Source organism: Bacillus cereus group sp. N24, from assembly GCF_016483345.1.
In the GTDB taxonomy this organism is placed as follows: Bacteria; Bacillota; Bacilli; order Bacillales; family Bacillaceae_G; genus Bacillus_A; species Bacillus_A toyonensis.
This window is the reverse complement of record NZ_JAEHCA010000033.1, coordinates 1-44,591: the sequence shown is the minus strand read 5'-3', so window position 1 is coordinate 44,591 and position 44,591 is coordinate 1. Positions and strand designations below refer to the sequence as shown.

Here is a 44,591-nt window from a genome sequence, read left to right as displayed (position 1 = left end):
AAAGTAGTAGAAAAAGAAGAAGAGAAGGATACAGAAGCACCAGTACTTACAGCGAAGCAAGGTGTGATAGTACATGTAGGAGATAGCTTAAATGCAGGAGATTTAGTAGAAGTAAAAGATAATAAAGATCCAAATCCAGTAGTAATAGTAGGGGCGTATGATACAAGTAAGCCAGGTACGATATCAGTTCAAGTAACAGCAACTGATAAGGCAGGTAACAGCTCAACGACGAAAATTAACGTGGTAGTTCTTGAGAAAGAAAAAGCAGAACAAAAGCCAGAACAGAAAACTGTAGGAACAATTTCTAAAGAGCCAGGAAATGGTTTACTTGTATCAAATTCTAATGGTGTAGTTAAATAAGCTTTTAGCAAAACGATAAAAAATTAAATGTACCCTATCACATGGATACTTAAAAAGTGTGTTCAATAGGGTATTTATTTTATGATAATTAAAATGCGCTATAAAACTTCGTGAATCTATCGAATGGTTTATAGCGTAGAATTACCTTGTTATAAAATCGACGGATTGAATATTCAGAATGTTGTTGTTTTTACAGATGGAATTTGCTAAAATTAGTATACCTTTTTTATTTTCAATTTTTCATATCTATAGCTACTATAGCCCTTTCGGGGTTTCGATTTTCAAAGATAGTTTAAGTATTTTACTTTTACTTTCTTTGAAAATATAACTCTGAAAAGGGCCTTTTTGCGTTATTTGGAGAACATTACATTGTGAAAGGATGAAGATTAAGAGATTGTTTTTATTGATAGGCATTTTTGTTATGATGGTTGTTTTTTATAACACTTTTATAAAAGATGAACATCCAACAAATGCTTTAATTCCAATCAAGTAGAAGATTTGAAAAAAATTCAATACGATTGTTTGAAGTTGAATTATCACAAAATGTGATTAATGACCTAGGAGGGCAATTCAAATTAATATTTGATGATATTGATAAGAACGGCCACTTAACCATTTATCAAAATAAAAAAGAACTAGAAATGTTTTTAGGAAATCATGTAACTAGTGCAGAATTAGCTAATTAATTTACATAAGACGATATTAGTACAAATAAGAATTACAGCCTTTTCCGAACGAGAAAGCCCATCGCCTTTAGGCATGGGATGAAAGTGAGGTTGGATACGAAGTGCTACTAAATAACCGAAAGGTTTGTGGCACTTTAGTTATCCCAAGTGTGTGTATCCATTATTTTTGACCTTTCACGTTGCTATTTTATAATCAAACTGATACAGCGTAAGCATGATAAATGATTATAGAAAAACCAAAACAACCGTTTCATTAATTAACTACTATTTTGTGTTTTGCCCACGATACAGAAGAAAGATTTTTCTTAACGCAAAAGTAGAAGAACGTTTCAAAGCATTGGTTCAAGAGCTGTGTAACGAAATAGATATTGTTATTAGTGCAATGGAATGTGACAAAGACCATGTTCACTTGTTCTTAAATGCACTACCAACACTTAGCCCTGCTGATATTATGGCGAAAATTAAAGGAGTGACGTCGAAGCGTTTAAGAGAAGAGTTTTCTCATCTCGCACATTTGCCAAGTCTGTGGACACGTTCCTATTTTATTTCTACTGCTGGGAATGTATCAAGTGAAACAATACAACATTATGTTAAAAGTCAAAAAATGAGGGGGTGAAACTTGTGACACAAACCATCACGGTTAAAGTTAAATTACTTCCAACAAAAGAACAAATTAGGCTATTGGAACAAAGTAGTTCCGATTATATTAAACTCATTAATACACTGGTATCTGAAATGGTTGAAGCGAAGAAAAGCACGAAGAAAAGTACAAAGGATATTGAAGCCAATCTTCCAAGTGCGGTTAAAAATCAAGCGATTAAAGATGCGAAAAGTGTATTTTCTACAAAAGTGAAAAAGAGTAAATATAAAATTGTTCCAATTCTAAAAAGACCTGTTTGCGTGTGGAATAACCAAAACTATTCATTTAACTTCACGCACATTTCAATGCCCTTTATGGTAAATGGAAGTTCAACTCGGTTACAGATTCGTGCTTTATTAACCGACAAATACAATCGCAATTTTGAATTATTGAAACACAAGTTAGGTACAATTCGTATCACAAAGAAATCTGCTAAATGGATCGCTCAAATATCTGTCACAATCCCTACAAACGAAAAAACGGGGACAAAGATTTTAGGAGTGGACTTAGGTCTCAAAGTTTCTGCAGTGGCCATCACAGACGATGATAAGGTTCGTTTCTTCGGAAACGGTAGACAAAACAAATATATGAAACGTAAGTTTCGTAGTATTCGCAAGAAGTTAGGAGAAGCTAAGAAATTGAATGCCCTTCGGCAAATTGAAGATAAAGAACAAAGATGGATGCAAGACCAAGACCACAAAGTGAGTCGTAAAATCGTTGATTTCGCAACGAATAATAATATCTCTGTCATTCGATTAGAGCAACTAACGAACATTAGACAGACGGCACGAACAAGCCGTAAAAACGAAAAAAATCTACACACTTGGTCATTCTGTCGTCTAGCGCAATTCATCGATTACAAAGCGAAATTAGTTGGTATAAAGACCGAATATGTGAACCCTTCTAATACAAGTCAAACATGTCCGAAGTGTTCTGAAAAGAACAAAGCACAAGATAGAAAATATAAGTGCCAATGTGGATTTGAGAAGCATCGTGATATCGTTGGGGCGATGAACATTCGCTACGCAACTGTGGTTGATGGTAATAGTCAACCAGCCTAAGAACCTATATGGTCTGTCTTAGGAGGGGTGATGGCACACCCTCATCTTGAAGGCTGTTCAAAACAGAAATGAACTGCGAACGGTTAGTCATTCAAGAATCCCATCCGTTACACCGTAAGGGGTAGGACTTGCGGCTTTAGCCGTGGGAGTGTCAAAAAGTTACTTATGAAAGTAAACCAAGTCAATTTAATGATGAAAAACCATGAACTGTTAAAAAAATAAAAAAGGATTGTTTTTGATAAAACAAAACGACTTAATTCTGGAATTTAAATATGTACCAGAAATAGATGGATTTCGAATTTCTGAGATTACATATTTAAAATAAAAAATTATTGGGAGGGAGTTATTATGTTATTACAAATTAGAACTGTTATTGCTGATGTATTAAGAATAGATGAAGAAGTGAATGGCTTTTTGAAGTATTGTACTAATTACGGAAAAATAGTTAAAAAAATAACACCCAGCAGGTTTATGGAACGTGAACAAGGCCAACCGCTTTTTGTTATGGTAGTAGAATATGAAGAAAAAAATGACTGCAGTTATAAAAAAGACGAGGATTAATTCCTTGTCTTTTTTATTTTCTAAGAAAGGTGGATATATCGACTATGAAAATAATAAAAAAAGTGGTCGCCTTTAATTACAAATATAAAGACATAGAGGAAAAACAGGTAGCACTTGAGATACTGGAATTATATATTCATCAAAATTGTAGTGTGATCTAAAGCATAATTGATGACAGATTCAAAAAAATAAATAATAATCAGGCGTTCAAATTATTAGAAAGTGTACAGGTATCAAATAATTTGATTTGTTAACTTGAGAAAGTTAAATAACAAAATAAATTTTCTGAATTGAAAGATAAAATAAACTTCATTGTGATATAATTTAGTTGCATTTTTTCTTTTTCTTTTTTATATCACTAATTACTTATAACCTTTCGGGTTAATGAAATTACACAAAAAGGAACTTTATGTTGCTTTATTTTATTGTGTAAACACTTCATTATCCCGGAAGGTTATTTGTTTTTGCCTGAAAGGGGTGATGCTATGTCATAAGAACTAATTATTAAATAGAAACTGCTGCTGCAATGATAAAAGTTTTTCGAAAAGGGGTGCATATTATGTTGGTTACAGTAATTGTGTCAGTTGTGGCTGGTATGGTCTCAGGATTGGCTAGTCATTACATCACAAATAAAAAGTTCTTGTTGCCTCGTAAGAGCAAGCTTGCATTTCACCCGGGTCTTTTGGGAGAGATGTTTGTAGGCAGTATTGCTTCACTCGTTGGTGTTGCAATGTTCAACCCTGAAACAATGATGGATATTCTTAAGGTGAGTATTCTTGCTGGGATTTCAGGCCAAGCTTTCCTGCTGCACAATCGCTTGGCAACGGAACAAGTGAAAACCGACGAGATTCAGTCAATTTCAAAGAAATTGACCGAACTCGAAAAAAAGAATAAGGAATAAAAGAGGAGTAATCTGTTATAAATAGAAATAGAGAGATGAGGAGATTTGGTTATGTAATGGCCAAATAAACAGAGTTGAGTTGAGGTGAGCCCCATGTCTCGAAAGGAAGTTTTTGATTATCTAGATGATCAAGAAAAGGAAGATTTAGCAGAATGGACAGAAGAGCTTAAGAATGCTCAATCTACGAAAGCAGTTAAACTTTATTCAAGTAAGATAAAGGAACTGCTAGAAAAGATTGAACAGCGAATGATTAGTTCAGGAGAGGAAGCAGCGACGGTTAGCTTCTAATTGAATAGCAATATAGAAAGAAGCTGGTGGAGAATTTATCCACCAGCTTCTTTTTTTATCGGGCAACATTGTTTTAGTATTATCTATTGAAAAAAGTTTTTATTTAAAGGATATATCAAAAGATTAGCTGAATAGCAGTTGATGCTAGCTTAAGATGATTTTTTAACCTCGCTATATTAATAATATATTTATAAATTTTTAATAAAAAATACAACAATATTATGTAAAACATGTATACACCATACAATCCAAAATGGTGGAAATTTTGTATGTCCATTCTCATATTTTCTTGTATAAGTCCAATAAGAGTATGCAAATACAAAACCCATAATGCAAGCATATAATATATAAATATAGCTAAAATTGTGGCTCAATCCAAATATAATAGCTGAAATAAAGATAATCGATTTGTTGTATTTTTCCATACCAGGGATCAATTTTAAAATCCAAAATATAAACATTTGGTATAGAGCTGTTTCTAATAAAGGTGCAATGACTATGCCATCCACTATTTGAATCCACATATATTCATCTTCAATGGGGTTTTTTTGTAATCCTCCTGGTAGAAAACTGGTGGGGAGTGGTAACAAGAAAGATGCAAAAGTCATGAACAGAATAAACCATTGTGTTTTTAAATGATAAAAATAATGTTGTGTCTGCTGAATCATTGATATATTCTCCTATACTGCCGTGTCTTATTTACGGTTTATAAATAGGTGTACTTCTAATCTAGTAATAATTTAGGTATATAAAAAGACACTATATATAGTGTCTTTTTATACGTTGACCTATTTTGAAAGAAAATGTAGTGATTAATAATAGTGTGTTGAATACTTCTTGGTTGATATTAGTATACCATTATCATCAGTTATTTTAAATGTAATTATGCATATATATGATTTTTGTTATATCATGGTTAAAGTCATGTTTTTTCTTCTTATATGTAGTGCATAATTTGAGATTGTATAATGTCTTTCCATAAATGCTCCCTCATTGAAGTAAAAGGAACATCTATACTAGAAAGCAAAAAATAAAAAGGAATATTTTAATAATGGTACCAGATTTTATAGTAAAATAGGTCTCATGGTATGAATGTACAATTTAGATATTTGCCCAATGAACCATATGCTTTTAGAACTGAGAAAGACCTTAAAACAAATAAGTTATATATTTTAAGACAGTAATGTTGCAAGCAGTATAGATGGGAACGTCAAGAACTTAAATGATTTAAGATTCACACTATATAAAAGTTGAAGTATACGACTAAGGAAAGAGGGCTTTGCAGTGTACTGCACATTCAAGAATTAATTCTTTCGTAGGGAGTGCTTATATGAAAAGCATGAAAAATGTAATATTGCTAGTAGTATGTTTCATATTTTTAAGTGGTTGTAATTCAAAAAATGAAGCTGAGGTACAAGAATATATAAAAGAAAAGCACGGAATCGATGTTGATATAACAGAATGGGGCTCAATAAACGAGAATAATTTTGGTAACACTTACCATACCGTGCAAGAAAAAGATAACAAATGTCTAAAATTCCGAGTAAAGGTACAAGGTTTCCTCTATTCATCTATAGTAGGTGATGAATACAAATATGGGGAAAAAACATATGAGGAATATAAGAAATTCCAACCAACTCTAGAAGAAATTAAAAAATTAGGGTACGTGGAAACTGAAGAGGAAAATGCTCTTCAATATTTGTTGGATAATGAAAATCCAGAAGAAGGAAGCCCGACAGATGAATTGCTATTAACTTTAAAAATGAGCAACGAGATTGACTTTAGCCAATTGGATTCCGTAGAATTAGATCGTTTATATGCTCTATTTCAACTCATTCAGAAGAATAATAAAAAGATAACAGAACTAGAGATTAAGGATCAAAATGGTAAATCCTTAGGTGGACCTTTTAAAAATGTACAAAATATAATAACAAAAGAAGAACTGTTATTAACAATGAAAACTACGATGTCAGATACCATAAACAAATATTGGGAAGGTTGGATTAGAACGCACACGAAAGTAGTAGAAAGATTATATGAATTGCAAAACGATCGATTTGCAATTAAAGGTATTACTTATATAAGTTCAGATGATGAGGATAGTCGAAAATATTCAGTGACTTTAGTAATTAATACCACCAATAATATATTTGAAAACAATCCCCCTTTAATTGAGGATTTAATCAAAGTAACCACAATCCTTAAAGAAGAACTATATAATAAAAACTTTAACATCTATTTAACCAATAAGACAGGAACAATAAATGAAAATTGGTTATCATCAAAAGAAATCAAAGAAGCAAATAACATCGAAGATCTTGTAAAAGAAAGAGATCCTGCGAATTAAATTTAAAGTCCATTTAATGTTTGTTATTTGATTTGAAAGCATGATATATCGAAGTCTTAATCTATACCCATCAACTTTAGAATTTTATAACACCTCAGGCTGAAAATCCCGTGTGTTTTTGATAGAAAACGGCTTATTTTTCGCTTTGGGGTGTTTGCTTTTCTTAGGTTGATGGTGATGTAGTGTTATCATACGCCAATTTTCATGGTGATCCTTTTAGAATAATTATCAATTTTTAAACTGATGTATATAGGAGATTACTCCATATACACCAGTTTAAAAACATAAAACACTTTATTTATCAAGTTAATTTAATTTGCATCCGCATAGGAGGGAGTGGGGATTCTAAACACTTGTTTGAATATTAATCACTTCAATCGTATTCCTTCGAATGCATTTATTACCAAGTCATGCACATAGGAATCATCTAACTTTTCACCAGTTACTAGCAACCGATAAAAAATTGGTCCGTAAATGAGATCGATGCTTAAGTCAACATCGAGATTTTCTTTTAATTCGCCTCTTTTAATTCCCTTCTCCAGAAGTTGCTTTGCTTGCAGTCGACGTGGTTGGAAATAGCGAGCACGATATTCCTCTGCTAGTTTCGAATCAAATTGCCCTTCGCCAACTAACTCAGTAATAATAGTGCCTTCTCGACTTATTAAAAAATTGGCTAAACTTGTGGCGTGAGTTAAGATATCAGTCAATGCTGAACCTGTATCAGGTACAGGCAATCTGGCTGCAGCAGCAGAAAGAAAACCATCCATTACCACAGCAGCCTTATTTGGCCACCATTTATAAATCGTAGCTTTGCTAACTTTAGCACGGTCTGCAATTTTATCAACTGTGACTGCTTTAAAGCCACTTTCCAGTAATAACTCATAGGATGCAGAAAGGATAGCCTTTTGGGTTTCGATATTACGTGGTCGACCTCTTTTACCTTGCACATTAATCATTCCTTTCAAGAACATAAACTATACGTTTAGTATACTTAATATGAACGGATAATAAAATAGCCTATTTACAAAACTGAACGTTTAGTTTATTAATTAGATAGCAACTTATAATGGTAAGGTCTTTAAACAGGTTTCCAAATCCACAAAGTGAATTACTAAAAAAATTTAGAAAAGGGGAATAAAAAAGTGGGGAAATTGGATCTTTTGAAAGAAAAACGGAAAGTAGTTCAGGCTCAATTTAGAATAATGGTAGTGCTGTAGTTCTTGCCAAGGCGATTGAGTAATTTTGAAATAAAAGTATGGGAGGAAATAGATATGTCTAATTTTAAAAATAAAGCAATCAATAAGGAGATTTCATCGGGTTTAATCATTCTTCTAGCAACTGCATGTGGTATTATTGTGGCTAATCTTTATTATGCCCAGCCTTTAATTGGGGTAATTAGTCATGTAATTGGGCTTTCTAATAGTAGCGCTGGATTAATTGTAACACTAACTCAGATTGGATATGTTGTTGGCTTACTATTTCTTGTACCTTTAGGGGATATTGTTGAGAATAGAAAATTGATAATTATATTGTTAATTCTAAGTGCAGTTGCTCTAACTGCCACAGTTTTTGTAAAGAGTGCAATCTTGTTGTTAGTAGCTTCATTCTTTATCGGATTGGGGTCGGTTGCAGCGCAAGTGCTCGTACCTTTTGTATCATACCTTTCATCGGAAGATGCACGCGGTCGTGTAGTTGGTAATGTCATGAGTGGCCTGTTATTAGGTATTATGCTTGCGCGTCCGATATCTAGTCTAGTAGCTGATATCTGGGGATGGAATGCAATATTTGCTTTATCTGCGACTGTAATCATTGTTTTGGCGTTTGTATTATCGAAAGTACTCCCTACTAGGAAACCAACGGAAAAAACAAATTATACTGCCTTACTTAGTTCAATGTGGCAACTACTACGAACTACTCCAATTTTACGCCGTCGCGCAATTTATCATGCTTGTGTATTTGGGGCTTTCAGCTTATTCTGGACCACTGTTCCATTATTATTGTCTAGTCCTGCTTTTCATTTTTCTCAGACTGCCATAGCATTATATGCACTTGTCGGAATTACAGGTGCAATAGCCGCTCCAATAGGTGGCCGTCTAGCTGATTTTGGCTGGACACGACCCACCACTGGGATAGCTCTCACTGTTGTTATTATTTCTTTATTACTACCACTTATTATTCAAGGTAGTTCGCCCATCGGAATAGCTGTTTTAGTAATTGCTGCAATTCTGTTGGACATGGGAGTATCAGCAAACCTTGTGCTTAGTCAACGTTTAATTTTTTCATTGGATCCAGAAATTCGTAGTCGACTAAACGGGCTATTTATGGCTATTTTCTTTTTAGGAGGTGCTGTTGGTTCCTCTCTTGGAGGATGGGCATATGCCTTAGGTGGTTGGAGCCTAACATTATGGATAGGAATCCCTTTTCCGATCATAGCCCTTCTTTATTTTTCTACAGAGAAATAGTTTTATAATTGAATTTTAGCAGTCCGCATTCGTTTGAATGCTTATTCATTGGTATATTACAGTTTTATAGATTAATGGCGGTTATTTTGAAATTTGTATCATTTCTATTTTTGTTTTCAGTTCTTTTAACTTTTGTCGCATTTTCCATTGTCTTGATGATCTATCATCCATTTTTAACATTCCTTATACAATTATTTAAGAATGAGTATAGCATATAAGGGCAGTCTGTATGAAAATGAACTATTTAAATATAAATTAAACAAAAGCGTTAATTAAAAAAAGACCTCTTACGGGAAGATAAGAGGTCATCAAAAAATGTTGTATTTGAAACACGCGATGTTTCATAAAGATATTTTAATATAAATTTATATATTACGTATAACAAATGTAAAAGTTTATGAAAAGAATAAAAGTGTATAAATCCGTATTTAAATGAAGAATCCCTAGACTTAGGGGGCTAGGGATTCTCGGTCTGGTATACTTCACACGATATTATAAAAAGAATAGAACGTACTGAAGATAACATATGAATGTTTCGTAAATGTATCAACAAAGTGAACAAAAGCGTAATTTGAATAAAAAATGACAGCTGAAATGTTAAGGTCGTATCAGCTGTCACTAAAATAGATATTGAGTTTTATTATTAGGTTTTTTAATTGGTATTTTTGCTCTTATTTCTAGAGGAAATTGTACCAAAGATTGCTCCAGACATTGCACCGATTAAAGTCATAAAGATCGCACTCCAGGCTGCAAATGACATAATTACACCTCCTAGTAATAAATTGTTGTAACTAAATAAAGTTATTGTTTCTTAGCCCTTTTAACAGAAATGATGATTGCAACAATTATTAAGAAAAGAAGAGGAGCCCAAGAAAAGAAAGACATTTAGTACTCTCCCTTTAATATTAACTTTGTACATTCTTATAAAACAATTATCTCATGTTCGCAAATCAAACATACAGAATATGTAATATTGCATATCGAATTGTAGATTGAGAAGAAGTGACAATGATAATTGAATAAAAAATAGCTCTTACTACTAAGTAAGAGCTCCTTAAACAGAGAAAAAGTCGTATGTGATTCTATATGAGAACCACAATAACGTTTTAACTCCCTAATATATAGTTGTTTATATGTGTTGACTGTAGTAGAACTGAAAAAATGCTATTTTACTTGAAGGCTAACAACTATCACCACGAGATTAAGAGTTACTATTTACACAATGATTACCTCGGATTAGTTAAGTACTTCTATATACGAACGACAGATAATACTATCATTGATTTGTGTTTAAGTGAGTTCCCTGAAGTGTTTGCGGTATATGAGGGGTTCACTGAAGCGCAGATCAAGAAGATATACAGAGGAAAATTACAATAAAAGAGCAATTAGCAAAAGCTAACTGCTCGGTTCTCCAAAAGGGGGAAGGAGAAAGGTTAGGGACTTTATTAAATGAGTTATGGCCATCGCCTATCTATATTATTGACGAAATATTAGGTTTTATTCTGACGACCCCAAAAAAAGCACCTTTAAAAAGTGCTCTTTAAGGGGAAAGTGAGGTACTGAAAAGTAAATTAGGGTTTTTTGCTTCGAGATAATATATGACCATTTCATCATAATGTAACGATGAATCACAAAAGAGCAGCTAGCAAAAGCTAACTGCTCATCTCCAAGGGAGAATGGAGAAACTATCATGTTGTTTATATTATTAACGAAATATTGAGTTTTATTCAGAGGATTTATTAATTATGTAGGTTACATGAGAAGACCTATTAACATCCAAGCTGCCCCAATTAGAATTAAAGTTTCGAATGTAATCCAAAATTTTCTCTTTTCTGGTTTTTGAAATTCTTTAATTACAGAAAATACGGCACTTATTCCTACAAGAGTGAAAAGAACAATTCGGATCGTATCAGTCATTTGCATCACCACCTAAGATTTGAATAGTTTAATTATATATTAATTACCATTTTGTAGAAAGTTAATAAAATAATCCTTTTAATAGAAAGCTAGGAATAACAATGGGACTAGGAAACCGTGGAATGGTACTTGAAATGCTTATCAATCTATCGAATGAAATGTATCAAAGGGGGGAGTGGCGCTTATAAATAAACGTCCGACTCCTGTGAAGGTGATTAAGAGTAAGGGAAGCTAAGAGTACAGTAGACTATGACGGCGTGTATAAGCGTTCCGCCTTTCGTTTGTAGACTCATAGGTAGTAAAATCACATTTGTCATGTTGATTCTTGATTTCTATGTTAAAACTAGATCGTTTTACCAATGGGATGATGGTTCATTCGATTGAATGAACTTTATGTTATAAGAGAAGTATCAATTGGTTTATTTGGAGTTGATCACGACAATTACTAATGTAAGTTAAGGTTTTTCTTTTAAACAATAAAACGAGTAGAGAGCTTCCGCTCTTTGTTTGAGCCAATACAGCGGAAACATTCCCCTTCCGCCCCTCTAGTGTATTGGTTCAAAAAAGGCGTCGGAAGAAAGATATACGTCTTGGATATAATCACATTGTGTAAAGACTGTAGGTTAGTGAAGGCTATGCGACAGCCAAAGTATTGGCCAACTCTATGGAGTATCAACGAGAAAATTCTTAGTCTTCTCCTAGTCACCGAACGTAAGGCGCGTAGCTAATAAGAGCTAAAAAATTAAATGATGCGGTGGCTTGGAGAAGGCTGAGGGTGCTCAGCCTTGAACTAATAGTGAATTTTTTATTTATTTTCCCACATCCTATTTAGGCTTTTTATTCAAAATGTATAATTAATTTATAATAATAAAAGAATGTTTATGACTCTTATCGAATAAATTAATTTGGAGGGGATTAGGAGATGGATAAATATATTTTTGATGAATTATTAAATTGGGAAAAAAATTAATAGAAAAGTATAAAGCGATTGTAAAGGTGGAAAGAGAAAGAGAACTTGAATCCTTTACTCTGATGAAAAAAATTGAAATTCTAAAAAAAGTGAGTGAAAAGTTTGAAGGGGAAAGGAAAAAACTTTTCGTAAGAGCAGAAATCAATCCGCTTCAAGACAGAGAGAAACAATTAGACCAAGAAATTAAAAGTACAAAAGGTATTTATTATGAGAATAAGGAAGAAATCGAAATTACCCTTGAATACTTAAGAAAAGAAATTGATAATGATGATGAGAGTCAGCAAATTATTACGGATGATAAAGAGGTATTTTTAAAATGAAACTAGAAAGGCATCCCAAACGGGTGCTTTTTTCTTTGTTATATAGAAATTACACATTAAACTAGGGAACATTCTAATAAGACAAGCATATGATGAATTCGTGGGACGAGTTATCATATGAGGTGAAACTTGGAGCGCCATACTTATTTGTTTAAGGGTACCTAATGATGGGTACTCTTTTTATTTTGAACAAAATGGACATTTGGGTTAAATGAGTATATAAATAGGAAGAATCTAATTATTGGATGCATATTTTACTCTAAGAGGTACAAATTCGATGCGACGTGAAAATGAGTTAAATGAATTACCGTGAGGTGTAGGAATATGCCTGGAGAGCCAACCTGCTGCTTTTTTATTTTTAATAGAAAAAAGGAATCCCGAAAGATCCCTTTTTCTAATTATGATATATCGTAATCGCATATAAGTAAAGACATTTAGTATTATATAACAATTAAATAATATAAACAATGAATATTTTAGGATTTACAATAAGGAGGAGTTATAACGATTGTCTTCTTAAAATATTGAAAATAGACGATTACACTTGTGAGGCATATCAGTACAACCTGTTATTTATTGCACCATGAGTATAGGCACGTTATAATAGTCCCTAATTACATATAAAGAGGTGCAGAAAATGAATAAAACAGAATTAATAAAAGTAGTAGCAGATAAAGCAGAACTTACACAAAAGGATGCTGCTACAGCGACACAAGCTGTATTAGACGCAATAACAAATACTCTTGCAAATGAAGAGAAAGTACAGATTCTTGGATTTGGTACATTTGAGGTACGTGAAAGATCTGCACGAACAGGGCGTAACCCGCAAACAGGTGAAGAAATACAAATTGCTGCTTCTAAGGCGCCTGCATTTAAAGCTGGAAAAGAATTAAAAGAGGCAGTGAAATAATTATACATAGTGAAAAAGGATCTGATATTCATATCGGATTCTTTTTATTTGTAACATGGCAAGGTCCCTCTTAAAGATGTAAATTTATATATCCTATTTATGTAATTTATGATATGGTTTCATATGTTAATAAATTACAATACTTTTAAAAAGAAGTATACATTATGATAGATGCTACTTCTTTATAGGAAAAGTCTCAAGGTTAAAAACGATTTTCGTAGATGAAATCATTGCGAAACAAAAAAGAAAGAGTTGGAAGAAAAGAAACAACAATCACGAAACAAAGGGGTAAATTACAATGAAGCGTAAGTTATTAGAAGTTGCACTGCCAGTAATATTGATGAGTGGTGTAGGTTGTGCAAGTAAGGACGTAGCGGAAGAGAAAAAAGAGGATAGTGTAAAAGTAGCAGACTATAAGGAAACAGAGAAGGAAAAAGAAAAAGATAAAAGAACAAATAATGACTCTTCAGCAAGTGATAGCGAGTCTGGAACAACAAATAAGGACCCAATAGCTACTGTAATTAAAGATGTAGATAAAATACACGAAGAAAAAGATAAGTTAGAGAAACAAAAAGAAGCGGAAACAACGAAGGAAGAAACAAGTAAAAAGGAAGTTCAGGTAGAGAAGAAAGAAGAAGTTAGTAAAGAGAAAGACAAGGTGTCTGATGCTACGAAACCTAACAGTATGAAAGAGTATCAAGAAAAAGTAGAAATACAGGCTAATAAATTCATAGCTGAAGTAAAAGCTACGAAACCAATAGTTGAAAAAGATGAAACTCTACGAACAAATAAAGATGAATTAAAAGCACAGTTTAATATAGTGAAAGGAGAGGCAGAGAAGTTAGTAGGCCTTAAACCGCCTGAAAAGTACAGTTATTTTAAAATTGAATTTATAGATGCTAATAAGACATTCCTACGGGCATTAGGCGACTTGTTTAAAGCTCTAGACGAAGGAGATGTAGAAAAGGGTGATACGGCTTTAAATGGTGTATTATATGGTTTCGAGCAATTTGGTATGACAATAAATGGCATAAGAGACATAGAAGAATAAAGTAAGTCTTAGATTGAATAATAAAATTGTGAGAAGTGAAAACAAAAAACCTTGATACAGCTGGTATCAAGGTTTTTTTCTCTTAGTAAGGAGACATATATTGATCGCGTTTCCATTGGTATACCTGCGTGCGGAAGATATACCACTCAATTTCTTTTGCTTCGATGAAGGGCTCAAATAAATGGTCTCCTAGTGCACCGCATACGACTTCATTCGATTGTAATGTAGCGAATGCTTGCGCTAATGTTGCTGGTAAGTCAATGATATCCGCTTCTTCACGCTCTTCTTATGTCATTACATAGATGCTGCGGTCTACTGTAGTTGGGTCAACACTACGTACTTCTATGCGTGTACTAATGATGATACATTTGAGGCTATGCCTACAGAAGAAGAACTGGATCCAAAGCAAGGCGTAGCACGTGCGGGAACAGTTACCTCATCTTGGAATATACCAGATGGCTAGGTGCACAAAGGAGAATATATATTAGTACATGCGCCTGGTACAACAGCCAAATCAGCTGAAGAATCAAATCGCTAGGAAGAAGAACTGGAGAGATGTATGAAAGAATTTAAAATGCTTCGTGATACAAAAGAAGAACATGAGGCATCAATGAGTTATCGTGTAGTGATTAAGGATTTAAGAGCAAGAGGAGTTAATGCTTCATTGGTAACACGGAGAGAATAAAAAAATCTATCACTTGGCAGAGTGATAGAAAAATAGCCTTGCAAAAGATCTTAGGATTAATTATATCAAATTAGCATTCGTATAACAACGGAGTGTGTTGCATGCTTTTAGACAAGTTATTATATAGAGTGTTGCTGAATCCTAAATTGTTTCAACAAGCAACATCAACACAACACCTAAATTACTTAGTAAACCAATATCTCAAAATAGGATACAAGAATTATCGCTTGTTACGTGTAGAGGACGGATTCGCGATATGTAAACGGGAGGATGAATAATATGGCAGTTTATAGACCAGTACACGTTTCATTTTGGCAGGATTCATTTGTTTTAGATCTTACACCGGAGGAGAAGTATTTCTACTTATATTTGATGACAAACAGTAAGACGTCTCAATCAGGAATCTATGAGCTTCCACTTCGTATTATTGAAACTTGATACAGGATACAATCGTGAAACTGTTATGAAGCTATTAGAACGTTTTGCTGAGTACGGAAAAATTAATTACAACCAAAAAACAAAAGAGTTGTTCTTAATCAACTGGTTGAAGTTCAATCCAATTAAAAATGTAAACATTGAAAAGTGCGTCTTAAAAGAGATTCAATCCGTGAAGGACCAGGATTTCTTAGTTGATTTCTATGAAACTTGTTTGCAATTAGAACGTGAACAAGATTTTAATATTCCTCGTATTAAGGAGTATTTATCAGTCCATCTGGAGGGGCTTATAAGGGGCTTCCAAGACCCTAGCAAGGAAGAAGAAAAAGAAGAAGAAAAAGAAAAAGAACAACAACAAGAAGAACGCGCAAGCGTGGAAGAAGTTGTTGAGGTTAATCCAATTTCTTTTTACGAACAAAACTTCGGACTGATTACACCTTTTATTGCAGATGGTATTCATGCATGGATAGATGATTTAAATGCAGAGCTAGTTATTAAGGCTATGGAGATTACTTTAGAGAAGAATAACAGAAACATGTCTTACGTAAATACGATTTTAAGAGATTGGCATCTTAAAGGCTTCAGAACAATAACTGATGTTGAGGCAGCTGATAAAGCGTTTCGTACTCAGCGATTAACAAAGGCGCAACAACAGACACAAGCTCCCTATCAACAAAAAGGGTTATCGGAATCTACTAAAAACGTAATACAGCAGCAACAAGCATGGGAGCGGAACATTCCAACAGAAGAAGAACTTGCGGTACTTAACCAACAGAATGCGTGGTTGGCACAATGAGTAACGATATGATTCGTAATGTAGAAGCTGAACAAAGTGTTTTAGGTAGCATAATCCAAGAAGGCGATTTAATTAAAGATTGTCAGCTAAAGGTAAAACAGTTTTCTTTACCAACGCACCAAGTAATTTTCAAGGCAATAAGAGAATTAGAGGATGCTGAGCTTCCGATAGATCTTGTTGCTCTCATTGGAAAATTTGGTGAAAGCTTTATACATCAAATTGGCAGAATTGAATTCTTTGTAAACTTAACAGAAGTTGTTACGACTACTAAAAATTTCTCATATCACGAAGGGTTAATTATTGAATCTTGGAAAATGAGACATGCTCAAGGGGTTGCCAAAATTACGGTATGCAGATGTGGTTGTGCAAATACCAAGTCAAGCCAAAGCGATTGATGAATTAAAACCAACAACAGCGCCTGATGAACGTTATGAGTTGTTTGAGAATTATACAATTGGGATTTGGCGTTATAAGCGAGTGGGGGATAAACAATTTGTATGGGAAGAAGCTGAAGAGATATGTAAACGAGCAAGGGATAGCAAAGAGCCGACGCCAATACGACTTCATCTATCCTTGGAACAATCATTTGTTCCGGAGAATGTTGTGCGGTATTTATAAGCATATAAAAAAGCCGAGATTGCTCCCGACATAATTATTCGACAAAGTAATTATAACATAATTGGGAGTGATTGCGGTGGCAGGTATTAGTGAAAATATTGTGGAAATGAAAGCTGAAATTTCATTATTTGAAAATATGATTTACGTTGTGAAAGATGGACAAGTTTATTCGATTGAACCACCAACTACAGGGTATGGTGAACAATCGTTTGTATATAAAAATGGAAAAGTAGCTCGTATGGATGAACGAAGGACTCAGTTAATTTAATGGAGATTGGAAGGGGGGTAATGCTATGAAGTTACTTCCCTATAAATTTTATTAAAAAGAGTACTGTAAAACAGTGTAGCAATAATTTTTTTCGGAGAAACTGTGTGAAAAAACTTAAGTTGGTGATTTTAAGTCTCTAAGTAATAAATATGATTACGATTTAATAACTAGCAAATTTCAAAAAATATTCAAAAAAACACTAGATTTTTATATTGGGATATAGCATTGTAAATTTTGTGTATTTATATAGAAATATGACATTATAAATTTTATGTTTTTGTATTTATGCAATATTATTAATAGGAGGAAATATTTTGTTTAAAAAGCTATTATTATCGTTAATGCTATTATTTTTAGTAATTCCTTGTTTTAATAATGTTTCTTTTGCAGAAGAAACTATTGTAAAACAACCTTTAGACGCGTATTTTTATGCGTATAATGAACCATCCTTTAATTCTCAAAAGTCTAATGGTGGAAACCAATTCGGTCCACAAAAGGCCTTAGGAGTTAAAGAAAAACGTGCCGATGGTTGGTGGAAAGTTGTCACTTATGAGGGTGATAAATGGATTAATATTACAGGAGAACAAAAGAAAATAGAGAAACCATATATTACTTTTGCTGAGCCTAAATTCACATCACCAAAAGGGAACAATAATGAGCCTATTGCTCCTCAAGTAGTTACAGTAATAGATGGGCAAGTAGATGGATGGTTAAAGATTAAAACGAATGAAGGAGATAAGTGGATTTTCCCTAATTCAGAAGCAGTAAAAGTAGATAAACACTTTTATGCGTATAATGAACCTTCATTTACATCTCAAAAAGCAGCTAGTGGAAATCAATTTGGACCACAAAAATCGCTTGTTGTAAAAGAAAAACGTACAAATGGTTGGTGGAAAGTAGCTACTTATGAGGGTGATAAGTGGATTAACCTAGATGGGGAGTTAAAAGCATTCGATAAACCATTTTTAGTGTTTTTTGAGCCTGCATTTGCATCTCAAAAAGGAAACATGGAAGTACCTTATAGTCCTACTACTATTAGGGTGGTAGATGGAAATACTGCAGGATGGTTGAAAGTTCAAACTTGGGAAGGCGACAAATGGATGTATCCAGGTGTTGCAGCAACAACAGCAGTTAGTAAGGGTTTTTATGCATATAATGAACCTTCATTCATATCTTCACGCGGAACTCAATTTGGACCACAGAAATTCCTTGCTGTACTTGAAAAACGTGCTGATGGTTGGTGGAAAGTAGTAACTTATGAGGGACCTAAGTGGATCAATCTTGACTCAGAAAAGCCAGGTAATTGGAGCTATAATGCTGAAAAAAGAAGATGGTTTGAGTATGATGGTAATGGAAATGTAGTACAAAAATTTGGCTGGCAAACAATCAATGGGAAAAAAGTATACTATTCTTTCGAAGACTCTGGATTGTATACGAACAAGTGGTATTTTATTGATAATCAACCGTATGAATTTGATAGATATGGTTATCTTGTAGAGAATTCATTTGACAATACAACTCTAGGCGAGTTGGAAAAAGCTTTATTAGAACATTTAAAACAAAATGGTATGCAGTATAAAGTTGGTACAGCAGAATATGAACAGTACTTAGTTGACCAACTTTTAGAACATAAAGATGCGAAGTTAGCCCTTCATCCTAAATATACTAAAATATTAACTTATGCTGCAGAATACTTGCATGAAAGAACGCTATCTGTAACAGAACAAAAAACTTCATTAAAGGCAAGAAGTGCAACAGCTAGTGAAAATGATACGTTTAATATGAATCATTTAGCAAACAAAACAATGAAACAGGTTAAAGAAAGTAACGATAAAAAAGAAAAAGAAGATGAAATAGAAGCGCAGATGGTGCAAAAATCGCCTGATACAAAGGAATTTAAAGCAGAGAAACCTGCTCAAGCACCGAAAGCCGCTGCACGCTCTTCATATTATTATAATCCAAGCGCAGCAGTTAATTATGCTTTAACATGGGCACTTTCTAGAAATAGTGCTTATGGAGATTGGTCTGGTAATGGAGGAGACTGTACAAACTTTGTTTCCCAAGCACTTTATGCAGGTGGTATGCGTCCGATTATTAAAGATAATCTTACGATTGATTCACCTATCATAACAGATGGTAACTATTGGTTTAGTAAAAAAGTTGAGATGTCTTTAAGATATAGAGTAAGTGCTTCATGGGTTAATGTTGAAAAATTTTATGATTTCTGGGCACCGCGTGCAAATATGGTTACAAAAACTTGGAGTCCTATGCAAGTTTATTATGGATCTTCGCCAGGGGATGTAATCCAATACCAATATGCGGGTGGCGGAACAAAATGGCATTCGTTAATGGTTACAGGTAAAGATACTTCTAAGCGAACTATTTATATAAGTCAACATAGTGGTAATAGAAAAAATGAAAACTATGCAAATATTGATAAAGACTCCAATGGTGATTCGCAATGGATAATCTTGAAATTAACAAATAACTAAAAAGAAAAGGTTGCTGATTAATTTTTCAGCAACCTTTTCTATTATTAATCAAATCAATAGTCTATAGAAATTAGAGATTAATTTTGTTGAATAAAATGGTATAATACATAGAAATCAAATATATAGTCCTACTGGAAGAACCAGCGGACATCAAACTATAAGAGCATGAACAATATTGCTCTGTAGTTTGGTGTCCGTTTTTTGTTTTTTATTAATAAAACAGATAAGGAGTGTTATTAAATATGATGCAATTAACTTTTTTGCCTGAAATTGACCGCAAAGCAACACAGGTTCGTTTAGAAATGGTTCTTGAAAATGTTCGTATTTATAGACAATTTGGGATGATTAGAAATGAAATGAAGGTCACAGCTTCAAGCGAGGTAAGATATCACGGTCCAACAAATATAGTAGGAAAGCCAGCTGAAGATATCGCTTTAGCCAATGTTGCTATGAGTGAAAGAGAAGTGAAATTACAACGTTTATCTTTTCAAATTGATAAGGCATTAAGTCGTTTTAGTAAAAATCAAAGGAATATTATTGTAAAACGATATTTAGAAGATGAAGAAGTCTTTGATTACATGGTTTATAACGAAATTGGTATGAGTGAGCGTACGTATAGACGAAATAAATCTAATGCTTTTTATAAATTAGCTTTTGCTCTTAGATTAGAAGTATATGAGGCAGAAGAAACTGGAGGCAATGAATAATGAATTTTGTTCAACCAATACGTGATCCAGAGCAAATACAGCAGTTAAAAGAGTATTTTAAGGAAAAGAGCTTACGTAATTACATTCTCTTCATTATGGGGATTAATACAGGCCTCAGAATTTCAGATATTTTGAAATTGAAAGTAGGGGATGTTAAAAGCAGTCATATATCTATGCGGGAAAAGAAAACAGGGAAACAGAAACGAATACAAATTACTACAGCACTGAAAAGAGAATTTAAATGGTTTATTGTAGAAAAAGAAGACAATGAGTATTTATTGCAAAGCAGACAAGGTAAGAATCGTCCAATTGGTCGTAGCATGGCATATAAGATATTACGAGGAGCAGCGGCAGATTTTGGGTTAGATGAAATAGGAACACATACGTTAAGAAAAACATACGGGTATCACATGTACATGCAAACGAAAAACATAGCGTTACTCATGGAGATATTCAATCACTCTTCAGAGAAAGTCACGTTACGTTATATAGGCGTAAACCAAGATGCAATGGATAAAGCAATGACTAGGTTTAAAATCTAATCATTGCTTATTTCTTTTTAAATCTAGGGGTATTGCACATGCCCATCAAGCTAAGGTTAGGTATTATTACTTTTTGTGTTTATCTTGCCAAATGAATTAATTTGTTATATTTTTCTATAATGATATTTAGTACAATATCAATAGGAGTGATAAATTGTGAAACTTAAAAAAACAAAGATAATATTGGGGGGCTTATTACTACTGATTCTCTCTACATTCTTAATGACGAAAGAGTCGAAAATAAAAGATTTTCCTGTGTTTATTTTTTCTAACCATGTTGAAGATGATAAGCCAGCAGATTATCAATATACTTTTGGTTATTTACCTTTAATGTCTATAAGGGCTAAAGGGTGGAAAAAAACGCATGAAGAAGGAGCTACTACTGTATTTGAAAAAGAAAATAGAAAAGTTATTGTTATAAAGTTTCCTGAAGAAGACGATTTTTACTTATATGAACCGAAAGATTAATGTTTAGTAGGGGTAACGTAGCATGGCCATCAAGCTAATATTTTGAAGTGTCCCCAGAACGAAATTTTCTTCGTTTTGGGGAACTACCGATTTCTTAAGTTGATGGGCATGGGGGTATTGCAGCATTTTTGAAAAAACTCACGCTAAGAGTATGCAAGATTTTATACAATTCTAGTAACAAACAAGAACCCTAAAATCGCGCTAGGATAGGAATGTATAAAAAAATGCATAGGACCATAGAAAGAAAAAAGGAGGTTCCTTTGGGAGAGTAGGGTTCCTCTTTAACCTTGCTACTGATAATGAGACGTTATGTTAACCGAGCATGTATATGTTATTCATCCAAATTTGCACAACGTTGTCTTTCCTGATGGTACAATTAAAATCACGGAGGGATATTATGGGAATTTTTTATGTAATACCACTTTTTCTTATATTTGGCACTGCAACATTTTTATTTATCAAGTCTGGTTCACCAAAAATTAAAGATAAAAACTTATCATTGATAATGATCTTTCTAGGGATAAATCTAATTACAATTCCAATGGCTTATTTGGTAGGTTCGTTTGTTTCTTATACACATGAGGCATCAACAGAATTTACATATAATAATCCACTTTATTTTTGGAAAGGATTTTTCTTTATTCAAATAATACCGCTTTTCGTACTATTTGTAGCTTTAATATGGTGGTTTATCCGTAAGGGCAAAGAAAAAATCGACACATAAAATTTTTAAATGACTTCCGCTAACGAAAATTATGTAAATAAGCTGTCCATATGGGCAGCTTATTGTATTTTTTTGCTTAGCATGATTTTTTTCTGAAATGCTGACGGTATTCTAGGGAGCAAAAAAAAAGCAACAAAATATTAAACTTTAGAAACTAAATAAAGGATAATTAAAAAAGTATATGGATTGAGATACTCTATAATTGTAATACATATTTTAAGGTTGTTAGAACACTCAAAATTTATCGTAAGAATCGCTATTTTTTTATAGTCTATTTACATAATTTATGTTATGGTTTCATATGTTAATTACTTACAATTTTTTCAGGAGGGGTGTAGTGGTTTGAAGGTAAAGAATCTAATATTATTAGCTTTTTCACTTATGTTTGTAGCAGGGGGAGCAGCAGGGTGTACTACAAAAGAAAAACAAGTAGACAGTAAAATTTCTATTGAGCAAAATAAGAAAGAAGACTATGAAGAAAACTTAGCCTATCTGATGAAAGATGTTTCTGAACAGTCCAAGGTCGTAAGTGACATATTAACAGGCCAAAAGTCAGTAGAAGAGAAGAAGAAAGAATTTGATTTAGCTTCTAAGGACTTACTTGAAACATCTGAAAAGGTTAAAAAATTAAAGCATGACGAAAAGTATAAAGATGTGCAGTTTACAATGGATACTGCTATGGGTTTACTAGATATGTCACTTAAATCAATTGGAGACGGTCTAGAATTAAAAGATAGAAAATTAATAGAAATAGGTAATGATGCAGTAGTCAAAGCTTCTAAGAAGATAGATGAAGCAAACGAGATGATGAAAGACATTAAATAGAAAGATAAATTCATACAGTGATAATTTAGTCAGAGTCTGAAATACTAGAAAATGAGTTTGAAGAAATTAGGAAAATATATGATACGAAAGGGACTACAACTTGCTTTACTCTCCATGCTATTAATAGGGGGAGTTGGTTGTGGAAGTAATGCAATAGATGAAGAACACGCTATTGTTTCGATAGAAGATGCAAAAAAGGAAGACATTTATGCAGGTAACCTACTCCAATTAAATAAAGAATTTAATACTATTATTGAAGATCTAGCTATAGCTGAGGAAAAGGGGTATAGTTCTGAGTCATCCAAAGACGAGTTTGAAGAGAAATTTAAACAAGCAAAGTCAGTTACAGCACAAATGAGAAGATTAGCACCAAGCTCAAAATATAAAGATGCTCATAAAAAGGTATCTCAAGCAACTACAGCGATAGATAAATCTTTTAATAAGCAATTAGACGCTATTAAACAAGAAGATTCAACTAAACTTAAAGAAGCTACAGACGGTATGAACGAACCATTTGACAAGTATTTAGAGGGGATAAGTGATGTAAACGATATATATTTAAAAGAGATTGAAGACATTGCTGAAACAATAGGAAAATAGGTAAAATGAACGATATTAGTAGTGCCGAATGAAATGGAAACAAATAAAAGAGTTGGAAGAATAGAAAAAGAATTCTAAAACAAAGGGGTATATGTCAATGAAACGTAAGATTTTATCTTTTGTAATAGTTCCAATGTTAATGTTAACTGGGGTGGGATGTGAGACTAAGGTTAAGAAAGATGAAGCAATGGAAGCTTCTGTTAAGCAGAATAAAAAAGAAGACTTCAGTAAGAACCTAACATATTTAATGAAAGATTTCTCTGAACAATCTAAAGAAATAGACGGTATTGTAAAAAGTAGCAAGTCAATGAAGAAAAAGTCAGAAGAATTAAAAGAAGTATCTAAACCTTATTTAGAGTTAGTGGACAAAATAAGTAAGTTAGAGTATGAAGAAGAAGATTACCCAATACAACATAATGTAGGTTTAGCGATGATTCATGTAAAAGATGGGGTGGAAATCATACAAGGCGGTTTAGATAAGGGTAAAGAATATGAAGTTGATGGTGGGATTGAAAGATTGGAGACTGCTTCTAAGTTAATAGATAAAGCAAACAAAGAATTAAAAAAATCTAAGTAACCTAACTATAAGGAGAGTGTATTATATCTACAGGCTATCCTATAATTAATGGATCCTAAAGCTTAATATATAATAAAAATACCGGTTCTAATAAGAACCGGTATTTTAAATGGTATTATTTCGAAGCACTTATTTTACTAAGTAAAATAAGTGTGTAGCCTAATTCCTATCAATAGTCCGTAGGTAACATCATAATATAACTTTTATCGTTATCAATAGTCTATATACGGTGTGCTAATGGAAGTTTATCCACTTTTACATTCGTTTTGGAACGTATCTCAAAATCTGGACTTTCTTGTTGATAATTTAATACTAAATAATTATCTTCCAATTTTAAATCAAAGATGTTTTTATAACTTATTAAAGAATTGTTTTTTTAGTAATTGTGTTTTGAAGTAATCCCAAATACTTTTAGTTATTATTGAGGGAAGCATTTTATCTATACTTGCAGTACTATAATAATGTCGGTATTTTCATATTATAACCTCCTTTTCAAAACCAAAGGAGATTGAAACATTTAAGTATAAATCTAATGATGGTACACGTAAGTTACCCCATGTATCTAAGGGATCTTGCCCATCTATAACATATCTTTCTTCAATTCTCGCTAAATAATAGTTTTCAGCACCAATGCAATTTAGCCAATAAAATAATAGTAAAATAGGTTCGCTATTTTTGTATCGTTTATGTTTTCTCCTAGTTCTTCTGGCATATTCCACTTAAAATCCGTCCAATGCCATAACAGACCGTGTGGCATTGTATTTTTTGTTTTTGCCTTATTCAGTAATTCATGCACTTTTTCTACGGATTTAGTATTAGTTAATATTTCATCCATGGATCTTAATAAATTTGAATTCCGTATAATTAAAACAACATTTACCATGTGTTTATAAACTCCTAAAGTGTTCTTTATAAAATTTCACGTACCATATGTTTAATATATTTTTATACAAAAGATAATCAAGGGAATACTGTCCCTGGAAGGAAATATCATTTAGAATTTCACACGTAATTACGTAAAACATAATCACAATCGCTACATATACCCTTATATGATTTAGTGTGTATGGTTTTCTTTTCAAATAGTTCAATTGTCTCGACATACATAAAGTGTTATTCCACTGCTTATCGAATGTACGTTTGGTGTATGGTAGTCATATACCGAAATGGAGGTGAATTAAATGATGATTAATAAAGCCTATAAGTTTCGTATCTATCCAAATAAAGCACAAGCAATTCTAATCAACAAAACGATTGGTTGTACTCGCTTTGTATTCAATCATTTCCTATCTTTATGGAGTCACGCATACAAAGAGACAGGAAAAGGTTTGACTTATGGTACATGCTCTGCCAAACTACCTGCCATGAAGAAAGAGTTTGTTTGGCTAAAAGAAGTGGATAGTATTGCGATTCAGTCGTCTGTTCGCAATCTTACGGATGCTTATACACGTTTTTTCAAAAAACAAACTAGTGCCCCGCGTTTCAAATCTAAGAAAAACAACGTACAATCTTACACCACAAAACAAACAAAAGAATACATTGCCATTGTAGGAAAAAAGATAAAGTTGCTGAAAGCACAGCGTGTTCTTTCTAGAAGAATGAAAGGCTCTTCTCGCTGGAATAAACAGCAGGTAAAAATAGCTAGAATCCATGAATACATTTTAAATGCTAGAAAAGATTACTTAGACAAAAACTCAACTGAAATCATCAAAAACCACGATGTTATCGGTATTGAGGATTTGCAAGTATCGAATATGTTAAAGAATTATAAGTTAGCAAAAGCAATTAGTGAAGTATCTTGGTCGCAATTTCGATTAATGTTAGAATACAAAGCAAAATGGTATGGCAAACAAGTCATTGTCGTATCGAAAACATTTGCTTCCAGCCAATTATGTTCTTGTTGTGGATATCAAAATAAAGACGTTAAAAATTCAAACTTACGTAAATGGGACTGCCCTTCTTGTCGTACACACCATGATAGAGATATTAACGCAAGTATCAATCTAAAGAATGAAGCGATAAGGCTTCTAACCGCAAGGACTGTGGAGATAGCCTAATAAATTAGAGTTCGATAGAACTCTTTACTTAGGAATCCCCCTCTTCTAAACGAAGTGAAAGTGGGGGTAGTTCAAAAGAAGTAAATATGAAAAAGTTAGAGAATCATCTTAGTTATTAAATAGATTCTGTCTATACTTTAAGTAGAGCCCAATTTATTAAATTTAAATAGTTTATATGTTCATATATAGAATTTTGAAGGGGGTAAATTGTAAATGATTCCAACGTCAACATATGTGGCTAAATGGGTATTAGATGACTTAACACTTGCATCAAGACCAAATCAGGGGATCAAACTAAGTACATTTAAAAAGTTAGAGAAACTTTATGTAGAATACAGAGAAATGATTGAGGGAGATACTAGCTTTGAAATCACACATTATCTGCTAGAGTTTATCAATCCACATAATCTTTTTGTAGTAAGAGAAGGTTACTATATATTTGATAATAAAACGATGAAATTTATTAAAGTATCGGACGATATTCATTTTTTAAATCAAAGCTTAGCTTATTGTAATAATGGAGTTGCAGTGGATTTAATAAACGGAAAAATGCATTTTTTAGAAGGGCATTATTATAAAGTTAAGACCTCATATGTTGATTTGTTAAAAGGAGAAACTATCCCTGTAATGGTACTAAGTCATTTAGATAATAATGTTGGAATATCAGTTCCTTTGACAATGTTTAATGAGGAAAGAACTTTTAAAATTTCAGAGAGTTATATAGTGGATCTTACCTCAAAGAATTGTAACAATGAGAGTGAATTTAATGAAAAGGGAAACGTAATACGTTTTCTAAAACCTTCTATTGTGTAGTTAAGTATATATGTTAATTAAATTCATAATGAATTTAAGAGGGTGAAAAAATTGTCTTTTGAAATGTATACAGCCTTTCGAGGTAAAGTAATTATAAAGGATGAATATAAAGGATTGGTGGAATTAATAAATACAGGAAGCTAGGAAGAAGAGAATGATTATTATACCAATTTAAAAGATAATGAATGGTCATCTATAGCCAATCTAAAGAACTACAGAGATCCAGAACATAACGTGGGACCTATCACATTATTTATGGAAGTAGCAGCACATATTATAAGGCTGGAAGTTTGGTATGGTGAGGCTGATGAACCGGAAGAATACTTTTTTATAAATAATGAATTTAAAAAGAAGCTGTAGCAGTAATTAAATATTGCTGCTTTTTATTTATTAATACACTAAAATTATTGTCGTTAGCGTTGTATATATTCATTTATAATAGAATATGGAAAATTTTACACTGCAATAATAAAGATTTTAGTATATAAGAGCTGGGAGCAGCTCTTTTTATTTTGCTCAGGGGGAGTGTGAAAGAAAAAAGTTTATGTTAGTGGCAAAGTTAAATGATCTAATAGAAAATAAAAAATTAGAATTAGTAGAACTGGTAAATAAACATGGCTTTAGTCATACGAAAGTCCTCTATTTAAGTCAGGAAATTGATAAATTAATTAACAAATAAATGATTATAAAAAAGGAACCCTATAATAGTAGGGTTCAAAGGGAACAGATACATAAAATAAATAAAGAGAATAATTTAATTATATAAGAAATTTGATACTGTGATATTGAGAAAGTGTAAAATCCTAATTAATTATTTTCGTTTGAAAAGTGATGTAATTACTATTTTAAAATTAAGAACAGAGTTAATAAATAAAGCAGTAAAACTAATTGAAATAAAAGAAGATACCAATGTTAGTAAACAGGAAGTCAATATTGCATTTAATTTATATGAAGAATTACAAAAAATAAACGAACCTAAGAAATTTAAACTTTATCCTTTTAATGAAAAGGAAGCCAGTGAATTCTCACTAGCTGATTTCTCGGAAGACGCAAAAAAAATTATTAGTTTAAGAAACTGGGTTTTAGAAGTGCTACCTTGTATAATCAGGTTGGAAATTTACCTCTAACAAGGGAGAATGACGACTTGATAGAGTATCTTAAAGATTGCTTTAATACTTATATCTCTGGGTTAGAGAACATTTGCAGTGCAACATTAGAAACAGTCATTAGGAGTAAGGATTTAAAGCTTGTAAAGGATTTGTGTAATGGGATTATTAATTCTTTAAAAGAATATTATAAAGGTTTCCCGTCAAAGGCTTTTAAAGAATTTCATAGAGTTTTAATAAATAACGTGTCTATACCAAATCATTTCAATGATATAAAAACACTTCAAAACTTTGACAATGAATTTCTCTATAAAATGCGAGTCGGTACCAATCATGTATTTACAAGTGAAGAAATGTTTCATATTCCGTTAGAATTTCGGGGAATAGTTAGCACAAATAGATACAGTATTCCTGGGGTACCATGTATCTATTTAGGAAGCTCACCTTTAACCTGCTGGGAAGAACTTAATAAACCTGATCTAAACATGGTTCAGACTTCAGTATTTAAATCAGATGATATAAGTTATATAGATTTATCTACACCACCTGTTGTTTTTATAGAGAAGATAATTAAGAAATTTGATGATTTCGGTACAATTATGAAAGAACGCTTATTTGCGGATAGGTTAAACGAACCAAATGAAGTAATTTCTTATCTAATTATTTGGCCTTTAATGGCAGCATGTTCTGTACGTGTAAAAAATACGACTGACACATTCAAACCAGAATATATTATCCCACAACTATTATTGCAGTTTATAAGATATAATGGATTTTTTGATGGCGTAAGCTACTTCTCAACTAAAGTAGATAACTAATCTGCTGCAACAGCCGTACTTTATAAAAATTTTGCCTTTCCTGTTCAAGATGGAGCAACTAAAGGTCTTTGTCCAGAACTACTAAGTAAATTTGAGGTTTCAGATGCAGTACCGTGGAATATGTTTCAGTTGTATAAGGATTCAAATCATTGTGATCTCCATGAGGGAGTTTGACAAACCTATAGATTCAAATGTTTAGGAGACTAGATGAATTTGTGATATATTTTAAAAGTAGTGCACAAGTGCAAAATCACAAAAAAGATCACCTGTTAAATTTTATAGGTGGTCTTTTCATGTTTATTAAATATTCTTTTGATTGAAATAGTGCAGAGGCTTATTCTTATTTTCAATAGATAAAATTACATGAAAGTAAAAAAGTGGAGAATTATTTGTCTAAATATATAGAATTTTTAACAAAATTTCATAATTATGTTATATAATGATGTTAACAAACTATATTTTAGGCATTACCCCCGATTGTGTAGAATAAATAATTTTTCGATGAGCTAAAGTATTTTGCTAAAAGAACTTGTAGCGGGGCCTGCTACAGGTTCTTTTATTTTTTTAGTAAAGCAAAATAAGAAAAAAGGAGGGAATACAAGTATGACAAGAAATTTTAAGAAAGCAGCACTTAATTCGTTAGATGGGAAGTGGGGAGTAGGTATAGGAGTATCAGCTTTATTCTATTTTGTACCAACCTTAAGCGCATCAGCAATCGCCACTTTCATGTATTTAATATTTGCACTGTTTATCGGGATAATTGGCCCGGATGTGTTATTTATTTATTCAATTGGTGGGGAACCACAAGTAGATCCAACAGCACTTGCTGTACTTATTCTAAGTTATATTGGTTTAGGTGGGGTTTGTTTCCTAATTTATAGTCTCATACAAGGTATCTTCAATTATGGATATTCTGTTTTTACTTTACACTTAGGGAAAAAAGAAGATGCTAAGGTAGACGATGTATTTTCGGGATTTAAAAAGAAGAATGTGTTTAAATCAATGAAATTGGGGCTGTTGCAAGCTATTTTTCTTTTTTTATGGAGTCTCTTATTAATTGTTCCAGGTATTATTAAATATTTTTCTTATTCCATGTCGTATTACATATTAGTAGAGAATCCTGATTATTCAGCAAGTGAAGCATTGAGAGAAAGTAAAAGAATAATGAAAGGACAAAAGCTAAAGTTATTTGTTCTTTGGTTAACATTTATTGGTTGGTTTTTATTAGCCGCATTTATAGGAATGTTTACATTTAACCTATCATTTATTTTCATTTCTCCTTATTACAACACAACTGTCTCACATTTTTACTTAGAATTAATTAAAAAACAGGATGTTGGAGAAACGAAAGTAAGTATATAGATAGGAAGAAATTATGTTTAAGGTGAAGTATATACCTTGTGGATAGTGGATATGCGATTAAGCATATCCACTTTTTAATATTATATTAAAGGACTTAAGCTGCTGGATATATTATGTTTATTATGATTTGAGCATGGATACCGCAAACATGTTACAAGTTAGAGTGAATAGGGTAAGGAAAACGTAAACGTGTTGCAAGCCAAATGAAATGGAGTAAGGACTATAAACAAAACATGTTATTGTTGGGTTGAAATAAAGTTTGATTATACATGCTTTGGAAATCTTTATTAAATGAGCACTAAAAAGAATCCAATTTGAAAAAGATTAATCAAAATGAAATGTTATTAAAATATAAAAATAATCAATTATAAAAGTGATTTTGAACGTAAGGAATTTGTAAGGAAGAGGTAAGAAAAAAGAGATTTTCATTGTATATGATTAAAATGTAAAGAAGAGTGAGAGGAGAAAAAATACTATATATTTCTATACAAAGTTTAATAGATTATATAAAAGAACAAGACAAACTTAATAGACACCTATTAGAAAAAATTGAAGAGATGGAGAAAGAACGAAAAAGTGATAGAGAAATTCTAGAACGTATGGAACATCAACTTACCCGACAAGAAAACCGAGAAAATGAGAGAGATAAAATGTTGATGGAAAATATACGAAGTATTCAACAGCTTGCAATTACAAAACAAAAAGGCTCACTTCTATATAACAAGGAGTGAGTTTTTTGTTTGCTACCGACAATGATACGTTATGTTAACTTCATATGAATATGATATACAGAAAAATACTCATAACAAGTCATCTCTTGAAAGTGGTAAAATTAAGTAATTAGAAGTTGTCATGTTTGTACTTGCTTAAAAAATCGTATTCTTTGCCATTATATTTGTTCTTAACCTCTTGTTAAACGCATACTTTTCAAAGACCAAATATCCCATTCACAGTTTACTGTACATTTTCTTGGTACAAACATTTGTAGTAAGCATTTTGGCATATTTAGCTCTAAAACATGTACATCCTTTCTTAGAACAATCAAAGGTAGTTACTGCTTATTTTAAGTAAAAGGAGTGGAAAATATGGCGAAAATAAAAAATAGTATACCAAAGGGGGATAAGACTTTAGACATAAAACTAATACAAGATGGCTGGACTCCAATGAAAGAACCTAAAAATTTTATCAACACTCTTTTGCTGTCCGTTCCTTTTATGATTATTAATACACTCATTTCAATAGGGATAATCAATATTTTTTCCGATATATCTTTACATGAGTTTGGATTAACAGAAGAGGGAGTATTCATAACTATCGATTTAATATCCCTACTTCTCATTGTTTTTCTTGTAATCCTTCATGAGTTAATTCATTTAATCTTTATACCTAATTTCATAAAATCAGAAAAAACATGGATTGGACTCACTCTCTTTGGAGGATTTGTTGCAACAGAAGAAGAGATTTCAAAACTAAGATTTGTATTTATTACAATTGCTCCTTTTTTTATCATTTCGATCCTAACACCACTTCTATTTAGTATTTTCGGTGCATTGACAACAAATTTAAAATGTTTAATATTGTTGAATTCAATGGGATCATCAGTAGATATGCTTACACTTCTACTAATACTAAAACAAGTGCCTCCAAATGGTATTTTAAGAAATAACGGATTGAGAACATACTGGAAATGCACAAAAGTTAAAGCTCAAACACTTAAATTATAATGGCATAAAAGACTTTTACGAGACCATATATATTATTTTCTGTTTAACTTCTGAGAACGATAATTATGTATCTAGAAAAAGCCCCTTCAACAAGTAAACTGAAGGGGCTTTTTCTAGATACATTGAATACCGATAAGTGGTGTTATGTTAATCGACATACATACTATATGCAAGGGATAAAAGTTATAAAATAGAGATGATTTTCATATCGTATGAAAAGGGATTGGAGCTATGAAATTTGGAGGTGAATTATGTTAAATGAAGAAAGATGGAAAGGTCTTATACCAGATGAATATTTGAGTGCTTCTGCATTAGATCCAAATTTGATTGGTCCTACATTACCACCTATTCCACCTTTTACTTTTCCAACAGGACCAACGGGATCAACAGGGCCAACAGGACCAACAGGACCAACGGGATCAACAGGACCATTTGCCACTAATACCAATGCCTTTATAGTAAATTTTACTACTACAGCTCTTATCCCTCAAGGTACAGGAATACCATTAGATACTAATTTAATATTGACACCAGGAATATCACATACACCTGGCTCTAGTGTTATAAATTTAGATGCTGGTACTTATTTAGTTGAATATAATACTGTATCGCAAGCTCCAACAGGTAATTTTGTATCTACTAGAGCCCTTCTTAATGGTTCTACTATTACTGGAGCTATTGTTGTTAGTCCGCAAGTAGCTTCTGGAACATTTCAATCCTTAAGTTCAGGATTTCTTGTTATAGCACCTAATCCAGTTAATACTTTGGAAATTGCTGCTGATTCTTTAGGAGGGAACATTTATAATTCGCAGTTTGCAAGTATTCCAAATGTATCTGTAAGAATTGTTAGATTAAGCTAATAATTCGCTTATTTACTTGATTTTGAATGTATAATTTTGTTATATAAATTGAGGTTATTAGGGGAATTAGTGAGAAGTCAATAATTTAGGGGGGGATGAATGTAAACAAATATTTAAAAGTTTACTTTCAGGAATAACAAAAAAAGAGTCCTATATTAAGAGGACTTTTTTTTCTATTTCCCTTATTTTTTTCCGCAACTGTTTGCCAAGTGAACATGCTCATTAAAAATTTTGTTGTTAATTTGTTTTTCATATTTTTTTAATGTTTCATTTATTTTACTACCAGTTTTACTTTCGAAACTTTTCTCTAGCTCTGATGCTATATCTCTTGTATTTGTTTGTAAATCGTGAAATATCCCTATGTTTTTTTGAAGAGCATATGTATCTTCTTTTATAATATCTATTGATTTAAACTCTACCTCTGTTTTTAACATCATACGCTGCATTTCTTTTTCAATTTGTTTTTTAGCAGCTTGTAATTCATCAACAACCTGATTTGCTAAATCTCCTGCAGCATTTTCGATTTGTTTTTCTATCTTTTTAATTTCTCCCATAAAATCGATCATATAATTATCCCCTTATTTAATTTGAAAATTTGATGCTAATTGGTTGTCTTTATCTCTTAGTGAATTTGCTGCATCACTAATATCATCTCCGAATCGGCTTAAACTCTTTTGTTCTTTTTTTAAAAGATGGATTAATTCTTCTGCTAGGTTTGCGTCATGGAAATAGTCATTTCCACCTTTTCTAATTTTAGCAATTTGTGAGATGGCTTCATCTACTTCGTGTTCTTCTAATAAATGATATCTTCCACCTGGCCCTGTTTCATGTTTTAATTGATTTTTTAACTTTTGAACTGCTTCAGCTTCGTTTCTTTGAAATTCTTCTATATTTTTTGCGATATCTGATAATCGATTGCTGAGTGTTTGAATTTTTTTTGCTTGTTTTATAATATCTTCAGGTTCTAATTTTAATATGGGGCTTCCATTTGAATGAAAGGATCCCTTAAATGTATCTCTGCCGTGTCCGTCCATAGTTAAACGTGTAAAAAGTCCTTGTTTTGTATCGTTCTGTCTCACTGTGTATTGCTTACCAATTAGAGGTGCACCGAATTGAGTGTGGTTACCAATTGGGTCATTCTCATGTGTATAATCCGTAGCCTTATTTTCCATTTCCCCTTTATCTACTCGTTTTTTTGCTTCAGGACTTAGTAAACCATAGGGATTTGGTGCTGCCCATGTAGTTGCATAAAAATTCCGTTCCGAAGCAACATAATCAGCTTCTGCGCCTCCTTTACTATGTCCTGTAGCGTGCACATAAGTTGGCTGATATGTTTTATTTACTTTATCTACCCATTCCAATCCTGTATTAAAAGATGTTGCAGAATCCGGTTTTATTGTTTGACTATTACTTGGAGTAATTACTTTAGAATGTGTTTTAATTCCAAACGTAATCTGATCGATATCTGTTTCGAAATCTGCTGATTGCTTAGGCTCTGTTCCACGAAATGCAAATATTATAGTTTCATAGTGAGTTTTATTTTTTTTATAATCCTTTGCTGGTACCACTGCAATAGCTTGTAATCCATTTTTTACTTTCTCCTTGTCTGCATCTATGAATTCTATGATTCTCCAGGCTTGACCATTAGCCCCCTCTATTTTCTTACCTTTTTCTAAAAATTCATCTTTATAAACTTTACTTGAAAGCTCGAAATAATCTTCATCTGTTGCAATTGGGTTCTTTTCAAATTCATTCACATGTCTCAACTCATTTCATGGTATATTTTAACTATATTCAAATGTAAGGGGATTTCTTATGAACAAGAAATTGGTAATTTTTGCATCCATTATTTGTATTATAGCAGGAGGATATTTTACAATGGAATACTTAAAACAAAAAGAAAAAGAAGAACAATTTTGGAAACGACAAGAAGCAAGAGTGGAAAAGTATATTCGTTATAATATTAAGGATGTGAAATCTATTACATTCACAAATAATGAAGTTGATCCAATGGGGGTTCCTTCTGTAGACGGATATATAAATGGTAATAAGAAATTAGATTTCTCAGCTAGTATTAGCACAACAAAAGATTTTGAAGATAAGTTTTCATGTTCTGGAGAACTATATGATAATTATGTTAAAAAACCTGAAAAATCCGTATCTGAAATTGAAAAAGAAGAGAAGGAAAAGAAATAAAAGTAGTCTTTGCACTACTCTTCTCTATCCCATTTTAAGAAGAATACATTGGTAGGCTTTTTATAAGGAGATTTCCAATGAAGAAAGTAATGATTTTGGTTGTATCTGTTATAGTGCTCATAGCAGGAGGATATTTTACAATGGAATACTTAAAACAAAAAGAAAAAGAAGAAAAGTTTTGGAAGGCACAAGAGGCAAGAGTAGAAAAGTATATTCATTACAATATTCAAGATGTAAAATCGATTACATTTAAAGAACACAGTGTAAGTCCAATGGGTGTTCCCAGATTAAAAGGTTATATAAACAATAATGAAGAATTGTATTTTATAGCTTATATTAGTACTACAGAAAATTTCGAAGATGATTTCACACGTTCTGGAGAACTTGGAAAACTAATAAAAAACCCTAAAAAATCAGTATCTGAAATTGAAAAGGAGGAGAAAGAAAAACAACAAGAGTAGTCTTTGTACTACTCTTTTCTTCTCTGTCTCATTTTAAGAAGAATCCATTGGTAGGTTTTTTATAAGGAGATTTTCAATGAAGAAAATAATCATTTGGGTTGTATCTGTTATAGTGCTCATAGCAGGAGGGTATTTTACTATGGAATACTTAAAACAAAAAGAAAAAGAAGAAAAGTTTTGGAAGGCACAAGAGGCACGAGTAGAAAAGTATATTCAGTACAATATTCAAGATGTAAAATCTATTACGTTTACAAAAAAAGATGTAAGTCCTATGGGCGTTCCTTCTGTAGAAGGATATATAAATAATGATAAGGAATTATGGTTTGATGCAAGTATAAGTACTACAGATAATTTCGAGGATAAATTTGGTTGTTCCGGAAAATTAGATAAAATGATAAAAAAACCAGCAAAATCGGTATCTGAAATTGAAAAAGAAGCGAAAGAAAAAAATCAAGAGTAGTTCTTGCAACTACTCTTCTCTATCCCATTTTAAGAAGAATGCAATGGTAATTTTTTTATAAGGGGAATTTCTAATGAAGAAAGTAATGATTTTGGTTGTATCTGTTGTAGTGCTCATAGCAGGAGGATATTTTACTATGGAATACTTAAAACAAAAAGAAGAAGAGGAAAAGTTTTGGAAAGTACAAGAAGTACGAGTAGAAAAGTATATTCGTTATAATATTCAGGATGTAAAATCTACCACATTTACAGAACATAAAGTAAATCCAATGGGTATTCCTTATATAAAAGGATATATAAATGACGATAAGGAATTGTGGTTTAATGCTAGTATAAGTACTACAGAAAACTTTGAAGATAAATTCTCGCGTTCTGGAGAACTTGGAAAACTAATAAAAGACCCTGAAAAATCAGTATCTGAAATTGAAAAAGAAGAGAAGGAAAAGAAACAAGAGTAGTCTTTGCGATTACTCTTGTTTTTTATTATAGAAAAATAAAATATTTGAAAGTTTTTAACAATGGATTATAATATATTTAGTAAAATTAACCAAATTCGTATTTTACTCATTATGTACTAAAGGGGAGATAAAAATGGCAGGACAAATTCGTATGTCACCAGAAGAGCTTAAATCGAAAGCGACTCGATATGGACAAGGTGCAAATCAAATTGAGGACATTTTACGTCAACTACAAAACTTACAAAATGAATTAAGAGGAGAATGGGAAGGCCGTGCATTTGAAGGTTTTGACCAACAGTTCAATGAATTAAAGCCAAAAGTACAAAACTTCGCACAGCTATTACAAGAAATTAATATGCAGCTTAATAAAACTGCAGAGGCTGTTGCTTCTCATGATGAAGAATTATCACGTAATTTCGGTTTGAAATAAGAAATGTTATCATTTTTACATAAAATTCTTGGAAAATGATAGAAAGTAGACTAGTATTCAAAAGTTTACTTTCTATAAAATGAAAAGAGTCCTATTAATTTAGGACTCTTTTTTAGTTTAAATAGGGTTAATATTACTTGTTTTTTTAGTGAAAATAAAATAAGTGATCAATATTATGCTAATTATATAATGTAGTGTGACTATCCAAAAATCACGAGTAATAAATGTTACTGTTATAGTTAGAGAAAGATTTGTTAAAGCAAATAACAAATATAAACTTGTTTCTTTTTTATCCCATTTTTTTCTGTTAATAAGGATATAAATAAATCCTATTAGAGGAAGAATAAAGCAAAGAAAAAAGATTAATTTGTCTTTAAAACTCCAAGTTGTTAAAGTTTTGAGTTTCATTTAAGTTTCCTTTCTATTATTATTTTTCGAATATTCTATACATATTTTACCACAAATAGTTAATTTAATATTGACTTGGGAATTGAAAACAAAAGTAAACTAATATCTAAAAGTTTACTTTCAAATCATGAAAAACTAAAAGCACTTTTGATAGTTTCAGAAGTGCTTTTCAAGATGATATTAATAGATGTGTTTAAAAGTATGATCTTAGTACAAAGGAAATATTAACGATTAGTAAACTGCATCAGTATATCTTCAGTATGCTCTGCATTTAAGTGATAAATAGTAGTATCTCCTATATGTCGAATATATGATTCGTTTTTATGTCCTTCTACATTGAAAGTCAATATTTCAAATGTAATCTTTTCTTTATTATCTAATGAAAATTCAATAATACGTTGAGAAAGATTAGAAGAGTTTTCGGAAAGCTTTTTTTTCCAAAAAGTTGTTTTTGATACAACTGTTTTTGAACTAATTAGTTTTTGAAATACATTTTTTGCATCTTGACCATAATCTTTAATAGTACCTTTAGCAACCGAATTTGTTTCTAAATATTTTACCTTTGAAATCATATCAGGAGTTAGTTTTATTTTATCTTTAGGTTCTACTAAAAAAAAATATATACATATACTTATGAATGTAAATACTAGTCCTTATAATATTTTTAAACTTCGCATAATGGTTACCTCAATTTTTAAAAAAATATATTTTTATTATTATATATTATTTTAATACTTATAAAAATAAAACTTGGATGTTTAAAGGGTTTTTCATTACGATACATTGTTGTACTTGCAATGATATTGAAAGTAAACTTCTATTCAAAAGTTCCCTTTTATGTTTTAGGTCTAAAGAAAGAGGATAGCCCCTCTATTCACCCAGCCTATAACCTTCTTACTCTCTCTATATAGGGCTAAAAGCTTCGCAAGGAAAACGAGCCAAACCTCAACCTGAAGTACCAGCAAAATGCGATAACCAATCAAGTATAAGATAGACATCATGAATTTTATAAGATGAGTGTAAACAAGTATACAAGCCAAAGTATTAGATTCGAATATAGATAATTATATTAAATTTCGAAAATAAGGAGATGAATTGTTTTGAACTCATATTTTTCAAAACAAAGATGCTGTCGTAGACTTTTTCCTGCTTTTCCACCTGCTGTCCCTCCAATTCCAGAACCCCAAGGACCACTAACGATCATGACATGGAACATCTATTTTGGAACTATCTTAACACCTTTAGTAGGAACCACTCCAGAGCAACTCCCACAACGTGTTACTGAGGTCTTTACACTGTTTCAAGCAACAAATTTTCCGGTACGAGCAGGGGCTATTGCTGATCAAATTGCAAGAAAAATCCCAGATATAATAGGTCTTCAAGAAGCAGCAATATGGCAACTTTTGTTACCTCAAAATTCTGAAGTAGCAGTAGAGTATGATTTTGTTTCGATCCTTCTCAAGGAGTTAGAAAAAAGGGGATTGCATTATGAAGTTTTAGCAATAGTAAACACTACGGATGCTACGTTACCTAGTAGCACCGGCTTCAACGTTCGATTTGTAGATCGAGATGCGATTTTGGTGCGAAAAAATTCAGGACTTAAGTTCTCAAATATACAAACAAAGATTTTTGAAGCTTTTCTTCCCGTTCCAGTTGGCGGTAATGTTGAAAAACTCCTATTTGGTTTTATATCTGTTGATGTCGAAATATCCGGAAAGAAATTTAGACTCGTAAATACTCATTTACAACCCATTACACCTGGAATTCCCCAAACACTTCCAATACAACTGGCTCAAGCTCGTGAACTTTTAACTGGCCCGGGAGCGACTGATCTTCCCTTAGTATTCATAGGGGATTTCAACTCAAATTCTAACGGCAGTGGACCATCTTACAATCTTTTGATAAATGCAGGATTTAAAGATACATGGACTATCGCAGGAAAAGGCAATGGATTAACATGTTGCCAAGATGCTAATGTATTAAATTTGATCTCGCAACTATTTGTTAGAATAGACTTAATTCTCTTTCGAGGCAATTTCAAAGTTGAAAAAGTGGACGTTGTAGGAGAAGAGCAAGAGGATCGCACACCAACGGCACTATGGCCTTCTGACCATGCAGGAGTTGTGGCTAGCTTGATTCCTCCTTCCTAAAGAAAGGACTATATTAAAAGACTTTAATAAATAAAGGATACAGTCAGAGAAATATAAATAACGATAAGCTGCTAACCCCATAAAACAGATGATCTATCTGATAGTGTTTTATATGGTCCCCCAACTATAGACGGTAATATTGTGATGGGATCTATCATAATTTATTTAATTTACTATCGATAACGACAATTATGTAAATAAGCTGCCCATATGGGCAGCTTATTGTTTTTGTTTAACATATTTTTTTCGAAATGCTGACGGTACCCCATCGCCATCAAGCTAATATTTTGAGACACCCCCAAAACGATATTTTTATTTTTCTACAGTTACTTATGGAAATTCAGCTTATTGCCTTTCGTTTTGGGGAACAATTTATTTCTTAAGTTGTTGGGCATGTGGTACTGCTCCTTTTAATTTTTATAACATATACTTGCTCTAGGCTGATTTCAACAATAATCTTCTAATATATGTTTCTCCATAACTAGACTCCTTATGTGAAAATTTATCACTACTAGCCCAAAAAAACATTTATCTCAAATCATATACCGATTTACAGTTTGATACGTAAATAATACAACTAGCTCTTTTCAGTTCCAATTGCTTACCTCCTTCTGAATTAACTCTCGATGTTAATTAGAAATATAACGAATTGTTTTTCCAACCGACTTTCTTACACACAATCCCTAGGATTAACTTCCTGTACTAGTGAATGCACTTAATCCATATTTCCAGAAACGATAAGAAATGAAACATAGTATAATAGCAACAAGTGGTGTACACAAAGATACCCATTTATACCCCTTATCGAAGAAAAAGGCAGCTGGATAAAAGGATGTGAAACTGTAAGGAATAATAAACGTTAAGATAAATGCGATAACTTTATTATAAATTGTAATCGGATACCGTGAAAAATCACTTAAATTGAATACTGCTGATACAACAGGGAGACTATCTGTCATCCAAAAAGAAAATGTTATAAAAAATAAATTTAATGCAACAAAGATAAGACCACTTGAAATAATCATTATGATGAGTATTAGTACATTTCCCAATGAAATTGCAATATCTAGATTACTAATGGAATAATAAAGAACCATTCCCCCTATTATTAGTTGCCCTATTCCATCTTGTTGAACACGCTCCGCTATAATTTGGAACAGCGGGTTAATAGGACGGATTAGCAAACGATCTAAATTTCCTGTCCGAATGTATTGCCATCCAATCGTCCATAAATTATCAAAGAAAATGTGATGGATTGCCCTCCCTGCAAACGCAATACCGTAGATTAAGAGAATTTGATAAAAATTCCACCCTTTCAAAGTCTCAATATGATCGAATACAACTTTTAAAAAAAAGATAGCGGCAAATTGTTGAATGAAGACTGAAGAAATTCCTATTAAAAAGTCTACTTTATATTCCATCATAACTTTTAAGTGTTGTTTAAAATAGACAATGTATAAGAATGAGTATCGTTTTAGAGTTTGCAACAACTCATTCACCCCCCAAATATTGTGATTTTTCGGATTGCTAAAGTCCATAAAAATCTAACAAGTACTGTAATAAAGATTAACCATATGAATTGTGTCACAATTGCAGTATAAGCCTGGGTACCTGAAATAGAACCTGTATAAATAGAAACAGGTATATAGACCATAGACTGAAAAGGCAAAAACATACTAATTTTTTGAAACCATTGTGGATAAAGCGTTAATGGTACAAGTGCTCCGGAACAAAATTGAAGAACAGACTCTCGTAGAAGTCGAAGTCCCCATATATTAACGGTCCAAAAAGCTAATATACCAATAACAAGATCTAGTTGAGTTCCAATTAAAATCCCTAAAACTACACTTACCATAAATAATAGAAAAGACTCTATTGATTGTGGTAGTTGAATTCCTACAAACCAGACGGCAAACAGTAGCATAGGGAACGTTGTACGCATAGAATTAGAAATTTTTTGCCCTATATCCATCGCTACAAGTTTATCTAACAAATGATATGGCTTCATAAGTTCCAATGCTATATCACCTTGTTTAATCATTCTCGCTAAATTGGTTCCTACTCCAGATACGTATTGTTCCAATAACAAAGCTATAACCATATAAGTTAGCATATTAGATAGTGAAAGTGCTCCAACAGTCTCTTTATTCTCGTATACAGCAGTCCAAAAATAATACAACGTACATAATTTAACGATAATTGCAAATGTACCCGTCCAATACCACGCTGCATATGAGGTATCTAGCTTTATCTGCACTTTAAGCATTTCCCAATATTTTCTCAAGGGATTCCTCACCTCCATGCTGATAAAGATCTTTAATAATTGTCTCTAATTTAGGGTTTGAAATCGTCAAATCTGATATTTTATTGTGCCTTGCAAGTTCGGAAAGCACAAATTCCGATGAAACTGTCTTTGTGTGAAAACTTAACTCTACGCGAGATTCATTTTCTGCTTCATTCTTCTGTACCACTATGTAATTTTGTAATGATACAGGAATCTCAAACATTGTGTGCTCTTCTAATTCTAAAGATAGGATGCGGTTATAAGAAAAACGATCTTTTAGATCTTGTAAGTCCCCATCATAAATAATAGATCCTTTATCAATAATAATAATTCGCTGGCAAAGCTCTTCTATGTCCTGCATATCATGAGTAGTTAATACAACTGTTGCGTCCAATTTCTTATTCATTTCCTTAATAAAACTACGTATCTTTTCCTTTACATCAATATCTAAACCAATTGTAGGTTCATCTAGGAATACAACAGAAGGTTGATGAAGAAAAGCAGCAGCCAACTCACAACGCATTTTTTGTCCGAGTGATAGCTGACGAACAGGTAATGGCAATAAAGTTCCGAGATCCAGTACATCTTCAAATAAATGCAACATTTCCTGATATTTTGTTTCTGGAATCTCATAAACATGTTTTAATAGCTCGAAAGACTCCCGCACCGGTATATCCCAAGCAAGTTGTGTCCGTTGTCCAAAAACAGCTCCAATATTTTTAGCATTTTCCTGCCTATTTTTGTATGGAATAATTCCATTTACCTTAATTTCACCTGTATCTGGGGTTAAAATTCCACACAGCATCTTAATAGTGGTTGACTTTCCAGCACCGTTAAATCCGATATATCCAACCATTTCTCCTTTTTTAACAGAAAAAGCAATCGGTTGCACTGCCTGCTTATCATAATATTTCCGTTTTATTAAAGCTTTTATTGCACCCATTAAACCTGGCTCTCGCTCTAAAATCTTATAACTTTTCGTAACATTCTTTACTTCAATCATTTATAAGTCCCCTACTTCCCCTTTTACAAATATTAGCCGTTATACAGCTAAAGTATGATAGTAATTAAATACCTTCACCCTACTACACCTGTCTCCCATAAAATAAAGATTAATTGTAGATTATAAACTAACATCCCTTTTTAACGAAAGCGTTTGCATTAATGGAAACTAGTATAATTTTACAGGAGCATTTAAATATAATCAACAGATTTAAGTGTGTGGAAACAAACCACACGCAAGACCTTTTTTCTTTGACCTAATATTTTTTATGTAATTTTTCAAGTCTCTTCCATATCGACCTTTTTCCCATAATTAATTCTCCATATGCTTTTTTTTCTCGAATAGAGTAAACATCAAGTAACTCTAAAATATACAATAAAAATAGTAGGTGGGGAGTATTTGACGCTGACACGAAAAGCGTTTTCCCTATCGGCATCAAGTTAAAAAACTAATTATCCCACAAAACACAAAATCGAGCTGAATTCACATAAATAACTGTAGAGAGATAAAAATTTCATTCTGGGGGTACTATAAAATTTTAGGTTGATGGTCATGGGGTACCGCCAGAATTTCGAAAAAAACCACGCTTAGAAAAAAAGTATAATCAGCTGCCCATATGGACAGCTGATTTACATAATTCTCGTTATCGGTAGCTGTTGCTTTAAAAGGAAAAAGAGGATTTACAATGAAGAAATATGCCAAATTACAGGTGTGAGTCAGGGCGCCCTGTATCGTAGATTAAGAGAACTTGAATAAATCACAAATACCTCTCTTGTCCAGTTTAGTTAGATTTATTAGTCAGTTATTGTTTTAATTAGTCTCCTGTTTTAAAGATCTAAATGCAAATGCACCTGAAATGATTTGTAAAACCACTGGAATGAATAAAATAAATAAACCTAAAAACAATGAAATTATACTTAATACAATCATGCAAATACCATAAGTTTTATTATTTATTTTATTAACACAACAAGCTAATACTAATAGGCCTATTTGAATAATTAAGGCGATGCTAGAAGTAATGATAATATATTCTCCAATACCTCCAGAACTAGTATTAGAACTTGTGTAAGAAATACAACCAATTACAATAAATAAAGAAAGTAAGAGTCCTAAGATTCCTCCGATTAAGCCGATTACAAATTCTAAAGTGCGTTTCAAATTACAATACCACCCTTCAAAAATATTATTTATATTAGCCCTTATTTACCATGATTTTGGAATTGCTAAATATTTTATTTAGATTCTTGCTTTAAAGGTCGAAACGCAAATCCACCAGAAATAATTTGAAGAATTACTGGAATAAATAAAAGGAATAATGACATAACCAATGTTACTAATGGAAGTAATATCATACAAAGTCCGTAGACTATATTGTTAATCTTATTTACTGAACATGCTAAAACTAACAGCCCTATTTGAATAATTAATAAAATAGAGTAATAAGTTAAAGCTTTATAATCAATATCACCATCCAAAACAGTAATAGCTAACATCAATATAATAAGAGAACCTATAACCCCAAAAATACCACCAATTAAACCCAGTATAAATTCAGGTGTTCTTTTCATTTCTAATACCTCCCTAACTATTAATATATTATGTATTTAACGTCCGTTTATCTATATTATCAAATGTAATTTGGAAATACTATGCATAAATGTATTGGGTTTAATATTAGATGTAGCTCTGTTTCACAATAGGGGTCCCGCCACACATCCATCAACTTAAGGTATATTTTTATACAAAATGCGGTCTTTCCATATAGTTTTTTATTATCTTTTATAGATT

General features: G+C 32.2%; 48 protein-coding genes and 10 pseudogenes. 43 read left to right on the top strand and 15 right to left on the bottom strand.

Features of this window, described 5'->3' with window-relative positions:
- The 7 genes and pseudogenes from JDS95_RS27175 to JDS95_RS27150 form a co-directional block, all read left to right on the top strand.
- Positions 1-360, top strand: a pseudogene (locus JDS95_RS27175) (adhesin); the annotation flags it as partial.
- Positions 361-1,260: 900 nt separating this feature from the next.
- Positions 1,261-1,662, top strand: a complete 402-nt coding sequence (tnpA, locus tag JDS95_RS27170; protein WP_000606461.1) for an IS200/IS605 family transposase — start codon at positions 1,261-1,263, stop codon at positions 1,660-1,662.
- Positions 1,663-1,667: 5 nt separating this feature from the next.
- Positions 1,668-2,747 carry an RNA-guided endonuclease InsQ/TnpB family protein gene (locus tag JDS95_RS27165; protein WP_053446366.1) on the top strand — a complete coding sequence of 360 codons (1,080 nt, stop codon included), beginning with the start codon at positions 1,668-1,670 and terminating at the stop codon, positions 2,745-2,747.
- 155 nt (positions 2,748-2,902) lie between these two features.
- Positions 2,903-3,072, top strand: a pseudogene (locus tag JDS95_RS31940) (peptide ABC transporter ATP-binding protein); the annotation flags it as partial.
- A 23-nt stretch (positions 3,073-3,095) separates the two neighbouring features.
- Positions 3,096-3,308: a hypothetical protein gene (locus tag JDS95_RS27160; protein ID WP_000926535.1), complete on the top strand. Its 213-nt coding sequence runs from the start codon at positions 3,096-3,098 to the stop codon at positions 3,306-3,308.
- Positions 3,309-3,867: 559 nt separating this feature from the next.
- Entirely contained in the window at positions 3,868-4,209 is a 342-nt protein-coding gene (locus JDS95_RS27155; protein WP_000961800.1) for a DUF4257 domain-containing protein, read from the top strand.
- 93 nt (positions 4,210-4,302) lie between these two features.
- Positions 4,303-4,497: a hypothetical protein gene (locus JDS95_RS27150; protein ID WP_000087399.1), complete on the top strand. Its 195-nt coding sequence runs from the start codon at positions 4,303-4,305 to the stop codon at positions 4,495-4,497.
- A 188-nt stretch (positions 4,498-4,685) separates the two neighbouring features.
- Here the strand turns inward: JDS95_RS27150 and JDS95_RS27145 are convergent, their stop codons facing one another.
- Positions 4,686-5,165 carry a CPBP family glutamic-type intramembrane protease gene (locus JDS95_RS27145; protein ID WP_000615961.1) on the bottom strand — a complete coding sequence of 160 codons (480 nt, stop codon included), beginning with the start codon at positions 5,163-5,165 and terminating at the stop codon, positions 4,686-4,688.
- A 662-nt stretch (positions 5,166-5,827) separates the two neighbouring features.
- Between JDS95_RS27145 and JDS95_RS27140 the strand changes: the two genes are divergently transcribed.
- Positions 5,828-6,844: a hypothetical protein gene (locus JDS95_RS27140; RefSeq protein ID WP_000839702.1), complete on the top strand. Its 1,017-nt coding sequence runs from the start codon at positions 5,828-5,830 to the stop codon at positions 6,842-6,844.
- Positions 6,845-7,212: 368 nt separating this feature from the next.
- Here JDS95_RS27140 and JDS95_RS27135 read toward each other — a convergent pair whose 3' ends face one another.
- Positions 7,213-7,800 carry a TetR/AcrR family transcriptional regulator gene (locus JDS95_RS27135; protein ID WP_073990858.1) on the bottom strand — a complete coding sequence of 196 codons (588 nt, stop codon included), beginning with the start codon at positions 7,798-7,800 and terminating at the stop codon, positions 7,213-7,215.
- Between the two features lie 315 nt (positions 7,801-8,115).
- On the opposite strand from JDS95_RS27135, the gene JDS95_RS27130 reads away from it, so the two are divergent.
- Positions 8,116-9,306: an MFS transporter gene (locus JDS95_RS27130; RefSeq protein WP_098016201.1), complete on the top strand. Its 1,191-nt coding sequence runs from the start codon at positions 8,116-8,118 to the stop codon at positions 9,304-9,306.
- A gap of 91 nt (positions 9,307-9,397) precedes the next feature.
- Here the strand turns inward: JDS95_RS27130 and JDS95_RS32225 are convergent.
- Both JDS95_RS32225 and JDS95_RS31935 read right to left on the bottom strand, forming a co-directional pair.
- Positions 9,398-9,477 (bottom strand): annotated as a pseudogene (locus JDS95_RS32225) (CDI toxin immunity protein); the annotation flags it as partial.
- Between the two features lie 481 nt (positions 9,478-9,958).
- Positions 9,959-10,148, bottom strand: a pseudogene (locus JDS95_RS31935) (hypothetical protein).
- Positions 10,149-10,467: 319 nt separating this feature from the next.
- Here JDS95_RS31935 and JDS95_RS31330 point away from each other — a divergent pair.
- Entirely contained in the window at positions 10,468-10,683 is a 216-nt protein-coding gene (locus tag JDS95_RS31330) for a hypothetical protein (protein ID WP_073990853.1), read from the top strand.
- A 375-nt stretch (positions 10,684-11,058) separates the two neighbouring features.
- Here JDS95_RS31330 and JDS95_RS27125 read toward each other — a convergent pair whose 3' ends face one another.
- Complete coding sequence (locus JDS95_RS27125; RefSeq protein ID WP_000132662.1) at positions 11,059-11,223, bottom strand: hypothetical protein; 165 nt, start codon at positions 11,221-11,223, stop codon at positions 11,059-11,061.
- A gap of 101 nt (positions 11,224-11,324) precedes the next feature.
- On the opposite strand from JDS95_RS27125, the pseudogene JDS95_RS27120 reads away from it, so the two are divergent.
- The 4 genes and pseudogenes from JDS95_RS27120 to JDS95_RS27105 all read left to right on the top strand — a co-directional run.
- A pseudogene (locus tag JDS95_RS27120) lies at positions 11,325-11,498 on the top strand (Holliday junction resolvase RecU); the annotation flags it as partial.
- A gap of 679 nt (positions 11,499-12,177) precedes the next feature.
- Positions 12,178-12,513 (top strand): hypothetical protein, encoded by a 336-nt coding sequence (locus tag JDS95_RS27115; protein ID WP_242474191.1) that lies wholly within the window; start codon positions 12,178-12,180, stop codon positions 12,511-12,513.
- A 637-nt stretch (positions 12,514-13,150) separates the two neighbouring features.
- Complete coding sequence (locus JDS95_RS27110) at positions 13,151-13,423, top strand: HU family DNA-binding protein (RefSeq protein ID WP_001043916.1); 273 nt, start codon at positions 13,151-13,153, stop codon at positions 13,421-13,423.
- Between the two features lie 298 nt (positions 13,424-13,721).
- Positions 13,722-14,474: a hypothetical protein gene (locus JDS95_RS27105; RefSeq protein ID WP_000823703.1), complete on the top strand. Its 753-nt coding sequence runs from the start codon at positions 13,722-13,724 to the stop codon at positions 14,472-14,474.
- Between the two features lie 82 nt (positions 14,475-14,556).
- On the opposite strand, the pseudogene JDS95_RS27100 reads toward JDS95_RS27105, so the two are convergent.
- Positions 14,557-14,832: pseudogene (locus JDS95_RS27100) on the bottom strand (type I glutamate--ammonia ligase); the annotation flags it as partial.
- Between the two features lie 201 nt (positions 14,833-15,033).
- Here JDS95_RS27100 and JDS95_RS31625 point away from each other — a divergent pair.
- The 13 genes and pseudogenes from JDS95_RS31625 (at position 15,034) to JDS95_RS27040 (ending at position 24,211) form a co-directional block, all read left to right on the top strand.
- The gene (locus JDS95_RS31625; RefSeq protein WP_254903146.1) at positions 15,034-15,159 is read left to right on the top strand and encodes a hypothetical protein; all 126 of its coding nucleotides are present in this window, start codon (positions 15,034-15,036) and stop codon (positions 15,157-15,159) included.
- 279 nt (positions 15,160-15,438) lie between these two features.
- A pseudogene (locus JDS95_RS27095) lies at positions 15,439-16,390 on the top strand (DnaD domain-containing protein).
- Positions 16,387-16,728 (top strand): annotated as a pseudogene (locus JDS95_RS27090) (DnaB-like helicase N-terminal domain-containing protein); the annotation flags it as partial. The pseudogenes JDS95_RS27095 and JDS95_RS27090, both read left to right, overlap by 4 nt.
- Positions 16,712-17,008, top strand: a complete 297-nt coding sequence (locus JDS95_RS27085; protein WP_053446364.1) for a hypothetical protein — start codon at positions 16,712-16,714, stop codon at positions 17,006-17,008. The pseudogene JDS95_RS27090 and the gene JDS95_RS27085, both read left to right, overlap by 17 nt.
- 76 nt (positions 17,009-17,084) lie before the next feature.
- Positions 17,085-17,276, top strand: coding sequence for a DUF3954 domain-containing protein (locus tag JDS95_RS27080; protein ID WP_000907419.1), 192 nt, complete (start codon positions 17,085-17,087; stop codon positions 17,274-17,276).
- Positions 17,277-17,617: 341 nt separating this feature from the next.
- Positions 17,618-19,768, top strand: a complete 2,151-nt coding sequence (locus JDS95_RS27075) for an amidase domain-containing protein (protein WP_002046347.1) — start codon at positions 17,618-17,620, stop codon at positions 19,766-19,768.
- 242 nt (positions 19,769-20,010) lie between these two features.
- Positions 20,011-20,475 carry an ArpU family phage packaging/lysis transcriptional regulator gene (locus JDS95_RS27070; protein ID WP_000983402.1) on the top strand — a complete coding sequence of 155 codons (465 nt, stop codon included), beginning with the start codon at positions 20,011-20,013 and terminating at the stop codon, positions 20,473-20,475.
- Complete coding sequence (locus tag JDS95_RS27065; RefSeq protein ID WP_001012167.1) at positions 20,475-21,017, top strand: site-specific integrase; 543 nt, start codon at positions 20,475-20,477, stop codon at positions 21,015-21,017. The genes JDS95_RS27070 and JDS95_RS27065 overlap by 1 nt, the downstream gene beginning before the upstream one ends.
- 156 nt (positions 21,018-21,173) lie before the next feature.
- Entirely contained in the window at positions 21,174-21,485 is a 312-nt protein-coding gene (locus tag JDS95_RS27060; RefSeq protein WP_000768760.1) for a hypothetical protein, read from the top strand.
- Positions 21,486-21,882: 397 nt separating this feature from the next.
- Entirely contained in the window at positions 21,883-22,209 is a 327-nt protein-coding gene (locus JDS95_RS27055; RefSeq protein WP_000511079.1) for a hypothetical protein, read from the top strand.
- Between the two features lie 342 nt (positions 22,210-22,551).
- A complete protein-coding gene (locus JDS95_RS27050) occupies positions 22,552-23,034 on the top strand; it encodes a hypothetical protein (RefSeq protein ID WP_000865351.1) in 483 nt (160 codons plus the stop codon).
- A gap of 78 nt (positions 23,035-23,112) precedes the next feature.
- Positions 23,113-23,634 carry a hypothetical protein gene (locus tag JDS95_RS27045; protein ID WP_000619625.1) on the top strand — a complete coding sequence of 174 codons (522 nt, stop codon included), beginning with the start codon at positions 23,113-23,115 and terminating at the stop codon, positions 23,632-23,634.
- 91 nt (positions 23,635-23,725) lie between these two features.
- Positions 23,726-24,211, top strand: coding sequence for a hypothetical protein (locus tag JDS95_RS27040; RefSeq protein ID WP_033661003.1), 486 nt, complete (start codon positions 23,726-23,728; stop codon positions 24,209-24,211).
- A gap of 473 nt (positions 24,212-24,684) precedes the next feature.
- Here JDS95_RS27040 and JDS95_RS27035 read toward each other — a convergent pair.
- Positions 24,685-25,094: pseudogene (locus JDS95_RS27035) on the bottom strand (hypothetical protein).
- Between the two features lie 298 nt (positions 25,095-25,392).
- Between JDS95_RS27035 and JDS95_RS27030 the strand changes: the two are divergent.
- The 10 genes and pseudogenes from JDS95_RS27030 to JDS95_RS26995 all read left to right on the top strand — a co-directional run bounded on the left by JDS95_RS27030 (position 25,393) and on the right by JDS95_RS26995 (position 32,951).
- Positions 25,393-26,268 carry an RNA-guided endonuclease TnpB family protein gene (locus tag JDS95_RS27030; RefSeq protein ID WP_085451173.1) on the top strand — a complete coding sequence of 292 codons (876 nt, stop codon included), beginning with the start codon at positions 25,393-25,395 and terminating at the stop codon, positions 26,266-26,268.
- Between the two features lie 213 nt (positions 26,269-26,481).
- Positions 26,482-27,081, top strand: coding sequence for a hypothetical protein (locus JDS95_RS27025; protein WP_000613333.1), 600 nt, complete (start codon positions 26,482-26,484; stop codon positions 27,079-27,081).
- A gap of 63 nt (positions 27,082-27,144) precedes the next feature.
- Positions 27,145-27,441 (top strand): annotated as a pseudogene (locus JDS95_RS31325) (hypothetical protein).
- Between the two features lie 184 nt (positions 27,442-27,625).
- Entirely contained in the window at positions 27,626-27,760 is a 135-nt protein-coding gene (locus JDS95_RS31620; RefSeq protein ID WP_000959241.1) for an aspartyl-phosphate phosphatase Spo0E family protein, read from the top strand.
- A 100-nt stretch (positions 27,761-27,860) separates the two neighbouring features.
- The gene (locus tag JDS95_RS31320) at positions 27,861-28,208 is read left to right on the top strand and encodes a hypothetical protein (protein ID WP_255255417.1); all 348 of its coding nucleotides are present in this window, start codon (positions 27,861-27,863) and stop codon (positions 28,206-28,208) included.
- Between the two features lie 17 nt (positions 28,209-28,225).
- Positions 28,226-29,005: a hypothetical protein gene (locus tag JDS95_RS31315; protein WP_242474190.1), complete on the top strand. Its 780-nt coding sequence runs from the start codon at positions 28,226-28,228 to the stop codon at positions 29,003-29,005.
- 603 nt (positions 29,006-29,608) lie between these two features.
- Positions 29,609-30,367: a DUF975 family protein gene (locus tag JDS95_RS27010; RefSeq protein WP_033660318.1), complete on the top strand. Its 759-nt coding sequence runs from the start codon at positions 29,609-29,611 to the stop codon at positions 30,365-30,367.
- A 455-nt stretch (positions 30,368-30,822) separates the two neighbouring features.
- Positions 30,823-31,098, top strand: a complete 276-nt coding sequence (locus JDS95_RS27005) for a hypothetical protein (protein WP_001213862.1) — start codon at positions 30,823-30,825, stop codon at positions 31,096-31,098.
- A gap of 354 nt (positions 31,099-31,452) precedes the next feature.
- A complete protein-coding gene (locus tag JDS95_RS27000; protein ID WP_001062690.1) occupies positions 31,453-32,091 on the top strand; it encodes a DUF3267 domain-containing protein in 639 nt (212 codons plus the stop codon).
- Positions 32,092-32,342: 251 nt separating this feature from the next.
- Entirely contained in the window at positions 32,343-32,951 is a 609-nt protein-coding gene (locus JDS95_RS26995; RefSeq protein WP_199690885.1) for an exosporium leader peptide-containing protein, read from the top strand.
- Positions 32,952-33,133: 182 nt separating this feature from the next.
- Here JDS95_RS26995 and JDS95_RS26990 read toward each other — a convergent pair whose 3' ends face one another.
- Both JDS95_RS26990 and JDS95_RS26985 read right to left on the bottom strand, forming a co-directional pair.
- Entirely contained in the window at positions 33,134-33,517 is a 384-nt protein-coding gene (locus JDS95_RS26990; protein ID WP_000564897.1) for a hypothetical protein, read from the bottom strand.
- 12 nt (positions 33,518-33,529) lie between these two features.
- Positions 33,530-34,708, bottom strand: a complete 1,179-nt coding sequence (locus JDS95_RS26985) for a hypothetical protein (protein WP_001001651.1) — start codon at positions 34,706-34,708, stop codon at positions 33,530-33,532.
- A 58-nt stretch (positions 34,709-34,766) separates the two neighbouring features.
- On the opposite strand from JDS95_RS26985, the gene JDS95_RS26980 reads away from it, so the two are divergent.
- From JDS95_RS26980 to JDS95_RS26960, 5 genes are all read left to right on the top strand, one after another.
- A complete protein-coding gene (locus JDS95_RS26980) occupies positions 34,767-35,147 on the top strand; it encodes a DUF1433 domain-containing protein (RefSeq protein WP_001035739.1) in 381 nt (126 codons plus the stop codon).
- A gap of 77 nt (positions 35,148-35,224) precedes the next feature.
- Complete coding sequence (locus tag JDS95_RS26975) at positions 35,225-35,608, top strand: DUF1433 domain-containing protein (protein WP_000757434.1); 384 nt, start codon at positions 35,225-35,227, stop codon at positions 35,606-35,608.
- Between the two features lie 76 nt (positions 35,609-35,684).
- Entirely contained in the window at positions 35,685-36,068 is a 384-nt protein-coding gene (locus JDS95_RS26970; protein WP_000720271.1) for a DUF1433 domain-containing protein, read from the top strand.
- Positions 36,069-36,141: 73 nt separating this feature from the next.
- Entirely contained in the window at positions 36,142-36,525 is a 384-nt protein-coding gene (locus JDS95_RS26965; protein ID WP_000757436.1) for a DUF1433 domain-containing protein, read from the top strand.
- Between the two features lie 133 nt (positions 36,526-36,658).
- A complete protein-coding gene (locus tag JDS95_RS26960) occupies positions 36,659-36,955 on the top strand; it encodes a WXG100 family type VII secretion target (RefSeq protein WP_000918596.1) in 297 nt (98 codons plus the stop codon).
- 632 nt (positions 36,956-37,587) lie between these two features.
- Here JDS95_RS26960 and JDS95_RS26955 read toward each other — a convergent pair.
- A complete protein-coding gene (locus JDS95_RS26955; protein ID WP_002049918.1) occupies positions 37,588-37,935 on the bottom strand; it encodes a hypothetical protein in 348 nt (115 codons plus the stop codon).
- Between the two features lie 528 nt (positions 37,936-38,463).
- Between JDS95_RS26955 and JDS95_RS26950 the strand changes: the two genes are divergently transcribed.
- Positions 38,464-39,513: an endonuclease/exonuclease/phosphatase family protein gene (locus tag JDS95_RS26950; protein ID WP_001089788.1), complete on the top strand. Its 1,050-nt coding sequence runs from the start codon at positions 38,464-38,466 to the stop codon at positions 39,511-39,513.
- A gap of 689 nt (positions 39,514-40,202) precedes the next feature.
- Here JDS95_RS26950 and JDS95_RS26945 read toward each other — a convergent pair.
- The 5 genes from JDS95_RS26945 to JDS95_RS26925 all read right to left on the bottom strand — a co-directional run bounded on the left by JDS95_RS26945 (position 40,203) and on the right by JDS95_RS26925 (position 44,371).
- Positions 40,203-41,003: an ABC transporter permease gene (locus JDS95_RS26945; protein ID WP_000942196.1), complete on the bottom strand. Its 801-nt coding sequence runs from the start codon at positions 41,001-41,003 to the stop codon at positions 40,203-40,205.
- A gap of 5 nt (positions 41,004-41,008) precedes the next feature.
- Positions 41,009-41,797: an ABC transporter permease gene (locus tag JDS95_RS26940; protein WP_001234175.1), complete on the bottom strand. Its 789-nt coding sequence runs from the start codon at positions 41,795-41,797 to the stop codon at positions 41,009-41,011.
- On the bottom strand, positions 41,772-42,800 hold the full coding sequence (locus tag JDS95_RS26935; protein ID WP_000573643.1) for an ABC transporter ATP-binding protein: 1,029 nt from the start codon (positions 42,798-42,800) through the stop codon (positions 41,772-41,774). The genes JDS95_RS26940 and JDS95_RS26935 overlap by 26 nt, the downstream gene beginning before the upstream one ends.
- A gap of 810 nt (positions 42,801-43,610) precedes the next feature.
- A complete protein-coding gene (locus JDS95_RS26930; RefSeq protein ID WP_000831561.1) occupies positions 43,611-43,961 on the bottom strand; it encodes a DUF4064 domain-containing protein in 351 nt (116 codons plus the stop codon).
- Between the two features lie 74 nt (positions 43,962-44,035).
- Positions 44,036-44,371, bottom strand: coding sequence for a hypothetical protein (locus JDS95_RS26925; protein WP_000831721.1), 336 nt, complete (start codon positions 44,369-44,371; stop codon positions 44,036-44,038).
- Between the last annotated feature and the right edge of the window lie 220 nt (positions 44,372-44,591).

Coding starts and splice junctions, on each gene's coding strand:
- JDS95_RS27135 (WP_073990858.1), bottom strand. CDS start 7,800: ATGATTAATGTGCAAGGTAAAAGAGGTCGACCACGTAATATCGAAACC.
- JDS95_RS26990 (WP_000564897.1), bottom strand. CDS start 33,517: ATGATCGATTTTATGGGAGAAATTAAAAAGATAGAAAAACAAATCGAA.
- JDS95_RS27045 (WP_000619625.1), top strand. CDS start 23,113: ATGATACGAAAGGGACTACAACTTGCTTTACTCTCCATGCTATTAATA.
- JDS95_RS26995 (WP_199690885.1), top strand. CDS start 32,343: ATGTTAAATGAAGAAAGATGGAAAGGTCTTATACCAGATGAATATTTG.
- JDS95_RS27155 (WP_000961800.1), top strand. CDS start 3,868: ATGTTGGTTACAGTAATTGTGTCAGTTGTGGCTGGTATGGTCTCAGGA.
- JDS95_RS27065 (WP_001012167.1), top strand. CDS start 20,475: ATGAATTTTGTTCAACCAATACGTGATCCAGAGCAAATACAGCAGTTA.
- JDS95_RS27140 (WP_000839702.1), top strand. CDS start 5,828: ATGAAAAGCATGAAAAATGTAATATTGCTAGTAGTATGTTTCATATTT.
- JDS95_RS27025 (WP_000613333.1), top strand. CDS start 26,482: ATGATTCCAACGTCAACATATGTGGCTAAATGGGTATTAGATGACTTA.
- tnpA (WP_000606461.1), top strand. CDS start 1,261: ATGATAAATGATTATAGAAAAACCAAAACAACCGTTTCATTAATTAAC.
- JDS95_RS31625 (WP_254903146.1), top strand. CDS start 15,034: ATGAAAGAATTTAAAATGCTTCGTGATACAAAAGAAGAACATGAGGCA.
- JDS95_RS27085 (WP_053446364.1), top strand. CDS start 16,712: ATGCTCAAGGGGTTGCCAAAATTACGGTATGCAGATGTGGTTGTGCAA.
- JDS95_RS31620 (WP_000959241.1), top strand. CDS start 27,626: ATGTTAGTGGCAAAGTTAAATGATCTAATAGAAAATAAAAAATTAGAA.
- JDS95_RS27070 (WP_000983402.1), top strand. CDS start 20,011: ATGATGCAATTAACTTTTTTGCCTGAAATTGACCGCAAAGCAACACAG.
- JDS95_RS26960 (WP_000918596.1), top strand. CDS start 36,659: ATGGCAGGACAAATTCGTATGTCACCAGAAGAGCTTAAATCGAAAGCG.
- JDS95_RS27075 (WP_002046347.1), top strand. CDS start 17,618: ATGCTATTATTTTTAGTAATTCCTTGTTTTAATAATGTTTCTTTTGCA.
- JDS95_RS27160 (WP_000926535.1), top strand. CDS start 3,096: ATGTTATTACAAATTAGAACTGTTATTGCTGATGTATTAAGAATAGAT.
- JDS95_RS27110 (WP_001043916.1), top strand. CDS start 13,151: ATGAATAAAACAGAATTAATAAAAGTAGTAGCAGATAAAGCAGAACTT.
- JDS95_RS27055 (WP_000511079.1), top strand. CDS start 21,883: ATGGGAATTTTTTATGTAATACCACTTTTTCTTATATTTGGCACTGCA.
- JDS95_RS26925 (WP_000831721.1), bottom strand. CDS start 44,371: ATGAAAAGAACACCTGAATTTATACTGGGTTTAATTGGTGGTATTTTT.
- JDS95_RS26965 (WP_000757436.1), top strand. CDS start 36,142: ATGAAGAAAGTAATGATTTTGGTTGTATCTGTTGTAGTGCTCATAGCA.
- JDS95_RS26980 (WP_001035739.1), top strand. CDS start 34,767: ATGAACAAGAAATTGGTAATTTTTGCATCCATTATTTGTATTATAGCA.
- JDS95_RS27130 (WP_098016201.1), top strand. CDS start 8,116: ATGTCTAATTTTAAAAATAAAGCAATCAATAAGGAGATTTCATCGGGT.
- JDS95_RS27000 (WP_001062690.1), top strand. CDS start 31,453: ATGGCGAAAATAAAAAATAGTATACCAAAGGGGGATAAGACTTTAGAC.
- JDS95_RS27150 (WP_000087399.1), top strand. CDS start 4,303: ATGTCTCGAAAGGAAGTTTTTGATTATCTAGATGATCAAGAAAAGGAA.
- JDS95_RS26935 (WP_000573643.1), bottom strand. CDS start 42,800: ATGATTGAAGTAAAGAATGTTACGAAAAGTTATAAGATTTTAGAGCGA.
- JDS95_RS27010 (WP_033660318.1), top strand. CDS start 29,609: ATGACAAGAAATTTTAAGAAAGCAGCACTTAATTCGTTAGATGGGAAG.
- JDS95_RS27125 (WP_000132662.1), bottom strand. CDS start 11,223: ATGACTGATACGATCCGAATTGTTCTTTTCACTCTTGTAGGAATAAGT.
- JDS95_RS31330 (WP_073990853.1), top strand. CDS start 10,468: ATGCTATTTTACTTGAAGGCTAACAACTATCACCACGAGATTAAGAGT.
- JDS95_RS27040 (WP_033661003.1), top strand. CDS start 23,726: ATGTCAATGAAACGTAAGATTTTATCTTTTGTAATAGTTCCAATGTTA.
- JDS95_RS26955 (WP_002049918.1), bottom strand. CDS start 37,935: ATGATTTCAAAGGTAAAATATTTAGAAACAAATTCGGTTGCTAAAGGT.
- JDS95_RS26975 (WP_000757434.1), top strand. CDS start 35,225: ATGAAGAAAGTAATGATTTTGGTTGTATCTGTTATAGTGCTCATAGCA.
- JDS95_RS27145 (WP_000615961.1), bottom strand. CDS start 5,165: ATGATTCAGCAGACACAACATTATTTTTATCATTTAAAAACACAATGG.
- JDS95_RS27105 (WP_000823703.1), top strand. CDS start 13,722: ATGAAGCGTAAGTTATTAGAAGTTGCACTGCCAGTAATATTGATGAGT.
- JDS95_RS27030 (WP_085451173.1), top strand. CDS start 25,393: ATGATGATTAATAAAGCCTATAAGTTTCGTATCTATCCAAATAAAGCA.
- JDS95_RS26970 (WP_000720271.1), top strand. CDS start 35,685: ATGAAGAAAATAATCATTTGGGTTGTATCTGTTATAGTGCTCATAGCA.